At 37.3% G+C, this 57,671-nt stretch carries 41 protein-coding genes, 1 tRNA gene and 1 pseudogene; 21 read left to right on the forward strand and 22 right to left on the reverse strand.

Annotated features, from left to right (window positions below; all coding sequences use genetic code 11):
- Positions 1–271 (reverse strand): transposase (locus B5440_RS12710; protein ID WP_143533312.1); only part of this gene is annotated, 271 nt, incomplete at its 3' end.
- A 62-nt stretch (positions 272–333) separates the two neighbouring features.
- Between B5440_RS12710 and B5440_RS15510 the strand changes: the two are divergent.
- Positions 334–477: pseudogene (locus tag B5440_RS15510) on the forward strand (SPFH domain-containing protein); the annotation flags it as partial.
- 199 nt (positions 478–676) lie between these two features.
- Here B5440_RS15510 and B5440_RS12715 read toward each other — a convergent pair.
- The 4 genes from B5440_RS12715 to B5440_RS12730 form a co-directional block, all read right to left on the reverse strand.
- Complete coding sequence (locus tag B5440_RS12715; protein WP_070054224.1) at positions 677–910, reverse strand: DUF6327 family protein; 234 nt, start codon at positions 908–910, stop codon at positions 677–679.
- Between the two features lie 5 nt (positions 911–915).
- Positions 916–1,266: a phage holin family protein gene (locus B5440_RS12720; RefSeq protein ID WP_070054223.1), complete on the reverse strand. Its 351-nt coding sequence runs from the start codon at positions 1,264–1,266 to the stop codon at positions 916–918.
- Between the two features lie 10 nt (positions 1,267–1,276).
- Positions 1,277–1,648 (reverse strand): YtxH domain-containing protein, encoded by a 372-nt coding sequence (locus tag B5440_RS12725; protein WP_057480919.1) that lies wholly within the window; start codon positions 1,646–1,648, stop codon positions 1,277–1,279.
- 139 nt (positions 1,649–1,787) lie between these two features.
- Positions 1,788–3,464 carry a glutamine--tRNA ligase/YqeY domain fusion protein gene (locus B5440_RS12730; protein ID WP_070054222.1) on the reverse strand — a complete coding sequence of 559 codons (1,677 nt, stop codon included), beginning with the start codon at positions 3,462–3,464 and terminating at the stop codon, positions 1,788–1,790.
- 196 nt (positions 3,465–3,660) lie between these two features.
- Here B5440_RS12730 and B5440_RS12735 point away from each other — a divergent pair, with 196 nt between their 5' ends.
- The 3 genes from B5440_RS12735 to B5440_RS12745 all read left to right on the forward strand — a co-directional run bounded on the left by B5440_RS12735 (position 3,661) and on the right by B5440_RS12745 (position 4,994).
- Positions 3,661–4,377 (forward strand): ZIP family metal transporter, encoded by a 717-nt coding sequence (locus B5440_RS12735; protein WP_070054221.1) that lies wholly within the window; start codon positions 3,661–3,663, stop codon positions 4,375–4,377.
- Positions 4,378–4,487: 110 nt separating this feature from the next.
- Positions 4,488–4,844, forward strand: coding sequence for a dihydroneopterin aldolase (gene folB, locus B5440_RS12740; RefSeq protein WP_070054220.1), 357 nt, complete (start codon positions 4,488–4,490; stop codon positions 4,842–4,844).
- A 79-nt stretch (positions 4,845–4,923) separates the two neighbouring features.
- Positions 4,924–4,994: transfer RNA gene (locus B5440_RS12745), tRNA-Cys, on the forward strand.
- Between the two features lie 135 nt (positions 4,995–5,129).
- Here B5440_RS12745 and B5440_RS12750 read toward each other — a convergent pair.
- Genes B5440_RS12750 through rnr form a run of 3 tightly spaced genes read right to left on the reverse strand, consistent with a single transcriptional unit; the run spans position 5,130 to position 8,739 of the window.
- The gene (locus B5440_RS12750) at positions 5,130–5,828 is read right to left on the reverse strand and encodes a LysE family translocator (protein ID WP_070054219.1); all 699 of its coding nucleotides are present in this window, start codon (positions 5,826–5,828) and stop codon (positions 5,130–5,132) included.
- Positions 5,829–5,858: 30 nt separating this feature from the next.
- A complete protein-coding gene (locus B5440_RS12755; protein ID WP_070054227.1) occupies positions 5,859–6,530 on the reverse strand; it encodes a head GIN domain-containing protein in 672 nt (223 codons plus the stop codon).
- Between the two features lie 22 nt (positions 6,531–6,552).
- Positions 6,553–8,739 carry a ribonuclease R gene (gene rnr, locus B5440_RS12760; RefSeq protein ID WP_070054218.1) on the reverse strand — a complete coding sequence of 729 codons (2,187 nt, stop codon included), beginning with the start codon at positions 8,737–8,739 and terminating at the stop codon, positions 6,553–6,555.
- A gap of 1,118 nt (positions 8,740–9,857) precedes the next feature.
- Between rnr and rpiB the strand changes: the two genes are divergently transcribed.
- On the forward strand, positions 9,858–10,292 hold the full coding sequence (gene rpiB / locus B5440_RS12775; protein WP_057481062.1) for a ribose 5-phosphate isomerase B: 435 nt from the start codon (positions 9,858–9,860) through the stop codon (positions 10,290–10,292).
- A 90-nt stretch (positions 10,293–10,382) separates the two neighbouring features.
- Positions 10,383–10,820: a GNAT family N-acetyltransferase gene (locus B5440_RS12780; RefSeq protein ID WP_070054217.1), complete on the forward strand. Its 438-nt coding sequence runs from the start codon at positions 10,383–10,385 to the stop codon at positions 10,818–10,820.
- A gap of 64 nt (positions 10,821–10,884) precedes the next feature.
- Here the strand turns inward: B5440_RS12780 and B5440_RS12785 are convergent, their stop codons facing one another.
- The 6 genes from B5440_RS12785 to B5440_RS12810 all read right to left on the reverse strand — a co-directional run bounded on the left by B5440_RS12785 (position 10,885) and on the right by B5440_RS12810 (position 19,779).
- Entirely contained in the window at positions 10,885–12,519 is a 1,635-nt protein-coding gene (locus B5440_RS12785) for a S41 family peptidase (protein ID WP_070054216.1), read from the reverse strand.
- A gap of 68 nt (positions 12,520–12,587) precedes the next feature.
- Positions 12,588–12,968 (reverse strand): ribonuclease P protein component, encoded by a 381-nt coding sequence (gene rnpA, locus B5440_RS12790; RefSeq protein WP_070054215.1) that lies wholly within the window; start codon positions 12,966–12,968, stop codon positions 12,588–12,590.
- A 255-nt stretch (positions 12,969–13,223) separates the two neighbouring features.
- A complete protein-coding gene (locus tag B5440_RS12795; protein ID WP_070054214.1) occupies positions 13,224–15,074 on the reverse strand; it encodes a M1 family metallopeptidase in 1,851 nt (616 codons plus the stop codon).
- A gap of 142 nt (positions 15,075–15,216) precedes the next feature.
- A complete protein-coding gene (locus B5440_RS12800; protein ID WP_070054213.1) occupies positions 15,217–16,890 on the reverse strand; it encodes a S8 family peptidase in 1,674 nt (557 codons plus the stop codon).
- Positions 16,891–17,030: 140 nt separating this feature from the next.
- Complete coding sequence (locus B5440_RS12805; protein WP_070054212.1) at positions 17,031–17,894, reverse strand: MBL fold metallo-hydrolase; 864 nt, start codon at positions 17,892–17,894, stop codon at positions 17,031–17,033.
- A 100-nt stretch (positions 17,895–17,994) separates the two neighbouring features.
- Positions 17,995–19,779 (reverse strand): cation:proton antiporter, encoded by a 1,785-nt coding sequence (locus B5440_RS12810; protein ID WP_070054211.1) that lies wholly within the window; start codon positions 19,777–19,779, stop codon positions 17,995–17,997.
- Positions 19,780–19,968: 189 nt separating this feature from the next.
- On the opposite strand from B5440_RS12810, the gene B5440_RS12815 reads away from it, so the two are divergent.
- Positions 19,969–21,888: a cation:proton antiporter gene (locus tag B5440_RS12815; RefSeq protein ID WP_070054210.1), complete on the forward strand. Its 1,920-nt coding sequence runs from the start codon at positions 19,969–19,971 to the stop codon at positions 21,886–21,888.
- Here B5440_RS12815 and B5440_RS12820 read toward each other — a convergent pair.
- Entirely contained in the window at positions 21,885–22,646 is a 762-nt protein-coding gene (locus B5440_RS12820; protein ID WP_070054209.1) for a YebC/PmpR family DNA-binding transcriptional regulator, read from the reverse strand. The genes B5440_RS12815 and B5440_RS12820 overlap by 4 nt on opposite strands.
- Before the next feature lie 144 nt (positions 22,647–22,790).
- On the opposite strand from B5440_RS12820, the gene B5440_RS12825 reads away from it, so the two are divergent.
- A complete protein-coding gene (locus B5440_RS12825; protein WP_070054208.1) occupies positions 22,791–23,156 on the forward strand; it encodes a four helix bundle protein in 366 nt (121 codons plus the stop codon).
- A 35-nt stretch (positions 23,157–23,191) separates the two neighbouring features.
- Here B5440_RS12825 and lepA read toward each other — a convergent pair whose 3' ends face one another.
- Positions 23,192–24,988: a translation elongation factor 4 gene (gene lepA, locus B5440_RS12830; RefSeq protein ID WP_070054207.1), complete on the reverse strand. Its 1,797-nt coding sequence runs from the start codon at positions 24,986–24,988 to the stop codon at positions 23,192–23,194.
- Between the two features lie 413 nt (positions 24,989–25,401).
- On the opposite strand from lepA, the gene B5440_RS12835 reads away from it, so the two are divergent.
- The 3 genes from B5440_RS12835 to murQ all read left to right on the forward strand — a co-directional run bounded on the left by B5440_RS12835 (position 25,402) and on the right by murQ (position 29,139).
- Positions 25,402–26,667 (forward strand): sugar MFS transporter, encoded by a 1,266-nt coding sequence (locus B5440_RS12835; protein WP_070054206.1) that lies wholly within the window; start codon positions 25,402–25,404, stop codon positions 26,665–26,667.
- Positions 26,668–26,677: 10 nt separating this feature from the next.
- Positions 26,678–28,249, forward strand: coding sequence for a beta-N-acetylhexosaminidase (locus B5440_RS12840; RefSeq protein ID WP_070054205.1), 1,572 nt, complete (start codon positions 26,678–26,680; stop codon positions 28,247–28,249).
- 74 nt (positions 28,250–28,323) lie between these two features.
- The gene (gene murQ, locus B5440_RS12845) at positions 28,324–29,139 is read left to right on the forward strand and encodes an N-acetylmuramic acid 6-phosphate etherase (protein WP_070054204.1); all 816 of its coding nucleotides are present in this window, start codon (positions 28,324–28,326) and stop codon (positions 29,137–29,139) included.
- 78 nt (positions 29,140–29,217) lie between these two features.
- Here murQ and B5440_RS12850 read toward each other — a convergent pair whose 3' ends face one another.
- Positions 29,218–29,973 (reverse strand): DeoR/GlpR family DNA-binding transcription regulator, encoded by a 756-nt coding sequence (locus tag B5440_RS12850; protein WP_070054203.1) that lies wholly within the window; start codon positions 29,971–29,973, stop codon positions 29,218–29,220.
- A gap of 269 nt (positions 29,974–30,242) precedes the next feature.
- Between B5440_RS12850 and B5440_RS12855 the strand changes: the two genes are divergently transcribed.
- From B5440_RS12855 to B5440_RS12880, 6 genes are all read left to right on the forward strand, one after another.
- A complete protein-coding gene (locus tag B5440_RS12855) occupies positions 30,243–33,473 on the forward strand; it encodes a SusC/RagA family TonB-linked outer membrane protein (protein ID WP_070054202.1) in 3,231 nt (1,076 codons plus the stop codon).
- A 19-nt stretch (positions 33,474–33,492) separates the two neighbouring features.
- Positions 33,493–35,208 (forward strand): RagB/SusD family nutrient uptake outer membrane protein, encoded by a 1,716-nt coding sequence (locus B5440_RS12860; RefSeq protein WP_070054201.1) that lies wholly within the window; start codon positions 33,493–33,495, stop codon positions 35,206–35,208.
- A 91-nt stretch (positions 35,209–35,299) separates the two neighbouring features.
- A complete protein-coding gene (locus B5440_RS12865) occupies positions 35,300–36,901 on the forward strand; it encodes a glycoside hydrolase family 10-like protein (protein WP_070054200.1) in 1,602 nt (533 codons plus the stop codon).
- A gap of 98 nt (positions 36,902–36,999) precedes the next feature.
- A complete protein-coding gene (locus tag B5440_RS12870; protein ID WP_070054199.1) occupies positions 37,000–38,457 on the forward strand; it encodes a sodium:solute symporter in 1,458 nt (485 codons plus the stop codon).
- A 12-nt stretch (positions 38,458–38,469) separates the two neighbouring features.
- The gene (locus B5440_RS12875) at positions 38,470–39,486 is read left to right on the forward strand and encodes a dipeptide epimerase (protein ID WP_070054198.1); all 1,017 of its coding nucleotides are present in this window, start codon (positions 38,470–38,472) and stop codon (positions 39,484–39,486) included.
- 140 nt (positions 39,487–39,626) lie between these two features.
- Entirely contained in the window at positions 39,627–40,853 is a 1,227-nt protein-coding gene (locus B5440_RS12880) for a C40 family peptidase (RefSeq protein ID WP_070054197.1), read from the forward strand.
- 137 nt (positions 40,854–40,990) lie between these two features.
- Here the strand turns inward: B5440_RS12880 and B5440_RS12885 are convergent, their stop codons facing one another.
- The 5 genes from B5440_RS12885 to B5440_RS12905 are packed head-to-tail and all read right to left on the reverse strand — an operon-like array spanning position 40,991 to position 49,620.
- The gene (locus tag B5440_RS12885) at positions 40,991–44,785 is read right to left on the reverse strand and encodes a phosphodiester glycosidase family protein (RefSeq protein WP_070054196.1); all 3,795 of its coding nucleotides are present in this window, start codon (positions 44,783–44,785) and stop codon (positions 40,991–40,993) included.
- Positions 44,786–44,804: 19 nt separating this feature from the next.
- A complete protein-coding gene (locus B5440_RS12890) occupies positions 44,805–45,392 on the reverse strand; it encodes a peptidoglycan recognition protein family protein (protein ID WP_079711149.1) in 588 nt (195 codons plus the stop codon).
- 48 nt (positions 45,393–45,440) lie between these two features.
- Complete coding sequence (locus tag B5440_RS12895; protein ID WP_070054195.1) at positions 45,441–46,379, reverse strand: N-acetylmuramoyl-L-alanine amidase; 939 nt, start codon at positions 46,377–46,379, stop codon at positions 45,441–45,443.
- 2 nt (positions 46,380–46,381) lie between these two features.
- Entirely contained in the window at positions 46,382–48,325 is a 1,944-nt protein-coding gene (nagB, locus tag B5440_RS12900; RefSeq protein WP_262506383.1) for a glucosamine-6-phosphate deaminase, read from the reverse strand.
- Positions 48,326–48,333: 8 nt separating this feature from the next.
- Positions 48,334–49,620 (reverse strand): ROK family transcriptional regulator, encoded by a 1,287-nt coding sequence (locus B5440_RS12905; RefSeq protein WP_232756009.1) that lies wholly within the window; start codon positions 49,618–49,620, stop codon positions 48,334–48,336.
- Positions 49,621–49,836: 216 nt separating this feature from the next.
- On the opposite strand from B5440_RS12905, the gene B5440_RS12910 reads away from it, so the two are divergent.
- The 4 genes from B5440_RS12910 to dusB all read left to right on the forward strand — a co-directional run bounded on the left by B5440_RS12910 (position 49,837) and on the right by dusB (position 57,671).
- Positions 49,837–50,994, forward strand: coding sequence for an acyltransferase family protein (locus B5440_RS12910; protein ID WP_070054192.1), 1,158 nt, complete (start codon positions 49,837–49,839; stop codon positions 50,992–50,994).
- 16 nt (positions 50,995–51,010) lie between these two features.
- On the forward strand, positions 51,011–53,962 hold the full coding sequence (locus B5440_RS12915) for a serine hydrolase domain-containing protein (RefSeq protein WP_070054191.1): 2,952 nt from the start codon (positions 51,011–51,013) through the stop codon (positions 53,960–53,962).
- A 127-nt stretch (positions 53,963–54,089) separates the two neighbouring features.
- Positions 54,090–56,495, forward strand: a complete 2,406-nt coding sequence (locus B5440_RS12920; RefSeq protein WP_070054190.1) for an outer membrane beta-barrel family protein — start codon at positions 54,090–54,092, stop codon at positions 56,493–56,495.
- 183 nt (positions 56,496–56,678) lie between these two features.
- Positions 56,679–57,671 carry a tRNA dihydrouridine synthase DusB gene (gene dusB, locus B5440_RS12925; protein WP_070054189.1) on the forward strand — a complete coding sequence of 331 codons (993 nt, stop codon included), beginning with the start codon at positions 56,679–56,681 and terminating at the stop codon, positions 57,669–57,671.

The following is a 57,671-nucleotide window of genomic DNA, read 5'->3' on the forward strand; positions in this document are numbered from 1 at the left end:
GCAAGGCATTTTTTAAAAAATCATTCTCCACTTTAAGCTCCCCAATGACTTTAAGAAGCTGGTCTTTCTTTTCCTCTGCTTCCGATTTTTTTGATTTTTCACCCTTGGAAAAAACAGTATCGGCCTCCTTAAGGAAATCGCGTTTCCAGGCACCTATTTGCTGAGGGGTGATTTCAAATTTTTGTGCAAGCTCCTTGACAGTTTGCCGCTCCTTCAAGGCTTCAAGGACTACTTTCGTTTTAAACTTGGATGTGAATTTTCTTCGTGTCATAATACAGTAAAATTAAGGTTATTTTTGAACTTAACTTACTGTCCTAATTTTTGGGGGATGATCATTCGCCCCAGGCCGGCAGCGATATGCTAAATAATATGGTGGCTTCTTTTACGGCTTCTAACCAGATTGGAGAAGCTATGCGTAAGAAAAACGAAGAAATTGAACAGGAGAAAAAGAATCAGGATGATTCGAAAAGGAAATAATTAAAACCTATTCCTGTGTAAATAAAAAAAGGTTTGAAGGTTTATTTTCTATCTGCGCCAACCTGAACTAACTTGTTTCAGAACCTGTTCCGAAATTTGTTCGGAGTTCTAAAATGTTAGATTCTGAAATAAATTCAGAATGACGTTTGATTTAAAAAACAAACTTTCAAACCCTTATAATATATTTATAAGAAGTCTTTTAGCCTTTTACTTTAGCAGTTACCTTTTTTAAACCGGTAAGCTTTGTTACAGCTTTAAGGATAAAGGCTTTTTGTAAAATTGATCCTACCATACTTCCGGCAAGAGATAATGGCGATAAAGCGCTTTTAGTCCGCTCCACATTTAATTTTATCTCTTCCTGGTCGATTTTAGTTTGAAGTTTCAGGATTTTTAGATCCCTATCTATTTCTTTAAATGAACTGTATTCCTTCATAGTGATTAGTCGTTAAAAAATTTTCTTGAAACTTTTACCAAAAGTAACTTTTCAATGGGTTTTTTTCCGAAAATAAGAACAAGGAGGAATAGTAAAAAATAGAATCCACCAACAATAAAGTAACCTGAAGACGGCGTACCTATAGCCTCGCTAATAACAATAGCCAGGGCTACAGAGACCAATATTAAAGCAAAAATGAAAAATATACCCAACAATAAACCCTGAACGAGACCAATGGCCCCCTTCATAGCAGATTTAAAGAATTGGAGTTTATAATATTCGGTATTGCTGTGGGCGAATGCCTTTAAATTATAATTTAACTCATCAATACTCCTGGATAATTTTTCAAATGCCATAAATATGTTTCTATACTACTGCTTTGTTAGGTTTACCTTTGTCTCCGCTATCGCCTTCTTTTTGTAGTTTGGCGTTCTGCTTTCTAAGCTCTTCCAATTTCGTTTCCATTGCAGTAAGGATATCATCTGCCTTGTGGCTGGCTGAAGAAAGTGTTTCTTCTAAACGTGTTTCAAAATCTACACGAGCTTGCTTAGCTTTTTCAGTTAAATTAGAAGAAGTTTCAGTATACTTTTTATTCAATTTATCCTGAGCCTTTTTAGACTCATCTTTTAATTTTTTACGGGTTTTTTCACCGCTATCTGGAGCATATAATAAACCTACTCCTGCTCCAATTGCAGCTCCGGTAATTAATGCTAATAGTGTACTTCCTGTATTCGCCATAATAGTTTTTATTAGTTAAGTTAATACTAAATCCAAATATACAAGATGGATTAAGGGTATGCTGTTAATAACCGGTTAATATGTTAAAATCCTTTACTAAAATATTCTTAAAAAGCCACTTAACCAAATGAAGAACAGCTTATTTCTTCTTTGCCCAGGAATCCCTTAGTGTTACCGTACGATTAAATATAGGTTGTCCCTCTTTAGATTCTTTATCTACACAGAAATATCCTATGCGTTGAAACTGAAATTTATCCTGAACTCCTGCCGATTTTAAACTTGGTTCAACATATCCTGTAATCACTTCTAAAGACTCTGGGTTTACAAATTCCATATAGTCCTTTTCCTTATCTCCATCCGGATTTTCTACGCTAAATAAGCGATCGTAAAGCCTTATTTCGGTTTCCAAAGCGTGTTTAGCAGATACCCAGTGTAAGGTTCCTTTCACTTTTCGCATAGATTCTTCGGTACCGCTTCCACTCTTACTTTTAGGATCGTAAGTACAATGGATTTCGGTAATATTTCCTTCGGAATCCTTTACTACTTCTTCCCCTTTAATAATATAAGCGTTCTTTAATCTCACTTCTTTCCCCAGGGTTAACCTGAAAAATTTTCTGTTGGCGCTTTCCTTAAAATCTTCCTTTTCAATATAAAGTTCCCTTGAAAATGGGATTTCTCTACTGCCAGCTGATTCATCTTCCGGGTTATTTTCTGCTTCTAACCACTCTTCTTTTCCTTCTTCGTAATTGGTAATCACCAATTTTACAGGATCTAAAACGCCCATAACTCTTGGAGCTGTTTTATTAAGATCTTCCCGGGCGCAAAATTCTAAATGCGCAACGTCTATCATATTCTCTCGTTTCCCAACTCCTATAGAATCGGCAAATTTCCTTATAGCATTAGGAGTATAACCTCTTCGTCTAAGACCGGAAATTGTAGGCATTCTGGGATCGTCCCAGGAATTAACCACGCCTTTCTCCACCAGTTGCATCAGTTTACGTTTACTAACTACAGTATGGCTTAAGTTTCTACGGGCAAATTCACGTTGTTTTGGCTTTAATTCGCCTTCCTTACTTACCTTTTCTACAAACCAGTTATATAATTCACGGTGCGGTAAAAATTCAAGCGTACAGAAAGAATGTGAAATACTTTCTATAAAATCACTTTCGCCATGCGCCCAATCGTACATTGGGTAAATCTTCCAGTTATCTTTGGTGCGGTGGTGACTCTTGTGTAAACAGCGATACATAACAGGATCCCGCATAAGCATATTTGGAGATTCCATATTTATTTTAGCTCTCAAAACGTGTCCACGTTCTGGAGTTTCCCCGTTTTTCATCTTCTCAAACAGGTCCAGGTTTTCTTCTACAGAACGTTTTCTATACGGGCTTTCCTTTCCGGGTTCGGTAGGAGTTCCTTTTTGCATAGCTATTTCTTCTGAAGTTTGGCTGTCTACATAAGCATCTCCATTCTTAATCATTTCCACGGCCCAGTCGTACAACTGCTGAAAATAATCTGAAGCATAACATTCCTTTTCCCATTTAAAGCCAAGCCATAAAACGTCTTCTTTAATGGCATCTACAAATTCCTGCTCTTCTTTTATAGGATTTGTATCGTCAAATCGAAGATTTACAGGTGCATTATATTTTTCTCCCAAACCAAAATTGAGACAAATAGAAGAGGCGTGCCCAATATGCAGGTAACCATTAGGTTCTGGCGGGAACCTGAATTTTAATTCTTCCCTTTTGTGGGTATTTTGAAGGTCTTCTTCTATAATTTGCTCAATAAAATTGAGTGGTCTTTTTTCTTCAGCCATAATTTAATATATCAAGAACCTCCAGGATTAGAAGGTTAAAATCAGACAATTATTTATAAATTCGAATATTTTGGATTATTCCCCATTTTACAGGAATAAAGCGCAAAGTTACCAAAAATTAGATCGCATAGCCCAAGCTTTCCAAAACAAGAAATAATATATTTATCTTTCATAATATATCAGCTAAAAATCTATTATGCCAGAAGTTCTTTTAATTATACTTTACTCTGCTTTTTCAGGAATTACCGTATTTTTTGGTGGATTATTATCTTATTTCTTCGGAAAAGAATTTAGCGGAAATAAACACAAAAAGGAAATTAATCATTTTGTAATTGCCTTTGGTGGCGGTATTATTCTTGCCGCACTTGCCCTGGTTTTGATTCCTAAGGGCATTGAAGAATTGGAGCTTTTACCGTTAATGTTGTGTTTCGCTGCAGGAACCTTGATTTTCTTCTTTTTGGATAAGAAAATAGAAAAATCGGGCAGTAAATATTCACAGCTTATAGCGATGTTACTTGATTTTATTCCTGAAGCACTTGCGCTGGGAGCTATTTTTGCCACCGATAGAAAAACCGGAATTCTACTGGCTGTTTTTATCGGGCTCCAAAATCTACCGGAATCTTTTAATTCTTACCAGGATCTAACCGCTAATACATTTAAACCAAAAAAAGCACTTAGCATCCTGTTTTTATTAAGTTTTATGGGTATAATTGGTGCTACTACCGGCTTCTATTTGCTTAGTGATTTGCCCCAGGTCACCGCAGGAATTATGACTTTTGCCAGTGGTGGAATTTTGTACCTTATTTTCCAGGATATTGCACCAAGTGTAAAGCTGAAAAAGACCTGGCTACCGGCATTAGGGGCAAACCTGGGATTTTTAATAGGAATTATTGGCGATAAACTTATTCATTAATAAATTGAAATAAAGAACCTGCAAACCTATCTTTGTAAACTATCCTGGAGTAAGTTTCCAAGATATTACAGAACATACAAATCTCGATTATCGAGTAAAAAAACAATCTTTTGGGAAATATAAAATTAAAAAATATCAAGGTTTTTGCCTATCACGGTTGTCTTGATGAAGAAGGCAAAATAGGAAGCGATTATCGTGTAAACCTTAAAGTTAAAGGAGATCTGTCTCACTCTGCCAAAACAGATGCGCTGGCAGATACCATAGATTATGTGCATTTAAACAAAATTGTAAAGGAAGAAATGGCTATTAGGTCTAAACTTCTGGAAGCTGTTGCCGAACGTATCCTAAAACGGGTTTTAGATGAAATAATTTTAGTTCAAAAGGTTAAAGTTGAAGTATCTAAGATTAATCCGCCTATTGGTGGAAACGTGGCTATGGTTAGCGTTATTAGAAGTAAATCACGCTAAAACTTAAAATCATAAATTGCTGCAAGTCTTTTATTTTTTAAAGCTAAATTTTTTATTACATTTGCCAACCCCAAAATAGGGCATCGTGGCCGAGTGGCTAGGCAGAGGTCTGCAAAACCTTGTACAGCGGTTCGAATCCGCTCGATGCCTCAAAAAGCTCCTTTTTTAAAGGGGCTTTTTTTATGCGTTAAATTCAAGGTTTATATTATTTAAAAACTGAATAGTGTCTCAGGTCTCCTGAAGTTTCAGGAACCCCATATAACTTTAATACTTTTAAATTTTTGCTTAATTCTTAATGGTATCGTTGGGAGTGATCGTTTCAATTTGATCTTTAATTCCATCAACCTGGTTAGGAAAGACTCCCTGGAAAATTAGCATTCCGCCAAAAACGATAAGCATTATACTTATTCCCTTTTTCATAAGATAGATTCGGTTTGGGGTAAGTTTTCGGTTCAATTTTTTGGCGAGTAAAATTTTAAAAACATCTAAAACGAGATAAGTTCCTAAAACACTTCCGAAGAAAACCATTATTCTATCCTGTTCCATATCCAGTTTTGGGCCGAAAACAATAATTAATCCCAGCCAGAAACCAAGTACGCCAATATTGATAAAATTCAGTAGAAAACCTTTTACCGCTAATCCAAAATAATCGCTTTTGCTGAGCTTTCTAATCTCTGGGGTGTCATCGTCCTGCCTAAGCACTTTTTTAGTCTGTACAAAGCTCATAACACCGTATGTAGCCAGAATCATTCCGCCAAATAGAAACAAAGCAGGATCGTCTTTAATACGGGAAAGTAATTTTGTGGTACTTAAATAAGCAATAAAAAGAAATATAATATCTGCGAGGATCACTCCAAGATCGAAAGCAAAAGCAGCTCTAAATCCTTTTATAGCAGCGGTTTCCAGTAATACGAAGAAAACCGGACCTAATAAAAAAGCTAAAAAAAGACCTAGTGGTAGGGCTGCTAATACATCCTGAAACATACAATTGTATTATTTTACAAATGTAGACTTTTAGTTTTTTCTAATTACTTTGCCGCCAAACAGGGTATTTTGGTCTAAGGTCTTAGGATTGCCATAAACATTTACGGTGCCCCCGGCCCTAACCTTTGCTTCTACCCTACCATTAGCTGTAATATCGGCAACTCCGCCTGCTTTTATGCTAATTATAGTATTTGTAGATTTTAGATTTTTAGCGAATAATTTTCCGCCGGTATTGATACTTATTTCCTGGTCTTCCGTTTTTCCTTCTACTTCTATTTCGGCGCCTGTATTAGCATCTACATAAAGATTACTAAGATTTACATCAGCAAAAATATCGGCTCCTTCAGAAGCATTTAAATGCAGAGATTCCTGCTTAAGTTTAGAATCCACCTTAATAGAAGCATTTTGGCGGGCATCAATTTTATCAAGTTTTATAAACTGAATAGTGATTTGAGTATTATCATTATCGAGAATTTCATCAATGCTCATTCTCACTTTTAGAACTCCATTATCCATCTTAAATTTTACATCGGTTCTATTTTCACCGGTAACTATGGCTTTATTTTGATTAGCTTCCTTTAAAATTACATCTAAACCATTATAAACCTTAATTTCGTTGAAGTCACCCAAATCCTGAGTTAATTCCTGAGCGCTAAGCATTCCCACACTCATTAAAAACAGTGCAAAAAAATATTTTTTCATCTCTAATTGATTTAAAAAGTTCTTAATCTTCCTTTTTACCAATCAAGGTAAAATCTAAGTGTCTTTTCACTAAATCGGCATTCTTCACTTTTACAATTACCTCGTCACCAAGCTGATAAACCTTTTTAGTTTTTCTACCTACAATGGCATAATTATCAGCATCAAAATCATAATGATCGCCTTTAATATCTCGCAGGCGAATCATTCCTTCACATTTATTCTCTACAATTTCCACAAAAATTCCGAAATCTGTTACCCCGGAAATCACCCCAATAAATTCTCTATCCTGGTGATCTTGCATAAATTTTACCTGCATGTACTTAATAGAATCCCTTTCGGCATTAGTAGAAAGATTTTCCATTTCACTACTGTGGTGACATTTTTCGTCGTATTCATCTTCTTTAGCTGAAGGCTGTCCATCCAGATAACGCTGCAATAATCTATGTACCATAACATCTGGATATCTTCTAATTGGCGAGGTAAAATGCGAGTAATAATCGAAAGCTAAACCGTAGTGTCCAATATTCTCGGTGCCGTAATAAGCTTTGCTCATCGTTCTAATGGCTAGCGTATCTACTAAATTCTGTTCCTTTTTTCCCTGAACATCCTGTAGTAATTGATTTAAAGATGAAGATACGGTTTTCCGGTTTTTAAGATTTAAACCGTGGCCAAACCTGGAAACAAGACTGTTTAAAGAAACCAGTTTTTCTTCATCAGGTTCATCGTGACAACGATAAATAAAAGTCTTCTTTTCATCTTTTTTTCCTATAAATTCAGCCACTTTTCGGTTAGCTAAAAGCATAAACTCTTCAATAAGTTTATTGGCATCTTTAGCTGTTTTAAAGTAAACACCAACAGGTTCGTTTTCTTCATCTAATTGAAATTTAACTTCCACTTTATCAAAAGAAATCGCACCCTGACGCATCCTGGTAGAACGCATCTTTTTAGCCATTGAATTCATAGTTAAAACAGCATCAACAATTTCATCTTTAGCCGTATAAGCTTTATTCTGGATAGAAATATCTTCAGGAATATCACCTTTTTCAGTCTCAATTATTTGCTGAGCTTCTTCGTAAGCGAATCTCGCATCAGAATAAGTAACCGTTCTCCCGAACCACTCATTCACCACTTTGGTATTTTTATCGATTTCAAAAACTGCTGAAAAGGTATATTTTTCTTCATTAGGCCTTAAAGAACAGGCATTATTAGAAAGAACCTCCGGTAACATTGGTACCACCCGATCTACTAAATAAACTGAAGTTGCGCGTTCGTAAGCCTCGTCGTCCAGCACTGTCCCGGGTTGCAGGTAATGTGAAACATCGGCAATATGGATCCCGACTTCTACATTTCCGTTTTCCAGTTTTTGAAAACTTAAAGCATCATCAAAATCTTTAGCATCTGCAGGATCTATGGTAAAAGTCAAAACATCGCGCATATCACGACGTTTTTTAATTTCTTCAGGCTGGATAGAAGTATCAATTTGATTCGCAAAATCTTCTATTTCCTGCGGAAATTCATGCGGCAAACCGTATTGAGCCAGAATAGAATGAATCTCGGTATGATGTTCACCCGGGGTACCAAGAACCTGTATAATTTTACCAAAAGGAGAATCGGCTTTTTCCGGCCATTCTTCTAATTCAACAACAACTTTATCGCCATCTTTTGCTTCTCCCATTTTGTTCTTCTGAACAAAAATATCGGTATACATTTTTGGATCTCCAATAACCACAAAACCAAAATCCTTCTGCATATCAAGAACCCCAACAAATTCGGTTCTTTTTCTATTTAAAATTTTAGTTACTTCTCCTTCAGATTTTTTATTGCGCTTGCGGTTGTAGATATAAATTTCTACTTCGTCTCCATTAAAAGCGGTATTTAGATCTCTTGGTGAGATAAAAACATCGTCTTCTAATTCGTCTACCATCGCATAAGCATAACCTTTGGTAGTCATATCTATTACTGCGCGGTAATAATCGTTGCTTTTAACTATTTTAAATTTTCCGCGGCCCTCTTCTTCAATTTGCTTTTTTGCAGCTAATTGGGCTAATTTTTTAATAATATTATTTCTACTATTAGCATCATTAACGCCAAGCTTAGCGGCAATTTGCTTATGATTAAAGGTTTTACCCGCGTCCTTTCTAAGGATATCTAAAATACTTTTGGAAAGATTACCCTGGTGTTGGGATTTATTTTTATTCTTTTTACTCATTTCAATATTTAAAGTATAAAATTACGGCTTCTGCATTACATGAAGCCTATTTGCGATTAAAGTTTTGTTAAGCGTCCTGAAAATTATCTGCTTATAAAATATTTTAACATTTACTTAACATTATTTTAGCGCTGGGGGAAAACCCTTCTTTTTTGGTTCTCAGCCATTAAGAAAACATCTAATTCTTAATTTTTTCTTAATTTTAATTTAAGGTTCATAGAATCCTTTATTTCCATCTTTGTAATACTTGATAATCTGAGTACTATGGATAAAGCTAAAAAAATATCGCTTCTTTTTTTTCTTATTTTCCTTTTTGGATTAATAGGTTTTATCGCATCTATAAACTCTTCTTTAAATAAGAAAAGCCAGGTAAATGTAAAGTCTGCTCAGTTATATATGGATCACACACTAAGTTATTCAGAAGAAACAATTTATTATTTAAATTAACTTAAAATACTGTTTTTCAGTATTTTAATTTTCTTATTTTTTATTTAAAGATCTATAATCCCGAATTTATTCATTCTCAGCCCTTTAGTTTTTTTACGATTCTAATTTAAAAATCTAAGCCTCAAATTTCAATTTTAAAAGATATCAGTCAATGTTATTAACACTATATATAATTATCTTTTTTTCTTCTTTTTATAAAAATTAAAACTGATGGTTATTATAGCTTGTTAACTTGTAGAACAATTTTTTTAAGCTTTTCTTGGTTTTTAAGTTAGCTTAGTTTGATAACAACTTATTAACATACTTCTAAAGTTCTAAAAGACTGGAAATCTTAGTATTTTAATATTTACTTAACAAAAGTTGATAACCGAATCTTAATATCTAATCGGGATAATTAGAAAATAATTTAGTGTTCACAACCTGTTTTTATATGCTGATAACTTCTCTAAAAATAACAGACTTATAATTTGATTTACTCGCAGATATTTTGCTATTGAAATTTAAATCCAATACCACAAATAAGTTTCTCAGTTTCTCATCAATGCTTATCCACAATGCTATGTCAATACTAAAGCCTTGATTTATAAGCTTATTTAAAAAGTAATTAACAATTGAAAATAGCAATGTTACTAAGTGGTTTTTTTACCTTTGCTGCAGCTAAAACCTTAATTATGAAAATTGCAATAGGAAACGATCACGCCGGTACCGGATACAAGAAAAAAGTTGTTGATTACCTGAAAAACAAGGGTATAGAAGTTATTAATTATGGTACTAACAGTGATGATAGTGTAGATTATCCAGATTTTGTGCATCCCGTAGCCGATGATGTTGAAAACCAAAAGGTAGATTTTGGAATTATAATTTGTGGTAGTGGGAATGGTGCAAATATGACCGCTAATAAACACCAGGGTGTGCGTTCTGCTTTATGCTGGACAGGTGAGATCACTAAACTGGCTAGAGAACACAACAATGCTAATGTATTAAGTATTCCAGCTCGTTTTGTTTCAGAACACCAGGCAGTAGATATGGTTAAAATCTTTCTTGAAACTTCTTTTGAAGGTGGAAGACATCAAAAAAGAGTAGATAAGATTCCGGTTGAAAATTAGAGATATTATCAATGTATATAAAAGACTGTTTAAAACATTTTAAACAGTCTTTTATATTATTATTTCTGAACAAATATTCATTAGAAAAATATGGAAATCCTTATTAAAAATTTCAATGAACTTAGTCTTGAAGAGCTTTACCAGGTTTTACAACTTCGGTCTGAAGTTTTTGTGGTAGAACAGGACTGTGTTTACCAGGATATAGATGGTAAAGATCAAAATGCATTACACATTTTAGGCGTTAAGGATGGAAAAGTAATTGCCTACACTCGCTGCTTTGATAAAGGATTCTATTTTGACGAAGCCGCTATTGGGCGGGTTGTGGTGAAAGAATCTGAACGTAAAAATGCTTATGGCCATCTTATTCTAAAAGCTTCTGTAGAAGCTATTAAAGAGCGTTTTAAAACCGATAATATCAAACTTTCTGCTCAACAATATTTAACCGATTTCTACGAAAGCCATGGCTTTATGCAAATAGGCGAAGGCTATCTAGAAGATGGAATTCCGCATATTGCAATGGTTAAATAAGAATAGATATAAAGATTGAATTTTACTTCCGAAGCATTTAAAAGCCTTTAAAATGCGGGATATACTACCTCAAAATTTCTGAATAACGCTGGCTATCGTTTAAAATAGATTTAGCCTCTAATATTTCAGGATTGTTTTCAACGTAGTATTCATACAAGCCTTCTTTATAGAAATAGCGTTTAATAATCTCATCGGTTAAAATGCTTACTATTTTGTGTTTCTTTTCGTCTAATTCTTTTTTCTTCTGAATTTCAATTTCAGTGGAAATACTTTTATAATGACCTAGAATATCCTGTTCATAACCTTCTTTTGAAGCAATGGTAAGGAGTTCTTCAAGTTCCTGTTCTGTAGCGGTTTTATAGTCGAAATTAGAGGTTTTCAAGAAGGATTTGAAATTGTTGAAATCTACATCGGTGAACTCGAATGATTCAGGATCTTTCAAGTCATTTTTATAATAATATTCTGTAGCAAAATTAAAAATAGCATTCTGTGCGAGTAGCGCATTGGTAATATTACTGTATTCTGAGGTTTCCAGTTTAACATCGGGAGAAATTCCGCCGCCATCAAAAACGCTACGTCCATTTCGGGTTTTAAACTCGTTATAATCTTCTACAGCTCTTTTTATCGCTTTCCCATCTTCATCTCTTTCGGCATAATTTAAAGCCTGAATACACCTTCCACTTGGTGTATAATAACGGGAAATAGTAATCTTAAGCTGGGTACCATAAGCGAGTTCTTTTGGTCGCTGTACCAGGCCTTTTCCAAAGCTTCTGGCACCTACAACCACTCCTCTATCCAAATCCTGAATAGCACCAGCTACAATTTCACTGGCAGAAGCACTCCGTCCGTTGATTAAAACCACCAAGGGAATTTGCGTATCTATAGGTTCTTTTTGGGTTTGGTATGCTTTGTTATATTTTTCTATAACCGATTTGGTGGTTGTGATCAATTCGCCTTTTGGTAGGAAAATATTGCTCACGTTTATAGCTTCAGTTAATAAACCACCGGGATTTCCTCTAAGATCCAGAATAATTTCCTCTGCACCCTGGTTTTTTAAATCTTTTAGCGCCCTTATTGTTTCTGAAGAAGCTTTAGCGTTAAAGCGAGAAAGCACTATATACCCGGTTTTTTCGTCTAAAAGTTCATAAAAAGGGACTGCTTTTAATTGAATAGCACTCCTTGTAAGTTGGGTTGTTTTTATTTCTCCCTGGCGTTTATATTTTAAATTGATCTGAGAATCTGGTGAGCCATTTAGTAATTCTCCAACATCATCGGTATAATCGGCTACTTTTATTCCTTCGACTTCAATAATTTCGTCCCCGGCCTTTAATCCGGCTTTATCAGCGGGATAATTTTTATAAGGTTCCATAATAAGCAAAGTATTATCAACAACCTGCACGGTAGCACCAATGCCGCTGTATTCTCCGGAATTATTGATTCTTGCGGCTTCTACATCCTGTTCGTTCCAGTAATTGGTATATGGATCCAAATCTGCCAGCATGGCTTTAATCGCGGTATCCATTAAAGCGGCGGGATTGATTTCTTCAACATAATTCATGTTGATTTCCTTAAAAAGCGTGGTAAAGATTTCAATTTGTTTGGCGATCTCAAAGAAATCAGATTTAAAGCCAAAACTGCTGAATATTAGCGTGCCACCCAGACAAATTACCGCAATTTTTTTGATGAGTTTCTTTTTCATTTTTCAGTATTTTTGCTCGATAACCGAGATTAAATTTTCTGAGGTGATTTAAGCCGATTTATAGAAATTCAGCTTGTTTTATTTTCCGATTCATTAAACTTCTCCATTACTTTTATCATTGCTTTATTTAGGTTTTCCAGACTAATTTCTTCTCTGGAAATGTAGATAAACATTAAAGCATAAGGTTGTGTGAAGTTGCTGGTTACAAGATACTTATTTTTTCTGAAAGCTTCCCGCATCAAACGTTTAATACGGTTGCGGCCAACAGCAGTTTTTACCAGTTTTTTAGGGACAGAAACTCCGGTTTTAAAATGCTTGATTTCAGGATTGGTAATGGGAAGATAGATGAGTTTTAGCGGATATTTTTTAACCGATTTTCCTTCCTGAAATAATATATCTATGAGCTTTTTGCTCTTTAATTTTTCGTCTTTTCCAAAACTTTCATCCATAGTTCAAAAGTAAGCATAGTTTTAAGTTCTTTATGAAAAATTTAAGCGGAAATAAATGGAATTAATAAGCTATAGGAGTTGAATTATATACGTCAACCTGAACTTGTTTCAGAGCCTGCTCCGAAATTTGTTCGGAGTTCTAACAGGCTTAGATTCTGAAATAAATTCAGAATAACGATTTTAAAAATTGTTATAAAAAAAGACCTCACAGGTTTCAAAAACCTGTGAGGTCTAAATGCTAATTTTAAAAGAATATTACTCCTGTCCTTCTTCTTCTGAAGGTTCTTCGGCAGTATAAAGATTGTTATCTCTTTTCACATCTGCCATTAGTTGAGATTCGTCTATTTCTATACTTTCTATCTCGCTAAGTGGTTTATCTATGTTTAACTCGTAGGTTGGATAGGCCCAGGCCCAATCTTCTGCTACGGTCCAGTTCTCGTGTTCTGCCGGCTTTTCCCAACGCATTATTTGCAAAGGAACATAGATCATTTCTTCTTCCCCGTTGCTGTAACGCACGGTGATATCTATAGGCATTGGCATCAAATTTTTACGTTCTAAAGTTACTTTAGTTGAATTTTCATCTGCTTCGGTAACTTCTTTAATATCATAATCAATAGAAGCGGTAGTACGTGTCCAGTCGTTTAAATACCAGTCTAGTTCTGCTCCCGAAACTTTTTCAGCAATTCTAATAAAGTCGTTTGGGGTAGGATGTTTAAATTTCCATTCATCATAATAACGCTTTAAAGTTTTATCAAGATTATCCTTTCCGATAATATACCCTAACTGAGCTAAAAATACAGCCCCTTTAGAATAAGCAGCGGCTCCATAAGCAGCATTTAAATTATAACGATCTGCCTGAGTAGTTTGTGGTTGCTCAACGCCAGAGTTTGCCAATTGTATATATCCGCGGTAAGATCCTGTATGAGGGTTTTCAGCATAAGTTTCCATCACCTGGTTCATTGCAACACTAGAAATATAACTGGTAAAACCTTCGTCCATCCACTCGTGTTTACTTTCGTTTGTAGCCATTAAATGCTGAAACCAGGCGTGAGCCAATTCGTGTGCAGTAACACCCACAAGACTTCCAAAGTTACGTTCTCCTGTGATTAAGGTTAGCATGGCATATTCCATACCGCCATCACCACCTTGTGCCACGGTATATTGATCCCATGGATATGGGCCGATATTTTCGTTGAAAAACAACAATAAATCTTCGGTTTTTTCCTGAAGATTTTTCCAGTTCTCCTTTATCTCATCATTGTCTTTATAGAAAAAGTGAAGTACGGTTCCGTCTTCAGCAGTTCTTTTATCGTGAATATATTCAGGATCTGCAGCCCAGGTAAAATCGTGCACTTTTGGTGCTACAAAATGCCAGGTATGTGTATCGCCTTCAGCCTGTACTTCTTCATCAGAATAACCATGTCCAATTTCATCAGGATTTTGAAGGTATCCTGAAGCGGCAACGGTATAGTCTTTATCAATGGTAAGTTTTATGTCAAAATCGCCCCAAACCCCGTGAAATTCACGACCAATGTAAGGCGCTGCGTGCCATCCTTCAAAATCATATTCTGCCATTTTAGGAAACCACTGGCTCATAGAAAGCGCTACACCTTCTGAGCTGTTTCTTCCTGATCGGCGAATTTGTTCTGGCACCTGGCCTTCAAATTCCATATTAAAAGTGGCTTTTTCTCCAGGTAAAATAGGCTCATCAAGCTCAACCTCCAGCACAGTACCAACTTCTTCATAAGAAAGTTCGTTACCGTTTTGATCCAGGCTAGACACTCTTAAATATCCCTGTTCTTCTTCGGTTAATTTAGAAATACGGTCTCCTACTCTCCTATCCGGGTCTTTTATGGTTAAGGAACGTACGTCCATTTCACTTCCCGGTTGAAAAGCATTGAAATACAAATGGTAAAAAACACGGTCTAAAGTATCAGGTGAATTGTTGGTATATATCAATTCCTGGGAACCGGTATATTGAAAATTTTCAACATTCATATCTACCTCCATCTTATAGTCTACGTGCTGTTGCCAGTAGCTGGTGTTGTTTTGGGCACTGGCCAGGGAGGTTGCAACAAGGGCCAGACTTAAAAATAATTTCTTCATTTAATTGTGGTTTTTATGATCAAAATATTACTCGATAATCGAGATTTAAATGCTCCGTCCCGAAGCATCGGGATGCCTCGAAATTAAAATATTTTTTTCTATTTATGCCTCGTGGCTTGCACAGAGGTAGTTTACTTGAATTCTATTTGGTTTGTGAGGCTAAAATAAGCGCATTGTAAAGATTTACCATTTTCCCCGAAGTAGATAATTCTTTAAAATCCTGTGTATTGTTTCTATCGCCGCCTACAATAACATCGGCATTGGTGGTTAAACCGCTATCCATAATTACCTGTTTAACCTGAGCAGCGCTTAATTTTGGGTAAAAAGAACGAATAATAGCTGCCACACCTGCAACTGCTGGAGCCGCCATAGAGGTTCCCTGTAGGTATTCGTACTCGTTATTTGGTGTGGTAGACCAAATCTTAGTTCCGGGAGCAAAAACATCAACATTTGTTTTTCCGTAGTTGGAGAAATCGGCTACTAATTGAGCACCATAATCGTAATTAAGAGCACCAACAGTTAAAAAATTATCAGCAATTTCTTGTGGAGCCTCAGGATTTTGATCGTTAGGATAAACGGTATTTTCGTCTAAATTAAGGCCTTCATTTCCTCCGGCATTAACAATTAGCACATCGTTCTTTTCAGCATATCTAATAGCTTCCGTAACCCATTCCGGGTTTGGAGAAAAATACTTCCCAAAACTGGTATTGATCACTTTTGCACCATTATCTACAGCATAACGAATAGCCAGGGCAATATCTTTGTCGTATTCGTCTCCATCTGGCACAGCGCGTAAAACCATAATTTCAGCATTATTTGCTACACCATTTATGCCCATGTTATTATTTCTTTCGGCAGCGATAATTCCGGCTACGTGGGTACCGTGTTTAAGATCTTCTTTATCTTCTGATGGTCCCATCACATTGGCGTTTCCGTAATCAGTATCTGTAATATCATAAGGATCGTCACCTACGGGTGCACGTCCATCCAACTCCAGGTTAAAATGAGTCTCCAGCCTGTTTGCATAATATTCTATGCCTTCATCCAGTTCTTCAAGCGCTTCCGGAATATTTTCATTTACGTTATTCTGAATTTGCTGCAGCATTCCTTTGTATTGGGCCATCTGGCCTGAAGCTTCCATTTTATTAAGCTCTTCTTTGGTATAATTTTCTTTACCAAGTTGTGAAGAAACAGCCTGGTGCGCAGCTACCAGTTGCTTTTTGATCTGCTCATACTGATTTCTATTCTGAACGGTTTCTTCATATTCTTTTTCGTATTCTTCTTTTGCTTCCTGGTAATAGATAAATTCAGCACGATCTGCAGTGCTTATAGAGCTTGCAGTTTTACCTTCATATTTCGGCTTTAAGCGCTTATAAATACGGGTATACTCTAAATTTTCTTCTACTGCATCGCCAAGGAAATTCCAGCCGTGCATATCGTCTATATAACCATTGTTATCGTCGTCTTTCCCGTTACCGGGGATTTCATCTGAATTTGTCCAGATAACGCCGTCAAGGTCTTCGTGTTCAATATCAACGCCGCTATCTATCACGGCAACAATAGTTTTTTGACCTTTATTGTTTTTAATTATTTCTGAATATGCTTTCTCAACGCTCATACCGGGGATGGTATCTGTCATAAGATCGGCACCGCCCCAACCTTTTAACTGGGTTTCAGAGAGATCTGTAATTTTAAGCGGAATAGAATCTATGTTGGCTATTGGCGTAGAAACTATTTTTGGGGAACCACTTCCGCAGGAAGCTAATATAAGTGCGCTTCCCATAACTAGCGCGGGTTTTAAAAAAGGTATCTTCATTATTTTTATAAATTACTTTTGAAAAATTATTTACTCAATAATCGAGATTTAATGCAGCAAGGCTGGCCACGAAATTAAAAATATTATTTTTTATGAATGTCTCGTGAGCTTGCTCCGAGGTAGTTTACTTAATTTATTTTTTAATTGAAAAGTTCGTTAAAAGTAAAGGTTTTGTCTAACCTAACTCCCTTTTCAGTGTTTTTTAAGGTGATAATTTCGTTGTGGGCATCGTGCTCCAGGAACAAATAATAACCTTCATCTGCCGCTTTCTTTAAGAATTTTTCTTTTTCAGTTAAAGTGAGCAACGGCCTGGTATCAAAACCCATTACGTAAGGTAAAGGAATATGGCCGGCGGTTGGCAGCAAATCTGCCATAAACACGAGGGTTTTATCTTTATATTGAATATGCGGAATCATTTGTTTATCGGTATGTCCATCTACAAACAATACGCCAAAATCAAATTCTTTAGCCTGAGTGTAAATTTCGTTCTCTTTACGATCTAGAAATTGAAGTTTCCCGCTTTCTTCCATAGGCAGAATATTTTCAGGGAGAAACGAGGCTTTTTCGCGGGCATTAGGTTCTGTAGCCCACTTCCAGTGATCTTTATTGCTCCAAAATTTAGCATTTTTAAAAGCCGGTTCATAACCGGTTCTATCTTTATTCCATTTTATAGCGCCTCCCACGTGATCAAAATGCAGGTGGGTTAGAAAAATATCGGTAATATCATCTCGGTGAAATCCGTGTTTTTCCAGTGATTTATCTATAGAATGTTCGCCCCAGGGATAATAAAAACCGAAGAATTTATCGCTTTGCTTGTCGCCCATCCCGGTGTCTACAAGCGTAAGTTTATCTCCATCTTCAATTAAAAGGCAGCGAGCCGCCATATCTATCATATTGTTAGAATCGGCAGGATTAGTTCTATTCCAAAGGCTTTTAGGAACCACGCCGAACATTGCGCCGCCATCCAGTTTAAAATTTCCTGATTCTATGGGATATAATTTCATAAGATTCAATTTAGTTTCTGCAAATTACTAAAAGCAAAAAACATGCACTGCTAAAATTCTGTTAGTAGGCATGTTTTAAAACTTCAACTGTAAAAAGTTTCTACTCCAGGTAAATTACTTTTTCACCCTCGGCTATGGTATCGTTGTAATGGAATGGTCTTATAATTCCTTCAGTATTAATTATAAAAAACGGTAAAATTGAATTTTTATCTCCTTTATGCTCTTTTACCCATTCCCGGGTGGAGATCTCTTCTTTAATAGTGAGTGTATTTTCTTTAAAATCTCCATTACTAATTTTAGAGGCCCAGGGTTCTAATTCGGTTTTATTAGCGAAAAGCGAAGTAGCATTAATTTTATCGAGCATATTTACATCTGCCCCGGTCTCACTGGGCGATACCAATACAATTTTGTTAGGTATATAGAAAGCGTCTTCGGCAAGTTGTGCGGCAAGGAAGTTTATCTCATTATTACCCGTAAGTCCAATAAAAGTGCCTTTTTCTATGGCTTTTGCATCTTCCATGGTTTCTTCTTTTAAAATATTCCCGTACATACTGTTGAAACCTTGTTTTTTAGCTTCAGCCACCATTTCGCGGTTCGCATCTATAATAATCACCTCATTTTTATCCTGAAGTTTTTTCGCCATGTATAAACCAAGCGGATTGGCACCTAAAATGATATAACCACTCTTGGACTCCTGGTGAACCAATTCGTTTCTTTTTCTTAGCCAGTTTGTGGTCCAGGTTAAAAGAAATGGTACTGTTAACGTCGTGAAAATGGCCATAAAAACCAGGATAGAAAAGATCTCATTAGTAATTATCCCCATTTGCAAACCAATACCCGCAATAATAATTTCTACCGCTCCCCGTCCATTCATTCCGGTTCCTACGGCGATACCTTCGCGCCAGCCGTAACCACTTGGAAGATAGAATAAGGCCGTACCAAAAATTTTCCCTACCATCGCCACCAATGTAACTACAATAAGCATCACCAGATCTGTTTGAAATACCTCCAGAGTTACATTAAATCCTGCGGAAACGAAGAAAATAGGCGCTAAAAATCCGATAGAAATATCGTGAAATATATTGTTTATATCTTTAGAAATTTGCCGATTAAAAACGCCATCTCTAATAAATAATCCTGCCATAAAAGCTCCTAAAATACTATGTAAACCGGCTACTTCAGCTAATTCTGAAAAGCCCAGCACGATAATAAGAATTAAAGTGAAATGAAGGGTGCGGCTGTTAATTTTAGACTTCATTAAAAACCTACCCAATAATGGCAATAGATAAATTCCCGCCAGGGCGGTAAAAACAAAAAACAAGATAGCTTTTCCGGCAACCCAGGCTAAACCAAGAGTATCAATACTTCCGGCATCTACATAACTTATAATTCCTGCGAAAATAACCAGCGCGAGGGTATCCGAAATAAGGGCACCGGCCATAAGTACATAAGCTATTCTGGTATTGAGCAACTTTAGGTCTACCAAAATCCTGCTTTTGGTGGCGAGAGAGGTTACAGCTACAGCAATAGCCACAAAAATTGCAGCCATTTGGGTCCCTCCAAAATAAATTATCGTGTAATAACCCAGTGCAAACGGAACTATAAAACCCCCAATCGCGGCTAAAAGTCCCGGCCAGGAAGCTTTCCCAAGGTCTCGAAAATTGATCTCCATTCCTATGTAAACCATAAGCAGGATGATGCCTACTTCTGCCAACACATTAATCATTTCTGAAGTTTCAAGGAATGCAAGTAGCGCAGGACCAAGTAAAATTCCTATGATTAATTCTCCCAGGATGGCCGGATAGCCCAACCTTTTGGCGGCCGATCCTCCTAACCAGGCACTGGTTAAGATGATTAACAAATTAAGGATATTTAATTCTTCCATAATTAATAATTTGGCTAATTAACATACAAAATATTACTAATTTCAGAATATATATGCAAATAGATAAAATAAATGTAGTTTACAATAAAAATTTCTTTTTTTATTTCAAAATAACTGAATTCCTTATATACTTGCGGTTAAATCGAGGTATTTTTGTAAATAGCAATTTATAGCTAAAATGACGTACGCATGTTAGAACTGGCAAGTTTGATAATATTGGGGATCCTGGCCCAATGGTTGGCCTGGAAAATTAAAACTCCTGCAATTTTACCACTTATATTAATAGGGCTTTTAGTTGGACCTATTTCAACATTAATTAGTGAAGATGGAACCAAATGGGTAGAACCTATTTGGAATGGCTCTGAAGGTTTATTTCCGGGCGAAAGTCTTTTCTACTTTGTATCACTGGCAATTTCGGTAATTCTTTTTGAAGGTGGTTTAACCCTTAGAAAAGGGGAAGTTGGTAATATTGGCCCTGTAATTTTAAAATTAATAAGTGTTGGTACTATCGTCACTTTTCTGGGAGCCGGTCTTGCAGCGCATTTTATTTTTGACCTTACCTGGCAGATTTCCTTTTTATTTTCAGCATTAATTATCGTAACCGGGCCCACGGTTATTACGCCAATTCTGCGAAATATTCCATTAAAGACTCACGTTTCTTCTATTCTTAAATGGGAAGGAATTCTTATAGACCCTATTGGGGCACTTATTTCTGTATTGATGTTTGAATTCATTAGGGTAGAAGGCGGACAGGATTTTACGCAAACTGCACTAATTGAATTCGGTAAGATCTTACTTTTTGGATTTACCTTCGGATTTACATTCGCTCATTTATTAGCTTTTCTGATTAAAAAACAAATAATTCCACACTATTTATTGAATGTTTTCACCCTTGCAACCGTACTGGGTGTCTTTGTTATGGCAGACATGTTTGCCCATGAAAGCGGACTTTTAGCTGTGGTAATTATGGGAATGGTAATGGGAAATAAGGATCTACCTAACATTAAGGAGTTACTGTATTTTAAAGAGTCACTTAGTGTTTTATTGATCTCCATTCTGTTTATATTATTGGCGGCCAATATTGAAGTTGAAGAACTTTTACTGGTCTTTAACTGGAATTCACTTATTCTTTTTGGAATTGTTGCTTTACTGGTAAGACCAATTGGGGTGATCTTAAGTTCACTCGGTTCTGGCTTAAAGGTGAACGAAGTAGCTTTTATAAGCTGGGTTGGACCGCGAGGTATTGTTGCTGCAGGTATCGCCTCTTTATTTGGCTTGCGTTTGGCTCGTGAAGGTATTGAAGGTGCCGAATATATTACGCCGCTTGTTTTTATGATCGTGCTTTGTTCGGTTTTACTAAATGCCGCTACAGCCAGGGTTTTTGCCCGCTTGGTAGGCGTATTTATTAAAGATTCTCAGGGAATTTTAATCATTGGCGCTTCCTCAATTTCAAGATTAATAGGAAAATACTTACACGATAACAAGCGTCATGTAGTGCTTTTAGATAACAATTCTGATAATGTAAAAAAGGCCCGAAAATTGGGAATTGATGCTATTGAAGGAAGTGTATATGCAGATGATTTAATGAATAATATTGAATTGAATGATATTGGTTACCTGATGGCTATGACCGGAAATAGCGATATCAACAAAACCGCCATCTCAAAGTTTAAAAAGCAATTTGGTGAAAATGGATCATTCAGGGTTATTACTGCAGACGAAATGAATAATCCGGAGAAGAATCCAACTGAAGGTTTATTCTCTCATACAGACGATTATATAAAACTTACAGACGTTTCCAGAAACTATCCTAAGATCCACGAGATTACGCTTAACAGTAAAGAGCATTATGAAGGTCTAATAGAGATTTCAAAAACCGATACCGATATTATCCCGCTTTTTGTGAAAAGTAAAGATGGAGATTTAATTATAATTCCTTCACACAGTTCTGAAGTTGAAATTGAAGAGGATTATCAACTGGTTTATCTTGGGAAGAAAATTCAACGGGAAGAAAAAGCTGAAGAAGATTATGATGAAACCATAGATAAAGAAGAGGCAGAACAAGATATAAAAGAAAAAAAAGAGCAGGAGCAGGAAGAAGATAATTAATCTTCGTGCTCCATTTCTGCTACCAATTCGTCGGTGATTTCCATATTGTGATAAACATTCTGAACATCATCGTCGTCCTCAAATTTATCTACCAGGTTGAGTATTTTTTTGGCATCTTCAACCGGTAATTCTACAGTATTTAATGGAATACGCTGAACTTCAGAAGATTTAACTTCAATTTCCAGTTCTTCTAATTTTGTAGACATTAGTCCAAAATCAGTAAAATTGGTGTAGATGGTGATAAAGTCTTCTTCTTTCTCAATTTTTGAGGCTCCACCTTCAATAAGTTCAAGTTCAAATTCCTCCAGGTTCATTTCTATCTTTTCCCTTTCTATGGTAAAAACTCCTTTTTTATCAAAAAGAAACTCCAGGGAACCATTCGTGCCTAAATTTCCGCCGTTTTTAGAAAAAGTAGAGCGAACTGATGCTACGGTTCTATTTGTGTTATCGGTAGTACATTCAATAAAGAAAGCTATTCCGTTGGGTCCATAGCCTTCAAAAGTTACCAGTTCATAATTATCGGCATCAGCTCCACTGGCCTTCTTTATAGCGCGTTCTATGGTGTCTTTGGGCATATTCACACCCTTGGCATTAGAAATTGCATTACGTAGCGTAGGATTGGTTTCAGGATCTGCGCCGCCACCTTCTTTTACCGCAACGCTAATCTCTTTTATTGCTCGGGTAAACTGCTTTGCACGTTTTTTATCCTGCGCACCTTTTCGGTGTTTAATATTTGCCCATTTACTATGTCCGGCCATTTTTTTAGTCTTTAGTCATTAGGCGGTAGACCTTAGAAAAAGCTACCCCTGAATTTAATTCACCACAAATTTAAAAAATGAACTACAAGTTAAGAAATGATATGAAAATGTTTATCCAATGAAAGATTTTATATATTTAGATAAATGGAAATGGAAAAATTTAATTTTGAGGAACTTAAGGTTTACCAAAAGTCTTTGATTTTGATTGATAGGATTTATGCGGAAACCAAAGAATTTCCCAAAGAAGAAGTTTATGGACTAACTTCACAATTTCGAAGAGCTGCCATTTCTATAGCCCTTAATATTGCAGAAGGCTCAGGTAGTTCAAATCCTGAATTTCGCCGTTATCTTCAAATATCTTTGAATTCAGTTAAAGAATGTGTCGTTTGCGTAGAGATTGCACAGCGTCAAAAATATCTTCGACTAGAAGAATATAATCATTATAGAAAAGATCTTGCAGAACTATCTAAAATGATCACCTCTTTAATGAAATATCTGACCAGGAAATAAATACTAACGTCTAAAGACTAAAGTCTACCGACTAACTAATCATTCAACTTAAGTACCGCCATAAAGGCTTCTTGCGGAATTTCAACATTTCCTACCTGGCGCATACGTTTTTTACCTTTTTTCTGTTTTTCCAGCAGTTTTCTTTTACGTGAAATATCACCACCATAACATTTGGCGGTAACGTCTTTTCTTAGTGCTTTTACGGTTTCACGCGCAATAATTTTAGCACCAATTGCCGCCTGTATTGGAATATCAAATTGTTGCCTTGGAATTAATTCCTTCAACTTTTCACACATTTTCTTTCCAATATCGTAAGCGTTGTCTACGTGGAGTAGGGCAGAAAGGGCATCTACAATATTCCCGTTAAGTAAAACATCTACTTTAACCAGTTTAGACTCGCGCATTCCTATAGGTGAATAATCGAAGGAAGCGTAACCTCTGGAAACGGTTTTTAATCTATCGTAAAAGTCAAAAACAATTTCAGCTAAAGGCATATCAAAACTTAGCTCCACCCTTTCAGGAGTTAAATACACCTGGTTGGTGATTTCCCCTCTTTTTTCTATACAAAGCGACATAACATTCCCAACATAATCGGCTTTAGTAATAATGGTAGCTTTAATAAAAGGTTCTTCTACGCGGTTTAAAGAAGAAGGTTCCGGTAAATCTGAAGGGTTATTAACCAAAATCAGATCATCTGGATTTTTATTGGTGAAGGCATTATAAGATACGTTAGGTACGGTGGTAATTACCGTCATATCAAATTCACGTTCCAATCGTTCCTGAATAATTTCCAGGTGAAGCATTCCTAAAAATCCACAACGAAAACCAAAACCTAATGCAGCAGAACTTTCCGGTAAAAATACCAAAGAGGCGTCATTAAGCTGAAGTTTCTCCATAGAACTTCTAAGTTCTTCATAATCTTCTGTATCTACTGGATAAATACCGGCAAAAACCATAGGCTTTACATCCTCAAACCCGGCTACAGCTTCAGTAGTAGGATTTTTAGCATCGGTAATAGTATCCCCAACTTTTACTTCGCGGGCATCCTTAATTCCTGTGATTAGGTAACCAACATCACCCGTTTTTATTTCCTGCCGCGGGAATTGCTTTAAACGCAAAGTTCCTACTTCATCGGCGAAATAATTTTTCTGGGTAGCTACGAATTTAATATTCTGGCCTTTTTTAATCGACCCGTTAATAACTCTAAAATAGGTTTCAACACCTCTAAAAGGATTGTAAACCGAATCAAAAATAAGTGCTCTTAAAGGAGCATCTACTTTTCCGCTTGGTGCCGGAACTCTGGTTATTATAGCTTTCAGAATTTCCTCTATTCCCAGTCCTGTTTTTGCACTTGCAGGAATAATATCTTCATATTCACATCCCAGAAGATCTACAATATCATCGCTTACCACTTCTGGGTTTGCACTTGGTAAATCTACCTTGTTAAGCACCGGAATTATCTCAAGGTCGTTTTCCAGGGCTAAATAAAGGTTAGAAATAGTTTGTGCCTGTATACTTTGAGCGGCATCCACTACCAATAAAGCACCTTCACAAGCCGCGATAGAACGGGAAACTTCGTAAGAAAAGTCTACGTGTCCCGGTGTGTCAATTAGGTTTAAAACATACTTTTCGCCTTCATATTCATAATCCATCTGTATGGCGTGACTTTTAATGGTAATGCCACGTTCGCGTTCCAAATCCATACTGTCAAGGAGTTGTTCCTGTTTTTCACGATCTGTTACCGAACCTGTAAAGTCTAGTAAACGATCTGCCAGGGTACTTTTTCCGTGGTCAATATGGGCGATTATACAGAAGTTTCTTATATGTTTCATTAGGTAATTTTAATTATTGAATTCCATCAAAAAACTTCGGGGGCAAGCCCGAGAAATATGAATTGGAAGTCTCATTTTCAAATCGAGGCAAGCCTCGGCGTATTTAATCTCGATTATCGAGTAAAAGGTAATCAACAAATTTAAGTTTACAAATATAGTTTATTTCATAGTCCTAAAAAGAAAGATAGAATATAAGAATTGCAAGAAATTCTAATCCTTAAGTATTGCTCTTTGGAAATCATTTAAATAAAAAAATGACTTATCTTTTAGTTATTTATAAAAAAACTTACCTAAGTATACGTTGGTTATAAAAAAGTTTCCTTTTTTTGTAAGGAACATTTTTGTTATAATTTTCTAAAAAGGCATTAAGTTTAACCAGAATTAAATATTAACTATACTTAAGATATACATTTATGGCTGCTGAAACCGCAACTAATCAGAACAACACCAGTAGATCTATTGTTATTATAGGCGTGTTATTTTTCATCTTCGGCTTTGTAACCTGGTTAAATTCTGTACTTATACCATTTTTAAAAACTGCCAGCCAGTTAAATAACTTTGAATCTTATTTAGTAGCCTTTGCTTCTTATATTTCATATTTCGTAATGGCTATCCCTTCAGCCTGGGTATTAAAAAGAACCGGTTTTAAAAACGGAATGTCACTAGGCCTGGTTGTAATGGCGATAGGTGCTTTAATTTTTATACCGGCTGCGATGTCCAGAACTTACGCGATGTTCCTATTCGGGTTGTTTGTTCAGGGAACCGGTTTGGCTTTGCTACAATCGGCAGCTAATCCCTATATCACTATTCTTGGGCCTATTGAAAGTGCCGCCAAACGAATTAGTATTATGGGTATTTGCAATAAGGTCGCTGGTGCATTAGCTCCTATTATCTTTGGTTCCATACTTCTGAAGAATATGGATTCTGAAGAAGCGAAATTGGCAGGATTAAATGTTATAGAAAAAGCAGCAGCCCTGGATGAACTTTCTAACCGGGTGATCACACCATATATAATTATGGCGGTAATTTTGGTAGGTCTTTCAGTGCTTATTTATTATTCAGCTTTACCTGAAATTGAAACCGATGGAGAAGATGAGACCCTTGCTGCTGCGAATAAAAGTAAAACCAGCGTGCTTCAGTTCCCAAATTTACTATTAGGAACCCTGGCTATGTTTTTATACGTTGGAGTAGAGGTAATTGCCGGAGATACGGTGATAAGTTATGCTCGCGATGGACAGAATATTGATACAGATATCGCTAAATATTTCACTACGTATACCTTAATTGCCATGATTGTGGGGTATTTAATTGGTACGGTAACTATTCCAAAATATATAAGTCAGCAAAAAGCATTACAGATCTCAGGTATTTTGGGAATTATACTTGGGCTTTGTGCAATCTTTACCGATGGCTATATTTCAGTGCTTTGTATATCGCTCTTAGGTTTAGCAAATGCTTTGGTATTCCCTGCAATTTGGCCTTTAGCACTTAATGGATTGGGTAGATTTACTAAAATAGGTTCTTCCTTCCTAATTATGGCACTGGCCGGTGGAGCTATTTTACCACTAATCTACGGATATTTAGCCGATACTTTTGATCCTCAATCGGCCTACTGGATAGTAATTCCAAGTTATTTGTATATCTGGTTTTTCGCAGCAAAAGGACACAAAATAAAATAAAGATTTTAGAATGAAAAGTTTAAGTTTCAAGTTAGGTTTAGTTTTAGTGTTTTTTCAACTGGGTTTATCCGCACAAGAACCCGAAGTTGAAAAACCAGCAATCATACCGCAGCCAGCAGAAATTGAGTGGAAAGACGAGTTCTTTACACTACAGGAAAGAACAGTGGTTTGTTTTAATTCCGGTGCAGAAGCATCGGCTGCCTGGCTGCAGCGATTGCTGAGTAATACTTATACACAAAGCTATGAGATGCGGGGAGAAAATTGTAACGGTTTTAACCTTAATATTGATCCAGAACTAGAAGAAACTCTTGGTAAAGAAGGTTACAATTTAGATATTACTTCAAGTACCGTTAGTTTAGAAGCGGCAACTGAAGCCGGACTATTTTATGCTATCCAAACCTTGCGGCAAATGTTTCCACCGGAAATTGAAAATGAAAAAATTTCGGAAGAAATAAAACTTTCCCAGGTATCTATCACCGACAGTCCACGATTTGAATGGCGCGGGTCTATGCTGGATATTGCTCGTAGTTTTTTCGGTCCAAATTATATTAAAAAGCATTTAGACCGAATGGCTTTTTACAAATTAAACAGACTTCATTTGCACCTAACCGATGATCAGGGGTGGCGTATAGAAATAAAACAAAAACCTAAATTAACCGAATTAGGTAGTAAAGGTGCCGTTAAAGGCGGTAGGTCTGGGTATTTAACCCAGGAAGAATATAAAGAAATCCAGGAATATGCTGCGGCGAGAAATATTGTAATTGTTCCTGAAATTGATATGCCAGGACATATTTATTCAGCCTTAATGGCTTATCCAGAATTAAATTGTGACGATTTTAGCAATATAGAACCCAGGATGGCGACTCCACCGGAGTTATTTCACGAATACAAAGTAGGATGGAGTAAACTATGTTTAGATAAGCCTGAAATTTATGATTTTGTAGCTACAGTTTTAGGGGAAATGGCAGAGATCACTACCGGAGATTATTTACATATTGGAGGTGATGAGATTGAAGACGAACGTTACAAAGAATTTGTGGTGAAAGCCGATTCTATTGTTCAAAATCTTGGCAAAACAACTGTAGGTTGGGAAGAAGTAACTCAGGCAGTAGTAGACACTACTTTTATTAGTCAGCGTTGGAATGGGAAAACCAAAAGTGTAGTGAATACGCCTATAATAGAATCTATTTGTTCGAGTTTTTATTATGATCACGCCAACGTACCGGGACAGGAAATGACCAATAATTGGTGCAAGGAAGATGGAGTTTCTTTAAAAGATGCTTATACCTTTAAGGTGAAAAGTCCGAATACCATAGGGGTAGAGGCTCCGGTTTGGACCGAGATGGTACTTTCTAACGAAGCTGCAGACGATAGGTTCTGGCCAAGAACAATAGCCATGGCAGAAGTGGGTTGGACTAAGGCAGAGAAAAAAGATTATAAGAACTTTATAAAACGTCTGGGAGAACAAGGTTTAAGACTTGATCTTATGGATGTAAATTATTTTAGAAGCCCAGAAGTAGATTGGAATAGCAACCCTAAAAAAGGGATTTTTTCAGAATTTATGCCTAAATCTAAATTTTAAATTATTTTAGATATTTTATTGAAAACATTTCTCCTCGAGTTATTGAGGGAGATATATTATAATTAAACTTAAAAATGGAGAATAATAATCCCGATACCGAAAAAACTTCGAAGTATAATGATTTAGAGAAAATGAGTACTTCAACTCTGCTTCATAATATAAACAAGGAAGATAAAACCGTTCCAGAAAGTGTTGAAAAAGAGCTTCCGGCCATTGAAAAATTGGTTGATGCCATAGCACCTAAAATGGAAGCTGGTGGCCGATTATTTTATATTGGCGCTGGAACAAGTGGAAGACTGGGGGTTTTAGATGCTTCTGAGTGTCCTCCTACTTTTGGGGTATCAGATGAATTAGTTATAGGCTTAATTGCCGGTGGTGATATTGCATTAAGAAATGCGGTAGAAAATGCCGAAGATGACACCAACCAGGCCTGGAAAGATCTTCAAAAATTTGAAGTTTCAGAAAAAGACGTGGTGGTAGGGATTGCTGCATCAGGAACTACTCCATACGTTATTGGCGGAATTAAAGATGCACGATCTAAAGGAATAGTGACGGGTTGCGTAACTTGTAGTTCTGGCAGTCCTTTGGCCGCAGCAAGCGAATTCCCTATAGAGGTGGTTACCGGACCCGAGTTTGTAACTGGTAGTACAAGAATGAAAGCCGGAACTGCGCAAAAACTGGTATTGAATATGATCTCAACCAGTGTAATGATAAAACTAGGCAGGGTAAAAGGCAATAAAATGGTAGATATGCAACTTTCCAATAAGAAATTGGTAGGCCGCGGTACCAGGATGATTATGGAAGAGTTAAATGTAGATGAAGCTGAAGCCGCACGATTGCTTGAAACATATAAAAGTGTAAGAAATGTACTGGCAAAATATGAAAGTTAATATTCTGCCGAATATCGTGGTATTACCTTTCTGAAGTGGCATCACCTAATTTTCAGGCATTATTTTTTATAAATAATTCTATAATAAATTCAGGCCTATATTTCTATATTTTTGTAGCTCTGGTGAGTTAGGTTCTAACTCTGTAATTAGTGTATCTACAGCAATCGCGTCACAAACTTTAAAACGGTTATAGGTGTTGAGCTTTTTAGAAATGGTAAGTGAAACCAATTTTTTGGAAGATTTAACCATGGCTTTTTTCATTTGCGCAACCTCCCAATCCAGTTCGGTAACACCTTTTGCAATATCCATATAACCGGTACCTAAAAAGCAGATATCGGCTGTGATTTCCGATAAAAGATTAATAGCACTTCCACCTGCCGCAAGTTGCGATCCTCTTGATAATTTTCCTCCTATAAGATGTACCTCATCATTTTTAGAGGCGTTGTTAAGCAGTTCTACAGCCATAGGGAGACTTGGAGTAAAGAAAGTTAAATTCATTTTTCTGGGAAGTAATTTTGCAAGTTCTAAATTAGTAGACCCACCACTAATAAGTACCACGTCACCATGGTTTAGAAGTTCTACTCCCTTCTTAGCAATAATAGATTTGTTTTCATATTCGTACACCTCCCGGGTATTATCGGAATGAATATTAAATCCATTTGAAACCGCTCCGCCGTGAACTTTTTTAAGGCGTTTTAATTTATCCAATTCCATGAGATCCCTTCGCACAGTATCCATAGATACGTTAAGAGTTCTGGTTAAGTCGCTTAGTAACACTCTGTTATGTAGATGTACTTCGTCAAGAATAATTTGATGGCGCTCAGTTTTTTTCATATTAAATTTTTGGAACTGGTTTTTGGGTTAAAGACAGTATATAACAAAATTAACTCGAATCAAATTAATATGTTAAAATTTTTGAATTATGATTTTTAAAGTAAGTCTACTGTTTTTTTATTAAAATTCTATTTATGCAATTAAAAATAGCAAAAAATAGACTAGTAGCGCAAAAAAACAGCAAAATAAGTAAATTATTGCAAGTTTTTATTGCTATTAATTAATTTATATGATATGTTTGTTTCATAATCAATTGTTAATGTATTATTATGGGAAAACGTTTTCGTAAATCTATTTTAGTGTTGCTCTGCCTATTTTCAATTCAGGTGTGGGCACAGGAGAGAGAAGTTTCGGGAGAAATCTTTGATACGGATGGAATGCCTCTACCAGGGGTGAACGTATTTATAGAGAATACATCCAAAGGAACTGTAAGTAATTTTGATGGGGAATTTTCTCTAAGTATTCCAGATGAAAACAGTACAGTGCTGGTTTTTTCATCTTTAGGATTCCAGGAACAGAAGATTACTGTGGGGAATCAAAACAATTTCACTATTACTATGCAAACCGATACTGAAGGTTTGGATGAAGTAGTGGTAGTTGGGTATGGTAGTCAAAAACGGAGTAATGTAACCAGTTCAATCTCTACGATAGATACAGAAGTTTTGGATTCAAGACCAATTACCGATGTTGCACGTGGTTTGCAAGGTGCAAGTCCCGGGATAACGATTACATCTCCTACCGGGCAGATTGGTCAGGACCCAACTATAAGATTGCGTGGTAATGTAGGAACTTTAAGCCCGGGAGGTGGCGGTGCTCAACCCTTAATTTTGGTAGACAACGTTGAGGTTTCCAGCCTGCAATCTATAAACCCGCAGGATATTGAAGATATTTCAGTATTAAAAGATGCAGCATCTACTTCTATTTATGGAGCCAGAGCTGCCTGGGGTGTGATTTTGGTGACTACTAAAAATGGTAGACGAAGCCAGGCACCAACCGTTAACTACTCGAATAACATTTCATGGTCTACTCCAACCAATACTCCTACAGTTGCACCAGCAGCAGACGGAGCCGAGATGGCTTTTGCGGCTGTGAGAAGAAGAATTCCTTCTTTAGATGCATTTGGATTGGTGAATATGTACTTAGATGATACCGCGATTGAAAGAATGCGAGAATGGGAAGAACTATATGGAGATCAGAATTTAAGTGATGAAATGGTTCTTGGCCGTGATTTTGAAATAAGAGATGGAAGATTGTTTTTCTATCGTCCGTGGAATCCTGAAGATAAGTTCGTAAAAGAATGGGCGCCACAGCAAAAACACGATCTTTCTGTTTCAGGAGGAAGTGAAAAAACTAACTACTATGTTGGTCTTGGTTACCTGGAACAAGGTGGAGTTTATAAAGCAAACCCAGATGAATTTGAAAGATATAACCTTAACTTAAGTGTTAATACTTCTATTACAGACTGGATGGATGTTCGAGCCAAAGTATTATATACCAATACAAAAACAACAGAACCTTTTGCTTTTGGATCTGCTACTTATGATGCTTGGTATTATACCACCAGATGGCCGGCATATTATCCTTACGGAACTTACGAAGGAAATCCTTTTAGAAGTCACGTAAACGAAGTGGCCCAGGCAAAGATGAACCAAAATGATAGGGCTCTAACCAGAATTAATTTAGGTACCACTATCAATCCTATTGAAAATCTAGATATTAATTTTGATTATACTTTTGACGGTGTAGATAGACACGAACACCAGGTTGGTGGATCGGTTTCGGCTTACAATTTCTGGGCTACCGGGCCAGATCTAGTTTACGAGCCATATACCAGCCCAGCGTATGATAGGGTGGTTTACAATTCTTCCTGGAGTAGAAGAAACACCGCAAAAGCTTTTGCGACTTACGATCTTAATATAGCTGATGATCATCAATTTGAAGTTACTGTTGGTGGTGATGCCGAAGAGTTTGAATTATGGGCACAATCTTCTCAAAGAAGAGATTTATTAAACCCAGATCAGGGAGAGTTAGACCTGGCTACAGGAGATCAGTTCGTTGGAGGTGATAGAGAAAATTGGACCACTTTAGGTGCTTTTGCTCGAATTAACTATTCATATAAAGAAAAGTATCTACTTAACGTAAATGGTAGATATGATGGTTCTTCCAGACTTTCAGCAGATGAGAAGTGGGCATTTTTCCCATCTATGTCGGCTGGTTGGATTGTTACCAAAGAAGATTTTATGGATGCTGTAAAGCCAACTTTGTCTTTCCTAAAGTTAAGAGGGTCTTATGGATCTGTAGGAAACCAAAATGCGCTAATCTCTAACATTTATAGAACAATGTCGTCCTACAATACCGGATGGTTAATAGATGGTGAAAACCAGTTAACTACAGGAACTCCTGGAGCTTTACCGGCAGATCTTACCTGGGAAACTGTTACCACCTTAGATTTAGGTTTCGATGCTCGTTTCTTTAAAGATAAATTAGGAGCTAGTTTTAGCTGGTACGAGAGAACAATTAGCGATATGCATAGTGCAGGGGTAACTTTGCCTAATTCTTTTGGTACTTCAGCTCCAATTAGAAATTTTGGTGAGATTCAAACCAAAGGTTGGGAGCTTGAACTTGATTTTAGCCATACTTTTGATAACGGACTTAGCATAAACACTAAAGGTAACTTAAGTGACTTTAAAGAGAGAGTAACGAAATTTGCAAATACTACCGAGGGAATTAATTCTTATTATGAAGGGAAACAATTGGGAGAAATTTGGGGATATGAAACCGATAGATTTTTTACTGAAGCCGATTTTGATTCCGACGGTAACTTAGCGGAAGGCATTCCTTCTCAGGAAATCTTCGAAACAAATGGATGGTTTCAGTACGGTCCCGGAGATATAAAATACAAAGACTTAAATGGTGATGGTGTTGTAGATTTTGGATCTAGAACAGTAGGTGATTCCGGAGATATGAAAAGAATTGGTAACTCCACACCTCGTTACCAATATGGATTGCAAATAGGAGCAAACTGGAAAGGTTTTGATTTTAACATGTTTATGCAGGGTGTTGGAAAACGTGATTTCTGGGCAAACGGGCCGGTATTTATTCCTGGCTATCGTTATGGAGAAGCCTGGTATGAGCACCAGTTAGACTACTGGACTCCAGAAAATCCAAACGCATATTATCCAAGACCTAACGACCAGCAACAATCTAATAATGCGATGAACTTTTTACCGCAATCAAAATATTTATTAGACATGTCTTATTTGAGAATGAAGAACATCACCTTAGGATATACTATTCCAACTTCTCTAACAGAAAAATTTCAGGTAGAAAGGTTTAGAATTTATGCCAGTGGTGAGAATCTTTTCGAATTCACAGGTGCACAGGTTCCTGTAGATCCTGAAGTAGACTATACCTCAGCCGGTTTAAATGACACCTCAACCTTTGGACGTGTTTACCCATTTAGAAGATCATTTTCTTTAGGAGTTCAGGTAACACTATAATTTTAAAAATCTAGTTATTATGAAAGTAACAAACAAAATATTTATTCTTTTCTTTCTTGCCTTAGGTGTTGCAAGTTGTGAAAAAGATTTCCTGGACACTCCACCACAGGATGTCCTGGTAGACGAAACGTATTGGTCTAGCGAAGTAAACGTAAAAACCTTTGCTTACGGTTTTTATACAGCATATTTTTCGGGATATGGCTCAGGTTTTTCCTGGGGGAAATATTTCTCTGGCCAAAGCTTAAACGATGATTTTGCACCTACAAACCCTCCAAGATTCACACTACAGGTTCCTACTTCAGGTGGCGGATGGAGCTTTGCCTGGGTGCGTAAAGCAAATATCTTTATAGACAGGGTGCAGGGGGTAGATATGGAAGAAGAAGCCATAAACCACTGGACAGGTATTGGAAGATTTTTTAGAGCTTTAGAATATCATGATTTGGTAAAAGCTTTTGGTGACGTTCCTTATTACGACCAGGAACTTGCTGAAAATGATCAGGAAATGTTATACAAAAAACGCGACGATAGAACTTTTGTAATGGACCGTGTTCTGGAAGATTTTCGCTTTGCGGCAGAAAATGTTAGAGACAATGTTGAAAATGAAGGCTTAGAAGTAGATAGAAGCGTGGTTCTTGGTTTTATGTCTAGAGTTTTCCTTTACGAAGGTACCTGGCAAAAATATCACGAAAATAATAATGAGAAAGCAGCCGAATATCTTGAGGCGGCAAAATGGGCTGCTCAAGAAGTAATTGAGTCTGGTAATTTTTCATTAGGAAATTATAGAGAGGTATTTAATTCCCTGGATCTATCTGGAAATCCGGAAGTATTACTATACCGTGAGTATGAAGAAGGAATGGTTACTCACTCCCTCAACAGTTATAACAATAAAGAACCTCAAACAGGAGTGTCTAAAGACGGAATTGAATCTTATTTGGCTGAAGATGGTCTGCCTATTGGAATATCAGACTTGTACCAGGGAGATAAAGGAATTGAGAACTTAATGGCAAACCGTGATCCTAGAATCTATGAAACTTTCGTTTCAAATGAATTAAGAATTAACGGGGTAGATCCTAACTATTCAACCACAGGAATTGCTACGCATAAGTTCTTAAATGAAGAAATTGCCGATGAGCCAAGAGGAAATTCTAACTTAAACCCTACAGATGCGCCGGTAATTAGGTACGGCGAGATTTTGGTTAATTATGCAGAGGCGGCTTATGAACTATCTACAGTAGGTGGTCCCGCTTTTACACAAGAAGATCTTAATAAATCTATTAATGTATTAAGAGACAGGCCTGAGATTAACCTTCCATACCTGGAAGTTTCTGGAGACCAGCCTGCGGTTAACGGGCAAACCTATGATGATCCACAAAGAGATCCAGATGTAGCTCCAATCTTATGGGAAATTCGTCGTGAGAGAAGAGTTGAGTTAATGTTTGAAGGATTTAGATTAGACGATTTAAAACGTTGGAAGAAACTGGAGTATTCAGATATGGTTCAGTATCCAGATATTAACAGAGGTGCGTGGATAGATAAATCAGATTATCCCGATGCTAATTTGGAGAATCTTGCTGTTACCGGTGGAGGAGAAGAAGGTTATTTAATTCCGGCATCTGCTGAAGAATCGTTAAGAACTTTTGATGATCCCAGAGTTTATCTTCAACCTATTCCTTTAGATCAAATTACCCTGTATAGAGATCAGGGAGTAGAATTGGAACAAAATCCAGGTTGGTAATTATATTTATATTTACAGGTGAGTTAGCTATAAGTCCTTCAGAATTTTTCTGAAGGACTTTTCTTTAATTTACTCCCAGAATCTTCAAACTATGAAAAAAACAATTCTTTCCTTATTTGCTGTCCTCTTGTTTTTTTACTCCTGTAAAACAACCCAGGAAGTACAGCAAAAACCAGAAACACCAGTGAAGCCAGAACCTGAAAAAGTAGTTGAAGAAATCCCTACAGAGATTGATGTTCCTGAAAAAACTCCAAAAGAAGAAGTAGTATGGAATCCAAATACTCCAAAAAATATTGAGGAATTCCGGGCGGCCTGGGTTGCCACTGTTGCTAATATCAACTGGCCCAGTAAGCCGGGTCTTTCTACTTCTGCTCAACAGCAAGAAGCGCTGGAACTTTTAGATTTTTTAGAAGCACATAATTTTAATGCGGTAATCTTTCAGGTTCGTCCGCAGGCTGATGCCCTTTATAATAGTGAAATAGAACCCTGGTCTTATTATCTCACCGGAGAACAGGGAAAAGCTCCCGACCCTTATTACGATCCGCTTAAATTTTGGATCAATGCTGCTCACCAGCGCGGACTCGAATTGCATGTTTGGTTAAATCCTTATCGCGCTCATCATACCTCCGGGAAAGAAATTAGTGAAGAATCTGTGATCAAAACCAATCCAGATTTAGTGGTAGAATTGGAAAATGGGATGTGGTGGATGGATCCTGCCCAAAAAGGAACTCAAGATCGTTCTTCGGCAGTAGTGATGGATATTGTAAAGCGTTACGATGTTGACGGTATTCATTTTGACGATTATTTTTATCCTTACGATTCTTATAATAACGGTAAAGACTTTCCAGACGATTTAAGTTGGAGGGCCTACCAGGCTGCCGGTGGCGAACTTTCACGTGGCGATTGGCGTAGGGAAAGCGTAAACGTTTTTATCAAAAGAATTTATGAGGAAATTAAAGTGGAAAAGCCGCATGTAAAATTCGGCTTAAGTCCTTTTGGAATTTGGCGCCCGGGTTATCCTGAATCTGTTCAGGGTTATGACCAGTATGATAAATTATATGCCGATGCTAAACTATGGCTAAACGAAGGTTGGATAGATTATTACACCCCGCAGTTGTATTGGAAAATAAGTCAGTTAGGACAGAGTTTTCCTGAGTTATTGGGCTGGTGGCAAAGTGAAAACACCAAACAACGCCATTTATGGCCGGGAATGAATGTTGGCGGTGAAGGAGATGAAATGCATATTACCGAAGTGATCAATCAAATTATGATTACCCGCGGAATGCTTCCGCAAAGTAAAGGTGCGGTGCATTGGAGTATTGGTCCCTTGTTGAAAAATAAGGAATTGGCAAAAGCGATAAAAGAAGGACCTTACAGAAAGAAAACCCTGGTTCCGCCAAGTCCCTGGTTAGATAACACCCCACCGGAAATTCCAAACGTTACTGTGAATGAAAACCTTGATAAGATTGAAATGACCTGGGGAGTTGAAAATGATGAAGATATTCACAAATGGGTGCTATACTTTAAATACGAAACTGGAAATTGGGATTATAAAATTTTAAATTCCGAAAAAAGAAGTCAGGATTTACAGAAAGAAGTAGGAGAAAAGAAGACTAAACTTCAGAAAATTGGGATTACCTCGGTAGATCGTACCGGGAATCAGAGTGAGTTTATAGAAATTAAAGTAAATTAATTCGGGGCAAGCCCACGATGTAAAAAATGAAAAGTATTTTAGATTTCGAGGCATGCCTCGGAACAATAAATCTCGATTATCGAGTAAATTAATCATATATGAGCCCTATTCTCGTTTTTGGTGTAATAGCCGGTTATTTTCTTTTATTACTGGCTATTAGTCATTTTACTTCAAAACAAGCCGATAACAATACCTTTTTTACCGCAAACAGGCAATCGCCCTGGTTCCTGGTAGCCTACGGAATGGTTGGCGCAACCCTTTCTGGTGTTACTTTTATTTCGGTTCCCGGGGAAGTTGGTAACTCCAACTGGACCTATTTGCAATTTGTGATGGGGAATATGGTGGGATACGCGGTGATTGCCCTTGTTTTAATTCCGTTGTTCTATAAACTGAAATTAATTTCAATTTATGAATATTTAAAAGATCGCTTCGGGCAAAATTCTTATTATGCAGGAGCTTCGTTTTTTCTTATTTCCCAAACTGTAGGTGCTTCTTTTCGATTATTTTTAGCGGCTTTAGTCTTGCAAATCGCCTTTTTTGATGCCTTTGGAATTCCGTTTTGGGTTACGGTAATGATCACCATTGCTCTAATATGGTTATATACATTCCGCGGAGGAATTAAAACTATTGTTTGGACAGATACCCTGCAAACCACTTTCTTATTGTTAGCTGTGGTGATCAGTATTTTTATGATTGTAGACCATATGGGACTTGAATTTACCGACGTATTCACAACGGTAGCCAACAGTGAAAAATCCACAATTTTTGACTGGAATTGGCGCTCTAATAATGCATTTTTTAAGAGTTTTCTGGCGGGAATCTTTATTACCATCGCCATGAACGGACTTGACCAAAACGTAATGCAGAAAAATTTAACCTGTAAAAGTAAAGGCGAGGCACAAAAGAATATTTTTTGGTTTTCTATCGTGTTTTTCTTTTCTACCGTGCTTTTTTTAGCTCTGGGAGTTTTGCTTTACAAATACGCGATGGACCAGGGAATCGCCATTCCTGAAAGAACAGACGATCTTTATCCATTACTGGCATTAAATCACTTTGGAATTCTCGCTGGTGTTGTTTTCTTATTAGGAATTACCGCCGCCGCATTTTCCAGTGCAGATTCAGCATTAACGGCGCTCACTACTTCTTTTTGCGTAGATATTTTAGATATTCAGAAAAAAGAAAAAAATCAAAAAAAGACAAGATTACTGGTTCATATTGGGTTTACCATTTTAATGTTCGTGGTAATTATAGTCTTTAATTCCCTAAATGATAGCAGCGTGGTAAGCGCTGTATTTAAAGTTGCCGGCTTTACCTATGGCCCGCTTTTAGGTTTATTTGCTTATGGTTTGTTGAGTAAAAATCCGGTTAGGGATAAATGGGTGCCCGTGGTATGCATTTTATCACCGGTAATTTCAGTAATTTTAGATTTCAATTCTGAAGCCTGGTTAAACGGCTATCAGTTTGGTTTTGAAATTTTGTTGGTTAACGCCGCAATTACGATGTTAGGTCTTTTCGCCTTGTACAGAGCTAAAACCGATGAGGTTTCTATTGACTAAAATTCTAAGAAAATGGAGCTAAAATTTCATCCGTATAACCTGGAACTAAAAAACACTTTTACCATAAGTCATGGTTCAAGAGATGTTCAGCCCACTTTAATCGTTTCCTTAAGCGACCGCGGCTTTACAGGTTATGGAGAAGCTACGGCAACTTCTTATTACGGAGTTACGATTAAGAAAATGCAAGCCGATATTCTTAATATTGAAGACTTAATTGCTGAAAATATCCTGTTAGAACCTGAGGAACTTTGGGAATTAACTTATCCGCATTTAAAAGAAAATCCATTTGCGCTATGTGCACTGGATATGGCGATGCATGATCTCCACGGAAAAAGAAATCGGCAACCGCTTTATCAATTATGGGGGCTCGATTTAAAGAACATTCCGCTTACCAATTATACCATCGGGATAGATTCCGTGGAAAAAATGGTTCAGAAAATTAAAGAATTTCCGTGGCCACTTTACAAAATAAAACTGGGAACCAAAGATGATGTAGCTATTGTTAGAGAACTTCGAAAGCATACAAACTCTGTTTTTCGGGTGGATGCTAATGCCGCCTGGACGGTAGATCAGGCTATAGAAAATGCCAAAGCTTTAAAAGAATTGAATGTTGAATTCCTGGAACAGCCTTTAAAAGCAAATGATTGGGAAGGAATGGAAAAACTTTATAAAGAATCGGTTTTGCCACTTATTGCCGATGAAAGTTGTATTGAAGAAAGCGATGTTGAAAAGTGCGCAGGCTATTTCCACGGCATAAACATTAAACTCACAAAATGCGGCGGACTAACGCCCGGAAAAAGAATGATTTTAAAAGGAAAATCCCTTGGGTTAAAAGTAATGGTGGGTTGTATGACCGAATCTACTGTGGGAATTTCAGCCATAGCACAATTATTGCCGCTCTTGGATTATGTAGATATGGATGGCGGACTTTTAATTAAAAATGATATCGCCGATGGCGTAAAAGTCTATGACGAAAAAGTACATTTTCCTAAAAGAAATGGCACCGGAGTTGAATTGTATGAAAATTAAAAGCAGGCCACGAATTCACTAATTTTGAATTTGTAATTATTTATTACGTCATACTGAACTTGTTTCAGGATCTATGCTGTTGAAAAAAGTAAAAATCATTCTTGAATTTGTGGCGAAAACAAGAAACTAAAATTGAAATAATGAATTTAATAAAACCCTATTTACCCTTTTTACTAACGCTTTTCTTGTTCACTTCCTGCGAGGAGAAAGAAGAAAAAAAAGAGGAGAAACCGCTTCAAAATCAAATAGTAGAAGTACAAAAAAACTACGCGCCAGATGGCCGGGTAGCCCTCTTTGAAGTTACAGCCGAAAAAAATGGAGAAACTTATATTCTTAAAGGAGAATCTAACGATCCTGAAGCGGTAGATTCATTAAAAGAAAAGCTAAAATCAGAAAATATCAAGTTTATCGATAGCATTCAGGTACTTCCAGATACTGAAGCTTTGGAAGATAAGATTCGTGGAGTTGTAAAAATTTCAGTGGCAAATCTAAGAGATGAGCCTAAACATTCGGCACAATTGGTAACTCAGGCTACGCTGGGAATGCCGCTTAAAGTTTATAAAAAAGAAGGAAGTTGGTATTATGTTCAAACTCCGGAGGGTTATTTAGCCTGGGTAGATTACGGTGGAATTGAAAATATGACCGAAGAAGAATTTTCTGCCTGGAAATCTCAGGATAAATTAATTTTTACCGAGCCAACGGGTAATTCTTATTCCGAAGCAAATTCAGACGCTCAAACAGTTTCAGATCTTGTTGCCGGGAACGTTTTAGAGCTTATAAGCGAGGAAAATAATTTTTATAGGGTAAAATATCCAAATGGGAAAGAAGCCTTTGTAGAGAAAGCCTATGCGCAGCCATATAATGAATGGGTGTCATCCCTGGAACAAAACAAAGAAGACCTGGTAGCCACGGCGCATAAATTAATGGGATTACCTTATTTATGGGGCGGTACTTCTCCTAAAGGAGTGGATTGCAGTGGTTACACCAAAACCGTTTATTTTTTAAACGGAATGGTAATTCCGCGGGATGCTTCCCAGCAAATTCATACCGGGGATGTTGTTGATACCGATAAGAACTTCGAAAATCTTGAAAAAGGCGACTTACTTTTCTTTGGAAAACCGGCAACCGATTCTACTTCAGAGCGCGTAATTCACGTAGGAATGTGGATTGGGGACAACAAGTTTATCCATTCTATGGGCGAGGTTCACGTTAGTAATTTTGATACCGAAGCCGAAGATTTTGATGAGTATAACTACAATCGTTACTTACGAACCAAGCGAATATTAAACAAAGAAGATAAAGGTTTAATCTATCTTAAAAATACCGATCTTTTTACTACTTCTGAAGTTGAAGAAGTGAAAATGTAGTTTATAGAAAAAGCTTATACTATTAGAAAGGAATTGTGCTTGTGTTATTGCAACCGTCATCCTGAACTCGTTTCAGGATCTAGGATGTTAATTACTCAAACCTCACAGGTTTCCAAAACCTGTGAGGTTTTTTTATGCTATTTTTCAACCTTTTCGAATAAGTAATAACCGCCACCTTTATCCCAGCTGCAGAAAATTATAGTATTCCCATTTTTTGAAACTCCTATGCCCCGAGGCTCTGCACCATTAACCTCAGGTAATTCTAAAGTCCACATTTGCTGTTTTTCTTCATTTCTATAGTGAATACTCGAAGGCGAAATTCCGCTAGAACGTACAGCGGCATAAATGGCATTATCTACAACCTGTATTGCACTAGAGCCTGCAGAAATGCTGGTAATATCCTCCTTCTTAGTATAGTCTTTAGCATTTTCGCTGCTATAAACCTGGATCTTAGGGCTGCCAGGATCGGGGAAAAAGAGTGTTTTGCCATCCTGAGTCATATCAAAAGTTCGCGATAAATTTCTATCTTTTAGCTCAAGAATTCTTAGCAGTTTAAAAGTTTCTCCTTGCTGTTTTAGTACATAGTTTGGATCTTCTCCAAAGAGCGACATCGCGTATATTTCTCCATTTTTAGCTGCGCGTGGTGCTGTAATTGCTCGTGCGCCTTTAGGTGCTTCCCAAACAGCAAGCCCTTTCCCGGTTTTCGCATCAATCTTAATTAATCTGCGGTTAATTCCCGCTAAAATATTTCCGTCTAAATCTACTCCAATTCCGTTGACAGGATTTAGATTATAGACTTCGCCATTTATCTCTACTGAAGTTAAGGGTGAAAAATCTGTTTCTTTATTATTTGAATCTTGAATAATCAACCCACGGTTGTAATCAGCCAGCCATAGTTTGCCTTCGTGATCCCATTCGGCGCCATAGCCAGCACCAGATTCAGCTATTTTTCCTTTAAAGGTATATTTCGGAGCGGGTATTTGCGCAAGATCATCTAAGGCTTCATTAGTTTTCATCAAATTTAATGCAGTAGGAGCAGAGTAGGAAAAATTGCTACCGTCACTTGCCAACACACGATGGTAAAAGCTTACCTGTTCACCAATTTCAGAATCTTCAAGGAGGTCATACCATTGTTTTTCTGTCATTTTCAAACTGGTTTCCCTACCTGTTTTTTTTTGAAGAATTATTTCTGAAAAATTCTTATTAGGTGAAAGTTGATAGATATAACTTACAAAATCCCCGTTTTCATCTAAGGCCTGGCTCCATTTTATTTCGTAGAGTGCCTCAATATCGCGTACTGCATAGGTGTTCTTCGAGTAATGAGAAGTGATTTGGGCAGGTTCTGGTAATTTATTTTGAACCGGTAATAATTGCGCTCTCAAACTTCCTTTTTCGGTATCTATTTGAATATAGATACCACCAAAATTCAGATAGCTCTTAATTTCTTCAGTAAGTTTTAGTTCAGCAGAAAAGTCACCACTTCCGGAAGAAGATGCTTTGAACTTCACTTCTTTCAGCAATTCGCCCTTTTCGGTATGCCTTCCCTTATAAATACCTATGGGTTTTTCATCAGAAAATTTAGAAGTTATATTGAAATAACTTCCTGAAATTTGAAGTTTATTGTTTTTAATTTTAGCTTCCACCTGGGCTATACCGGCAACATCTTGAACTTTAGAATTTAAAGAAGATAGGAAAGCTTTAAATTTTTGACTATCCGGGATATCCCTGCGCAACATGTAGCCATTTACACCTATCATTGCAGAAGGTAAAGTCTTTTCTTCAAATAAGCTCATCTCTGCAGCTTTGTCTTTTTTTATATCATAAGTACTATAAACAATAGAATCTTTTGAATTAAAAATATCCATAATCGTTATAGTATTTACGGGTTCTCGGCTCTGGGTTAACCAGGAACGAGGGCCGGAACCGGCAGCACCCGTGTTTAAGAATTCCACTTTTCCTCTTTTCCCCGGGTAATAAGCATGCTGGTGCCCGCTTATATAGGTCTTCACCTTGTATTTTTCAAGAAGATGCTGGAGTTCTTTAGCATTTTCGAGTACATTACCTTTTGAATCTCTTTCCTGGGCTACGCTGTAAAGTGGCATATGGCCTATTAGAAATCTATTTGGTGCATTCTTAGCTTCAGGGGTTTGAAATTGTTCTTTCAGCCATTCAAGGTTTTCTTCGGTGATCTTTGAAGAAGAAGCCTCCCAGGAAACAAAAAAGTTGTTTTTGGCTATAAACGAATAGTAGTTCGGGAAATTAGAATCATCTATGAAATGCAGACCCGTTTTATCAATATTTTCTTTCCAAAAATTTTTGGCAAATTTATGTTCTACAGGATAGCTTCTAGGGCCGTCATGATTGCCCAGGGTAAAAGCAAAGGGAATTTTTTCTTTATGAAGGGGATCTATAATATGTTCTTTAAAACCATCCCACATTTTTTGTAGTTGAGTTGTTTCAGAAACTCCCATTCCCGCTACCATATCGCCACCACAGATCACTAAATCTGGTTGCCAAATCTTTGGAATTCTATTTATTATGCTATCTACCTGCCACTCGTAATTGGCAGCGCCCAACCCGGAATTTAAATCTGAAATTACAGCGATACGTAAATCTCCGCGTTTGGGTAGTACTGGAGAATCTTTTTTAGCGACTAATCTTATAGCATCTGCTATAAATTTTCCTTTAGTAGCTCCAATAATCTCCAGGGTATCTCTGGGGCCAATTTCAAAATTGTCCAATACATTCCATTTTCCTAAATTATTGAGAGATTTTTGATTAATGCTAAGGGTATCGCTTTTGCCTTCGGTATGTAGAATGTAATTTACACGTTCAGAATTATTTTGAGTGTTTACGGTGAACCAGGAGGCTAGTTGGTAATTATTTCGCTCAATACCTTCAAAAGTATAGAATGCCTTATTTATTTTGTTTGAAGTGGCTACCCGGGAGGCGCTCTCGCCATAATAATTAACCTGGTTCGAGCTGTTCCAAATTCCTGTTTCAGAATAATTCCTGTCTTCGGTATCAAAGATGATTGGTTTTGGACGTTGCGGCACCTGGGTTTCAGCGATTACTAAAGCTCCCGCATTCTTCCTTAAACTATTCCGATTTCCGCCGGTAATATCTGCAGGAATATTTACCACCTCGTTGGCAGCAACCATAGCCGAAGATCCACCACCATCTAGATTTACTGCATCTTTAGCACCAACATCTAACATTAATTGCGCTAATTCGCCTAAACTTACCCCGGTACTGGCTTCCTGCCGCCCATCAACCACCATCATAATTAGGGTGTTTTTGTCTTTGTAGCCAATGGCACTTCGCGGATGCCGGTCTAAATGGCTTCCTTTAAACCCTTCTTCTTTATCGGTTACATTTATTTTTCCGTTTTTCAATAAAACCGGCCCGCCACCAACTGCCTGACTTACATTCCAAATTTCTGAAGCTGAATTAATATCTGGTGAGACCAATTTCATTGGAATATTATTTTTCCCTGAATTCACCCAGGCGATCTCCGGTTCTCCGTTTTTCATTCCAAATGCACCCCGGGAAATTTTACCGTTCGGTCCCGGCGCAATAACCTCCCCATCCTGAATAATAGTGCTTACCGAAGAGTTTGAAGCAAAATATCCGCCGTTTATAGCCAAAATCCCATTTCCTCTGTTATAAGTTTCTTTAGTAGTTTCCCTAATGGTATTACTGCCAATAGAGCGTAATTTTAGATTTTCGTCACTTAAGTCTATGAGAGCATACATTGCTCTTACGGGCTTATTATCGAGTAAAGTTCCATAAGCGTCATAAATCTTTATGGATGCCGGTAGGTTAATGTTTAGATCTTTTCTTGGCTGCCAGTTAAGGTTTATTTCCTGGGCTTGCAGGGGTAAAAAAAGTAAAAGACCTAAAATGCTAATGATTAATTTAGGTGCTTTCATAACGATAAAATTTAGGAGGTTATCTTAATTGAGGTAATTTTTGATATAGGTTGCTACCGGGACAACTGGTCTCGGCCTGGTCTTTATGGCCGCTAATTGTGTTACGGGAAATATCGTATTCGCTAGAAATATAGGAGATAAGCTCTTTTAAACTTTCCCATTGTTGAGGTAGTACTTTTTCGTTGTTAAAATCCCCTTCTACTACAATTAGTACGTGACCTTCAAGGTTGTAATCAGTATTAGAATTCCCCTGGAAGTTTATATTCCTTCCTTCAGCAATTTTACCATTGGTTGCGATATAAAAATGGTAAGGAACATCTGCCCAGGCTTTTTTAATGCTCCCATCGGCCATCGGAGAATCTTTTTGAGAGAAATTTTGCAATGCCTGCAGTTTCTTTTCGATAGAAAGCTGCGGTTTTTGAGGCATCCCGGTATGGTGAATAGTTATGAATTGCGGTTTATGCGACTTCATTTCCATAACTGGTTTTTTTGCATTCCAATCTTCTCTTTGAAGCATAGCTAATTCATTTTCAGAATTTTGTTGAGCAAAAAGTGAAAAGCTACTGAAAATCAAAACAAGTAAAATGAACTTACCTATATGACTCATAAGATTGCCTTATTTAATTTTTAAATCCTTTTTTCTGAAAAAAAGTGCTTACAAATACTTCTTATGCAATTGGTAAAGCACTTTTAGATTGTGCTTACCAAAAGGCTGTTCTAAATCTTCCTGGATAAAATGAAGTTTAAAGGCGCTCTTTGCAGCTTCAAGATCTGAAGTGTCATAACCTATAATTTTAAGGGCATTTTCAATATTGAAATCGGCCGGAATTACTTCAGGAAAAACCAATTTATCTATAAAAGGAATTCGGGTATTTAGCCGGCTGTTGAGGTGAATCGCCAAAGGATTCGGATTAAAAAATTCGGCTTCCAGTTTTAAATTTTCTACTTCTGCCTCATCATACCATAGCCCAAAACCTTCTTCGGCCAGCCGTTTCCAGGGGAAGTTTGCATTGGGATCTACTTTTCTTGATGGTGCAATATCAGAATGGCCTATAAAATTTTCGGCGGGAATATTGTATTTTTCTTTAATTTCGCTTAGCAATTCTACCAGGCTAATAATCTGTAATTCGGTAAATTCTTCTTTACCATTATTATCAATTTCGATCCCCAGAGAAGAAGAATTTAAATCGGTATTGTTGCCCCATTTGCCAATACCACCGTGCCAGGCCCTAAGGTAATCGTTAAGCATATGATAGATTTCGCCATTTTTGGCGATCACGTAATGTGAGCTTACTTGTGTTCTAGGCAGGGTAAAAGTATTTAAAGTTTGCCCTACAGAATCTTGCGCAGTGTGATGTATAACCACATAATTTGGCTTGCGCATATTAAAATTAGTAGTTCCTACCCAGTATTCACCATAATTGAGTGCGGATTCGTTTTGGTTTTCCCGGGTAGGGAACTGCTGTAACTGTTTACTATAATTTTTTACCTGCTTTTTATAGACCCTATTGGTTTTAGCGTAAGGGTTAGAACTACAGGAAGTAATTATACTTCCTATTAACAGCATTATATAAAGCGGGTAAAGACTTCTCATTTTTAATCAAATTTCCATTTTACGAAAGCTTCCATAGCTTCATAGTTTGCTAGTCCCAAAGAGTGGTAGCTCTCTGCGGTTTCGCGATTTCTTTCTTCTGCACGTACCCAAAATTCCCTTTCATCATCACCGGGAAATACAGGTCTGTCTTTTTGTGATTGATGCTGATAAATAGCATGTCTTTTACGCTGAACCTCCATAGGGGAAAGCGGTACGGCCATTTCTATTTCATGAACATCAAATTCCTGCCATGCGCCGCGGTACATCCATAACCAGCAGTCTTTAGTCCAGGATTCGGTTTTTCTAAGTCTTTTCATAGCTTCCAGGATTATTCGGAAACATACGATATGGGTACCGTGAGGATCGGCAAAATCACCTGCAGCAAAAACCTGGTGTGGTTTTACTTCTTTTAAAAGCTCCATTGTAAGTTCCACATCCTTCTCGGTAACCGGGCTTTTTACACGCTTTCCGGTTTCGTAGAATGGCAAAGCCATAAAATGGATGTTCTTATCTTTTAATCCGGCGTAACGAGCTCCTGCGATCGCTTCAGATTTTCTAATAAAAGCTTTTACGTCCCTTATTTCATCTAAGTCTATATCGTTTGGTTCTTTTTTCTCAATAAAAGCCCGCATTTTCTCATAAGTAGCTTCTAGGCTTTCGGTGTCTTCTCCTGTACTTTTCTTAAAATCTATGGCAAATTCTACATACCGAAGAACATCTGTATCCCAAACGGCCGTGTTTCCCGAAGTTTGGTAAGCCACATGAACATCGTGTCCCTGGTCTACAAGCCTAATAAAAGTTCCTCCCATAGAGATTACATCATCATCTGGGTGTGGAGAGAAAATAATAGAACGTTTTTTTGCAGGGCTTTTTCGCTCCGGGCGTTGAGAATCGTCGGCATTTGGTTTTCCTCCTGGCCAACCAGTTATACTGTGCTGTAACTGGTTAAAGACATCTATATTAATATCGTAGGCAGGACCTTGCTCGGTGGCAAGTTGCGCCATTCCGTTATTGTTATAATCTTCATCGGTAAGCTTAAGGATAGATTTTCCTACTTCTGAAGAAAGCCAGATTACCGCTTTTTTAATCAGTGCTTTATCCCAGGTGCAATCTTTTACTAACCATGGTGTATCAAACCTTGTTAATTCTGAAGCAGCATCTTCATCCAAAATAAATTCAACATTATCTGAAAGTTGAAGATAAGTTGCAGGGACATTACCAGACATTTCTCCTTCCACAGCTTTTTTAATGATAGGAGCTTTTTTCTTACTCCAGGCCATCAAAATAATTTCGCGTGCTTTAAAAATGGTACCAATTCCCATAGTTATGGCTTTGGTAGGCACATTTTCTTTACCACCAAAGTCTCTAGATGCATCACGGCGGGTTAGATCGTCTAAAGTAACCAGTCGCGTACCAGAATTTGGAGCAGATCCCGGCTCGTTAAAACCAATATGACCGGTTCTACCAATTCCAAGTAACTGTAGATCTAATCCACCAACGGCGCCAATTTTATTTTCGTAAGCAAGGCAATAATCAGTAATTTCTTCCTTGGCAAGCGTACCGTCTGGAATATGAATATTATCTCTTTTTATATCTATATGATTAAAAAGATTTTCATCCATAAACTTCACATAACTCTGCTTGGCATCCGGTAGCATTGGATAATACTCATCCAGGTTAAAAGTGATCACGTTTTTAAAACTCAATCCTTCTTCCTTATGCATTCTAATTAGTTCTTCATATACTTCTACAGGAGTTGCTCCCGTAGCAAGCCCAAGCACGGCATTTTCATGATTTTCCTGCTTGCGGCGAATTAGATCTGCAATTCGTTTAGCTACCTTTTTGGAAGCAATATGTTCATCTTCATAAACTTTTACCGGTAGTTTTTCAAAACGTGTTTCTTCTAAAAGATTTAATCTTGCCATAGTTTTTAGCTGATTATTGATTTTATTATTTAGCTGATATGCGATTTCACCAGGCTCACCTGGTCTTTAAAAATATCGTCCATAACTGCAATAGTGCCGCCGTATAAGCTGGAATTCGCTCCAAGGGTAGAAAGTTCTATTTGGGTGCGTTCCTTAAGTTGCATCATGCAGTAGGTATTCATAGATTGCTGAATTGGGGTGGTGATAAACTGTTTTGCTTCGGCTATTTTCCCTTCTAAAATCACCAATTCAGGGTTAAATATTTGGATTAGAATGGCGATGCCTTTTCCGAGTTTAATTCCTATTTCAGAAAGCACGTTTATCGCAAATTGATCTCCGCGATTTGCGGCATCTATAATAGTTTCTGGCTCCAGTTTTTCTAATTCTTCTTTTTTAAGACTATTTAAAACCGAAGTTTGCCCGGCTTTTAAACCTTCTTTTGTTTTTCTAACCAGTGCGAGTCCCGAAGCTTCTGTTTCCAGGCAACCGCGTTTTCCGCAGTGGCAAAGCAATCCGTCTTCGGTCATGGGGATATGCCCAAATTCGCCGGCAAATCCAGATTCTCCCGAGTGCATTCTTCCGCCCATAATAATGCCCAGGCCAATACCCCAATCCATAGAGATTACCAGGACGTTGTTTTTATTTTTGGCAGTACCAAATCGGAATTCTGCTAAACAGGCACTCTTAGCATCATTTAAAATGGCCACCGGTTTTTTAAATTTTTTCTCGAACTTTAATTTAAGCGATTCTGGTTCCTGTTCACTTAAATAATAGGTGAAGTTTTTACCCGCTTCGGCCGAAACCAATCCCGGCATGCTAATGCCTACACCCATAACCTGGTCTAGCTTTATTTTTGCTTCTTTAAGCAATTCCTGGCTCCATTCATATAAAAGATCTACAATATTAGAATCTGTAGAAATTTCTGATGGCCACGATTTTTCGTGAAGTATGGTGTGATTATTATCAATAATTGCCAACTTAATCCTAAAACGTTCTATATGAATGCTCACCACAAAAAATGAGTTTTCAATCAATCCGTAAAGATCTGGTTTCCTGCCTCCTTCAGACTTCCCTCGGCCCTTTTTTATGACTATGCCTTCTTCAATAAGTTGATTTAAAAGCGCCATGGAAGTGGGTAAGCTTACATTAAAACGTTGGCAAACTTCAGCGTTTGAAGTCTCTCCATTCAGAAATAGATGTTTGATGATCTTTAATTTCTGAAGGAATTTTTTTCGCTCTACATTATTAATTTTAGAGAGTTTCTTTTCATCTATAAAAAAATCATGTAGATCTGTAGGCATAGTGTGAGTTGTCATAATTTAAAATAAAAGCATTAACAGTTAAATTTAAGCTTTTAAAAAAATGAATTTATTTTGAATTTAAAAGTATATAAAAAAATTATTTTCAGAAATACTTTTTCTATTTTTTTATAAAAGATTGATTATTTAATCGAAATTTATATTTTTATGGAATAATTAAGAAGTCTAATTTTTATATCCAGCAACCTAAATTTAGGATTACTCTAAACGAAGATGACTGAAGCCACCAAATTATTTAAGGGAGCAAAATCGCTAAAAAATGAGCGTTATCTTGCGTTGGATGTATTACGCGGACTTACCGTAGCCTTAATGATATTGGTAAATACACCGGGAAGCTGGTCGCATATCTATGCACCGTTTAAACATGCTCTCTGGCATGGTTTTACCCCAACCGATTGGGTTTTTCCTTCCTTCTTATTTGTAATTGGCAACGCTATGAGCTTTAGTCTACGCAAATATGAAAGCATTTCTGAAAGCGCATTTTTTAAAAAGGTCTTTAAACGGGCGTCATTTATTTTTCTTATCGGATTGTTTTTGAGCGCGTTTCCTTTCGTATTTAGACAGGAAGGGGAACTGGTTTTTAAGAATTTAGCGAATATGCGAATTATGGGTGTTTTGCAGCGTATTGCTCTTTGCTATCTTTTTGCCTCGCTAATTCTTCATTATTTAAAACTGAAAAAATCTATTATTCTTGGAAGCCTAATTTTACTTGGATATTGGGCAATTATGTGGTTTTTTGGCGATCAGCCCAATCCGCTTTCTTTAGAGCATAATGCCGCGCTGAAGTTTGATCAATTAATATTTAATGATGCCAATCTTTATAAAGGTTATGGTCTTCCGTTTGATCCTGAAGGTTTATTAAGTACACTTCCCGCAATTGTAAATGTAATTGCAGGCTATGTTGCTGGCGTTTTTATTCAAGGATCAGGGAATAATATTTCTACGATAACCAAGTTAAGTATTTATGGAGTCCTGCTATTGGTTGTAGCGCAAATTTGGGATATTTGGTTTCCTATAAATAAACCTATTTGGAGCAGCTCTTATGTTTTATATAGCACAGGCTGGACGCTTTTGGTGCTTTCAGCATTAATTTTGATCATAGAAATTTTCAATTTTAAGAAGTGGACGACTTTCTTCGAGGCTTTCGGAAAGAACCCTTTATTTGTTTTTGTAATGTCTGGCCTGGTAGTAATGCTTATGAACATAATTTATGTTAACGGGCAGGCCTTAAAACCCTGGCTTTATGAAAACTTATATCTTAGCTGGCTAAACAATTATAACGCCTCGCTGCTGTTTGCCATTTCTTATATGCTGCTTATGTGGCTGCTTGGTTACTGGTTACACAAAAAACGTATCTATATTAAAGTATAAATTCAATTGCTGAATAATGAGAAATAAAATATCACGCTTATTCATTTTTTCTATGGCCTTTTTTGGCTTAACACTTCAGGCCCAGGAAGAGCTTAAAAAATCACCCGAATTTCTTCAGTACACCAATAGCAAATGGGTAGACTCTATAATGAAAGAGCTTACACCAAAAGAGCGAATTGCTCAGCTTATTATGGTGGCAGCTTATTCTAATCGGGATAATGAGCATAAGGAGGAAATTCTGAAACTGATTAACGAACAAAAAATTGGCGGATTAATATTTTTCCAGGGTGATCCTGAAACACAATTAAAGTTGATGAACGATTACCAGTTAGCTTCTGAAGTTCCTTTATTGGGTGCCATTGACGCCGAATGGGGATTGGGAATGCGATTGGATAATACCATTAGTTATCCTTATCAAATGGCGCTGGGTGCAATTCGGGACGATAGTTTGGTGTACGATTTAGGGCAGGAAGTGGCCCGCCAAATAAAGCGTACGGGGCTTCATCTTAATTTCGCACCCGTAGTAGATGTAAATAACAATCCTAACAATCCGGTGATTAATTACCGCTCTTTTGGGGAAAATAAAGGAAATGTTTCCGCAAAAGGAATCGCCTATATGCGTGGGATGCAGGATGCGAATTTGCTAACCACCGCAAAACATTTTCCCGGCCACGGTGATACCGATACCGATTCTCATTACGCGCTTCCGCAGATAAATCATCCTTTTGAAAGGTTAGATTCTTTAGAAATGTACCCGTTTAAAGAGCTTATAGACGCCGGAATTGGTGGCGTGATGGTAGCGCATTTAAATATTCCCGCACTGGATTCAACCGGAGTGCCTTCCACCTTATCAAAATCTATCATCACCGGAATTTTAAAAGATAGTCTTGGTTTTAAAGGTTTAATCGTGACCGATGCGATGAATATGAAAGGCGTAACCAAAGGAAACGAACCCGGAATTGTTGATAAAGACGCCATTTTAGCAGGTAACGATCTCTTAGAGTTTACAGAAGATGTTCCAAAAGCTATTGAGGAAGTAAGCAAAGCCATTAAGCAGGGATTAATTTCTCAAAAACAGTTAGATGAACGAGTAAGAAAGATCCTGGCGGTAAAACAGTGGGTTGGTTTAAATCAATTTAAAGCGCAAAGCCCCAAAAATATATTGAAAGAGATCAATACCGCTGATGCGAAATTCTTAAACAGGAAACTGGTAGAAGCCTCGCTTACCGTACTAAAAAATGAAAATAGCATTTTACCAATTAGGAAGCTGGATACTTTAAAGATCGCTTCAATTTCTTTTGGAGCTTCCAAGCAAACCGAATTTCAGAAAACCTTAAACCTATATACCGAAGTAAAAAACTTTCAGTTAAAAGCTGATGCGAAAGCTTCAGACATAGAGAAGATCAAAGAGAAACTTTCAGCATACAATCTTGTAATTGGTGGGATTCACGACGATAGCCGTTTCCCGAGAAATACGATGAAATTTTCTAAACCCATACAGGATTTTATCGCGGAACTTGCCGAAAAAGAACATACGATTTTCAGCTATTTTAAAAATCCATATTCTATAAATAAACTGGATAAGATTGAAAATGCAGCCGGTTTAATTTTAACCTACCAGGATAGCAAAACTACGCAAGACCTTGCCGCGCAGCTTATTTTTGGCGGCGTAGGAGCAAACGGAAGACTTCCTGTGAGTATTGGTGAGAAATTCAAGTCGGGAGACGGGATGGATGTAAAAGGAAAAATTAGATTTAAATATACCCTGCCCGAAGACGCCGGGATGAATTCTGAAAAACTTTATGGCGGTGTGGATTCCTTAATGCACGAAGCTATTAAAAAAAAAGCGACGCCGGGAGGGCAAATTCTAGTCGCTAAAGATGGGAAAATAGTCTTACACAAAGCTTACGGTTACCATGAATACAGCGATACCATAAAAGTTAAGAAAACCGATTTGTATGATCTGGCTTCAGTAACAAAAATTTCTTCGGCTTTACCGGCTTTAATGAAGTTGCACGACGAAGGCAAGTTTAAGCTTGATGCCGGGATAGACGACTACTTACCGTATTTTAAAAACTCGAATAAAGCGGGAGTTCCTTTTCGGCAAATTCTAACGCACCAGGCAAGGTTTAAGCCCTGGATCCCATACTGGAAAAATACACTGCGCAAAAACGGAAGCTACAAATGGTTTACGTTTAAAAAAGATTCTTCCAGGCGCTTTCCTGTAAAAGTAAGTGGAGATCTATGGTTACATCGCAATTATCAAAATAAGATGTTTAAAGCCATCAAGAAATCTGAGCTGGAAGACGAGGCAAAATATAAATATTCTGGCCTGGTTTTTTACTTGTTACCTTCTATTGTAGAAGAGATTTCCGGGGAAGATTTCAGAAAATATATCAATGAAAATTTTTACGATAAACTGGGTGCTACAACTTTAGGTTATAATCCGCTGGAACGTGTTGAAAAAAGCCGAATTGTACCTACAGAACACGATTATTTATTCCGAAAAAAACCTATTCACGGGATGGTGCACGATGAAGGAGCGATTATGATGGGTGGAGTATCGGCTAATGCCGGGCTTTTTTCTAATGCCAACGACCTGGCAAAACTGATGCAAATGTACCTAAATATGGGCGAATATGCCGGAGACCGCTATATTGAAGAAGAAACCTTAAAAGAATGGAGTACCGCGCAGTTTCCCGAGAATGACAATCGCAGGGGAATAGGATTTGATAAACCCTCTTTAGAATATGAAGGTGAAAGTAGTAACACGGCAAAAGACGCGAGCAAGGCGAGTTTTGGCCATACAGGTTTTACCGGAATTTACGCCTGGGTAGATCCTAAAGAAGATTTGCTTTACCTGTTTCTTTCTAACCGCGTTTTGCCTTCCAGAGAAAATACAAGGCTATATCAATTAAATACAAGAACAAATATTCAACAGGTTTTGTATGATTCTATAGAAAAATAAAAGATAGGTTTTTAGCAGTATTATTAATTATTATTCTGAATAAGCGAATAGATTCCCTAAAAATTTCACAGCTTATATTAGAAAGTATATATTTGTTTGATTTTTCCATAAAAACCATTCAAAATATATGATCAGAAATTACCCTCCGATTCTTTTTACCCTACTATTTCTATTTACTAATTCTTTATTTGCACAACATACTATAAAAGGAAAATTGGTTACCGAAACCAATAATCCGGTGGCATTTGCCAATGTTATTTTATTAGACGCACAGGATTCCACTTCAGTTTATAAGGGCACAATTTCGGAGGATAGCGGTGAGTTTTTGCTGGAAGAAATTGCCTCTAACGATTATCTTTTAAAAGTGAGTTTTGTAGGCTACGAGGAATATCTTCAGCAAATTTCAGTCAATTCAGATAAAAAAATAAGAAAGATCACCTTAAAGGAAGGTGCTTCAAATTTAGATGAAGTAACCATTAATGCCCGTAAGCCTAAAATTACCCGTAGTATAGACCGCATTACCTTCGACGTAGAAAATTCTACGCTTTCCAGTGGTAGTAGTTGGGATATTTTGCGTCAAACTCCCGGAGTAATTATGAGCCAGGGACAACTGCAGGTGCGAAATTCTAATGTTACGGTTTATATTAACGATCGTAAAGTACAACTTACCGAGAGTGAATTGCAAACCCTTTTACAAAGTTATTCGGCCGAAAATATTAAATCTATTGAAGTGATCACCAATCCGCCGGCACGTTACGAAGCCGAAGGTGGGGCTATTTTAAATATTAATACCACTTCAGCTATTTCTCCCGGTTACAAGGGAAGTATTGAGGGTGCCTATACACAGGGAATTGTTCCCAAATACCGCATAGGAACCAGTCATTACTGGAAAGGCGATAAATTAAATGTATTTGCCAATTATAGTTTCACCCCAAGAAAGGAAATAAAACGAGACGATAGTTATATCAATTTTAGTCCAAATGAAGAGTTTGGTCAAAGATGGCAAACCGATTTTGAACGGGTTACCCGCTCACAAGCACATAATGCGAATGTGATTTTGGATTATGATTTTGATGAAAAGAATAAGCTAAGCTTTTCTTCTAATCTCCTATTCTCTCCCGATAAGACGTTTGATAATTCGGTGCGAACCGATATTGAATCACCGGGAAATACGCCTTTTTCAAATTTTATGACCGATAGTGAAGTTGTTACCGATGAACATAACATTGCTTTAGATCTAACTTATACCCATAATCTTGAAAATGGCGGCAGTTTTTCGGCTGCTACTCACTATACCAGGTTCACTCAGGACAGGGATCAAATGGTCGCGACCGATTATTTTGATTCAGCAGGTGGGAATGTTCAAAATATCAATTTCAATACTTCCTCTGGACAAAATATAGAGATTTTTACCGGTCAACTGGATTTTAATAGTTCAATAGGGGAGATGAGTTTTGACGCCGGGGCAAAGGTTTCAAATATAAATTCTAACAGTGGGATCAACTTTTCTAATGCTGAAAGCCTGGACGATCTGTATGATAATCTTTCCGACGATTTTTATTATGACGAAACAGTTTCTGCGGCTTATATTAGTACATCCAGAGATTGGGAAAAATGGAGTGCAAAAGCCGGTTTGCGGGGAGAGTATACCGATCTTTTGGGAGTGTCTTTATCAACCTATCAGCGAAACCGTCAGGAATATTTTGAACTTTTTCCTACCGCTTATTTACAATATCGTGCTTCAGATAATCATAGTTTTACGCTGGATTATAGCCGAAGAATTGAACGCCCGCGTTATGAAAGTTTAAACCCATTTAGATATTTTCTGAATGAAAACGATTTTAACGCCGGAAACCCGAATTTACGTGCGGCAATTAGCAATAATATCAATCTAAATTATACGCTGCTAGGGCAGTATTTTTTCGATGTTTATTATCGTGATAACGGAAGATCCCCGGCAAGTTTAGCTTTTCAGGATAATCAGAACTTAACCATTAGAAGATTGCAGGCCAATTTACTGGAAAGTAAAAGTTATGGATTGAGTTTTTCTAACGGTCGCTCTATTACCGGTTGGTGGTATGCCCAGTTATATGCTGAATTTTTTCACGATGAAAACAAATTTTTAGCGGTAGAAAGCAATAATGCTGAGGTTACCAATGAAGTTGATGCTGCACTTTTGCAATTGTATAATGGTTTTACGCTTTCTAAGGATGGTACTTTTTCAGGGAATCTAACCTTCTTGTACGTTTCAGATTATATTGCCGGTTCTTATAATTTCGATCCTTTTTCGACTTTAAGCCTTGGAGTAAGAAAAACACTTTGGAATAATCGCGCAGAATTAAGCCTGAATATCAACGATATTTTTAACGAAACCAATACACGATTGACTTCCCAATATTTGAATCAGGATAATTCCTTTTTTGCACAGGAAGAAATGCGTTATGTGCAGGTAGGATTTAAATATAACTTCGGAAACTTTAGACTGGAAGACAACCAACGCAGTATAGACGCCGCTGAGAGGGATAGGTTGTAATAACCAGGGAATTCTTTATTCCGTCAAGCTGAACTTGTTTTAGCTTCTAAGCCTCTACTAAAATTATATCTTGTTAGATCCTGAAATAAATTCAGGATGACGATTTATAGGAAAGCCGACTTAAATTAACCCTTTGTGGACAAGGTTGATTTTTAGTACTTTTGCACTCCAAAATAAACCGAAGTGGCAAAAATAGGAAACATAGATGTAGGAGACTTCCCGTTGCTTTTAGCACCGATGGAAGATGTGAGTGACCCGCCATTCCGCGCGCTTTGCAAAGAGCATGGGGCAGATGTGGTATATACCGAATTTATCTCTTCAGAAGGGCTTATTCGCGACGCAGCGAAAAGTACCATGAAACTTGATATTTACGAGAAAGAACGCCCGGTAGGCATCCAGATTTTTGGAGCCAACCTGGAATCTATGCTACAATCGGTAGAAATTGTAGAGAAATCTGGCCCCGATATTATTGATATTAATTTTGGATGCCCCGTTAAAAAAGTGGTTTCTAAAGGTGCCGGTGCCGGTATTCTAAAAAATATAGATCTCATGGTTTCCCTTACCGAAGCCATGGTAAAACATACCAATTTACCTGTAACCGTAAAAACTCGTTTGGGTTGGGATAACGATTCTATTAAAATCGTTGAGGTTGCAGAAAGACTTCAGGATGTGGGCTGTAAGGCTATTTCTATTCACGGGAGAACCCGTGTTCAAATGTATAAAGGCGAAGCTAACTGGGCGCCAATTGCCGAGGTAAAGAATAATTCACGAATGCATATCCCTGTTTTTGGAAACGGCGATGTTGATACGCCCGAAAGAGCGGTAGAAATGCGTGATAAATTCGGACTTGATGGTGCGATGATTGGGCGTGCCAGTATTGGTTACCCCTGGTTTTTTAGAGAAGTAAAACATTACTTTGAAACCGGTGAGCATTTACCACCTCCAACAATGATGGAGCGTTTAGACGCTGCAAGACGACACCTGCAAATGGCGATTGATTGGAAAGGGGAGAAGCTGGGTGTTTTTGAAACCCGAAGACATTACACTAATTATTTTAAAGGAATTCCCCACTTCAAAGAATACCGAATGAAAATGGTAACCAGCGACGATGCTGTAGATGTCTTTGCTGCATTTGATGAAGTAGAACGAGACTTTTCTGATTTTCAGTTTGCTTAA

It is taken from the genome of Salegentibacter salarius, from assembly GCF_900168265.1.
In the GTDB taxonomy this organism is placed as follows: Bacteria; Bacteroidota; Bacteroidia; order Flavobacteriales; family Flavobacteriaceae; genus Salegentibacter; species Salegentibacter salarius.

What these genes read in the sequence shown, in the direction of transcription:
- B5440_RS12870 (WP_070054199.1), top strand. Translation starts at nt 37,000, where the DNA reads ATGAGCCCTATTCTCGTTTTTGGTGTAATAGCCGGTTATTTTCTTTTA.
- B5440_RS12785 (WP_070054216.1), bottom strand. Translation starts at nt 12,519, where the DNA reads ATGAAAAAGAAACTCATCAAAAAAATTGCGGTAATTTGTCTGGGTGGC.
- B5440_RS12855 (WP_070054202.1), top strand. Translation starts at nt 30,243, where the DNA reads ATGGGAAAACGTTTTCGTAAATCTATTTTAGTGTTGCTCTGCCTATTT.
- B5440_RS12815 (WP_070054210.1), top strand. Translation starts at nt 19,969, where the DNA reads ATGTTAGAACTGGCAAGTTTGATAATATTGGGGATCCTGGCCCAATGG.
- B5440_RS12780 (WP_070054217.1), top strand. Translation starts at nt 10,383, where the DNA reads ATGGAAATCCTTATTAAAAATTTCAATGAACTTAGTCTTGAAGAGCTT.
- B5440_RS12795 (WP_070054214.1), bottom strand. Translation starts at nt 15,074, where the DNA reads ATGAAGAAATTATTTTTAAGTCTGGCCCTTGTTGCAACCTCCCTGGCC.
- B5440_RS12720 (WP_070054223.1), bottom strand. Translation starts at nt 1,266, where the DNA reads ATGGCATTTGAAAAATTATCCAGGAGTATTGATGAGTTAAATTATAAT.
- B5440_RS12840 (WP_070054205.1), top strand. Translation starts at nt 26,678, where the DNA reads ATGAAAAGTTTAAGTTTCAAGTTAGGTTTAGTTTTAGTGTTTTTTCAA.
- B5440_RS12865 (WP_070054200.1), top strand. Translation starts at nt 35,300, where the DNA reads ATGAAAAAAACAATTCTTTCCTTATTTGCTGTCCTCTTGTTTTTTTAC.
- B5440_RS12810 (WP_070054211.1), bottom strand. Translation starts at nt 19,779, where the DNA reads ATGGAAGAATTAAATATCCTTAATTTGTTAATCATCTTAACCAGTGCC.
- B5440_RS12895 (WP_070054195.1), bottom strand. Translation starts at nt 46,379, where the DNA reads ATGAGAAGTCTTTACCCGCTTTATATAATGCTGTTAATAGGAAGTATA.
- B5440_RS12835 (WP_070054206.1), top strand. Translation starts at nt 25,402, where the DNA reads ATGGCTGCTGAAACCGCAACTAATCAGAACAACACCAGTAGATCTATT.
- B5440_RS12860 (WP_070054201.1), top strand. Translation starts at nt 33,493, where the DNA reads ATGAAAGTAACAAACAAAATATTTATTCTTTTCTTTCTTGCCTTAGGT.
- B5440_RS12800 (WP_070054213.1), bottom strand. Translation starts at nt 16,890, where the DNA reads ATGAAGATACCTTTTTTAAAACCCGCGCTAGTTATGGGAAGCGCACTT.
- B5440_RS12910 (WP_070054192.1), top strand. Translation starts at nt 49,837, where the DNA reads ATGACTGAAGCCACCAAATTATTTAAGGGAGCAAAATCGCTAAAAAAT.
- B5440_RS12885 (WP_070054196.1), bottom strand. Translation starts at nt 44,785, where the DNA reads ATGAAAGCACCTAAATTAATCATTAGCATTTTAGGTCTTTTACTTTTT.
- B5440_RS12890 (WP_079711149.1), bottom strand. Translation starts at nt 45,392, where the DNA reads ATGAGTCATATAGGTAAGTTCATTTTACTTGTTTTGATTTTCAGTAGC.
- B5440_RS12825 (WP_070054208.1), top strand. Translation starts at nt 22,791, where the DNA reads ATGGAAATGGAAAAATTTAATTTTGAGGAACTTAAGGTTTACCAAAAG.
- lepA (WP_070054207.1), bottom strand. Translation starts at nt 24,988, where the DNA reads ATGAAACATATAAGAAACTTCTGTATAATCGCCCATATTGACCACGGA.
- rnpA (WP_070054215.1), bottom strand. Translation starts at nt 12,968, where the DNA reads ATGGATGAAAGTTTTGGAAAAGACGAAAAATTAAAGAGCAAAAAGCTC.
- B5440_RS12905 (WP_232756009.1), bottom strand. Translation starts at nt 49,620, where the DNA reads ATGACAACTCACACTATGCCTACAGATCTACATGATTTTTTTATAGAT.
- B5440_RS12755 (WP_070054227.1), bottom strand. Translation starts at nt 6,530, where the DNA reads ATGAAAAAATATTTTTTTGCACTGTTTTTAATGAGTGTGGGAATGCTT.
- rpiB (WP_057481062.1), top strand. Translation starts at nt 9,858, where the DNA reads ATGAAAATTGCAATAGGAAACGATCACGCCGGTACCGGATACAAGAAA.
- B5440_RS12820 (WP_070054209.1), bottom strand. Translation starts at nt 22,646, where the DNA reads ATGGCCGGACATAGTAAATGGGCAAATATTAAACACCGAAAAGGTGCG.
- B5440_RS12750 (WP_070054219.1), bottom strand. Translation starts at nt 5,828, where the DNA reads ATGTTTCAGGATGTATTAGCAGCCCTACCACTAGGTCTTTTTTTAGCT.
- B5440_RS12805 (WP_070054212.1), bottom strand. Translation starts at nt 17,894, where the DNA reads ATGAAATTATATCCCATAGAATCAGGAAATTTTAAACTGGATGGCGGC.
- B5440_RS12920 (WP_070054190.1), top strand. Translation starts at nt 54,090, where the DNA reads ATGATCAGAAATTACCCTCCGATTCTTTTTACCCTACTATTTCTATTT.
- B5440_RS12880 (WP_070054197.1), top strand. Translation starts at nt 39,627, where the DNA reads ATGAATTTAATAAAACCCTATTTACCCTTTTTACTAACGCTTTTCTTG.
- murQ (WP_070054204.1), top strand. Translation starts at nt 28,324, where the DNA reads ATGGAGAATAATAATCCCGATACCGAAAAAACTTCGAAGTATAATGAT.
- B5440_RS12725 (WP_057480919.1), bottom strand. Translation starts at nt 1,648, where the DNA reads ATGGCGAATACAGGAAGTACACTATTAGCATTAATTACCGGAGCTGCA.
- B5440_RS12850 (WP_070054203.1), bottom strand. Translation starts at nt 29,973, where the DNA reads ATGAAAAAAACTGAGCGCCATCAAATTATTCTTGACGAAGTACATCTA.
- rnr (WP_070054218.1), bottom strand. Translation starts at nt 8,739, where the DNA reads ATGAGTAAAAAGAATAAAAATAAATCCCAACACCAGGGTAATCTTTCC.
- B5440_RS12730 (WP_070054222.1), bottom strand. Translation starts at nt 3,464, where the DNA reads ATGGCTGAAGAAAAAAGACCACTCAATTTTATTGAGCAAATTATAGAA.
- B5440_RS12715 (WP_070054224.1), bottom strand. Translation starts at nt 910, where the DNA reads ATGAAGGAATACAGTTCATTTAAAGAAATAGATAGGGATCTAAAAATC.
- B5440_RS12875 (WP_070054198.1), top strand. Translation starts at nt 38,470, where the DNA reads ATGGAGCTAAAATTTCATCCGTATAACCTGGAACTAAAAAACACTTTT.
- B5440_RS12735 (WP_070054221.1), top strand. Translation starts at nt 3,661, where the DNA reads ATGCCAGAAGTTCTTTTAATTATACTTTACTCTGCTTTTTCAGGAATT.
- B5440_RS12915 (WP_070054191.1), top strand. Translation starts at nt 51,011, where the DNA reads ATGAGAAATAAAATATCACGCTTATTCATTTTTTCTATGGCCTTTTTT.